This is a genomic window from Mycobacterium sp. 1081908.1 (assembly GCF_001673535.1).
Taxonomy (GTDB): Bacteria; Actinomycetota; Actinomycetes; order Mycobacteriales; family Mycobacteriaceae; genus Mycobacterium.
Window position 1 is genome coordinate 1 of the sequence record NZ_LZLY01000148.1, and the last position, 56,871, is coordinate 56,871.

52 protein-coding genes and 3 pseudogenes (1 of these 55 only partly in view) are annotated in these 56,871 nt (G+C 69.2%); 35 read left to right on the forward strand and 20 right to left on the reverse strand.

Annotated features, from left to right (window positions below; all coding sequences use genetic code 11):
• Nucleotides 1-121: 121 nt before the first annotated feature.
• On the reverse strand, nt 122-799 hold the full coding sequence (locus tag A5655_RS24115; protein WP_067014644.1) for a beta-xylosidase: 678 nt from the start codon (nt 797-799) through the stop codon (nt 122-124).
• 286 nt (nt 800-1,085) lie between these two features.
• On the opposite strand from A5655_RS24115, the gene gap reads away from it, so the two are divergent.
• The 6 genes and pseudogenes from gap to A5655_RS24145 all read left to right on the forward strand — a co-directional run bounded on the left by gap (nt 1,086) and on the right by A5655_RS24145 (nt 8,050).
• Complete coding sequence (gap, locus tag A5655_RS24120) at nt 1,086-2,105, forward strand: type I glyceraldehyde-3-phosphate dehydrogenase (protein WP_067014647.1); 1,020 nt, start codon at nt 1,086-1,088, stop codon at nt 2,103-2,105.
• A gap of 3 nt (nt 2,106-2,108) precedes the next feature.
• Nucleotides 2,109-3,344, forward strand: coding sequence for a phosphoglycerate kinase (gene pgk / locus A5655_RS24125; protein ID WP_067014650.1), 1,236 nt, complete (start codon nt 2,109-2,111; stop codon nt 3,342-3,344).
• Nucleotides 3,341-4,126 carry a triose-phosphate isomerase gene (gene tpiA, locus A5655_RS24130; protein ID WP_067014654.1) on the forward strand — a complete coding sequence of 262 codons (786 nt, stop codon included), beginning with the start codon at nt 3,341-3,343 and terminating at the stop codon, nt 4,124-4,126. Before pgk ends, tpiA begins: the two co-directional genes overlap by 4 nt.
• Nucleotides 4,127-4,156: 30 nt before the next feature.
• Nucleotides 4,157-4,390 carry a preprotein translocase subunit SecG gene (gene secG / locus A5655_RS24135; protein WP_067014657.1) on the forward strand — a complete coding sequence of 78 codons (234 nt, stop codon included), beginning with the start codon at nt 4,157-4,159 and terminating at the stop codon, nt 4,388-4,390.
• Between the two features lie 45 nt (nt 4,391-4,435).
• The gene (gene ppc / locus A5655_RS24140) at nt 4,436-7,243 is read left to right on the forward strand and encodes a phosphoenolpyruvate carboxylase (protein WP_067014660.1); all 2,808 of its coding nucleotides are present in this window, start codon (nt 4,436-4,438) and stop codon (nt 7,241-7,243) included.
• Between the two features lie 16 nt (nt 7,244-7,259).
• Nucleotides 7,260-8,050: pseudogene (locus A5655_RS24145) on the forward strand (DUF1206 domain-containing protein).
• Between the two features lie 2 nt (nt 8,051-8,052).
• Here the strand turns inward: A5655_RS24145 and A5655_RS24150 are convergent.
• Genes A5655_RS24150 through tkt form a run of 6 tightly spaced genes read right to left on the reverse strand, consistent with a single transcriptional unit; the run spans nt 8,053 to nt 14,891 of the window.
• Nucleotides 8,053-8,442, reverse strand: coding sequence for an ATPase (locus A5655_RS24150; RefSeq protein ID WP_067014791.1), 390 nt, complete (start codon nt 8,440-8,442; stop codon nt 8,053-8,055).
• A complete protein-coding gene (gene pgl / locus A5655_RS24155; protein ID WP_067014663.1) occupies nt 8,442-9,200 on the reverse strand; it encodes a 6-phosphogluconolactonase in 759 nt (252 codons plus the stop codon). The genes A5655_RS24150 and pgl overlap by 1 nt, the downstream gene beginning before the upstream one ends.
• Nucleotides 9,197-10,108: a glucose-6-phosphate dehydrogenase assembly protein OpcA gene (gene opcA, locus A5655_RS24160; RefSeq protein ID WP_067014795.1), complete on the reverse strand. Its 912-nt coding sequence runs from the start codon at nt 10,106-10,108 to the stop codon at nt 9,197-9,199. The genes pgl and opcA overlap by 4 nt, the downstream gene beginning before the upstream one ends.
• Nucleotides 10,105-11,667 carry a glucose-6-phosphate dehydrogenase gene (gene zwf, locus A5655_RS24165; RefSeq protein ID WP_067014666.1) on the reverse strand — a complete coding sequence of 521 codons (1,563 nt, stop codon included), beginning with the start codon at nt 11,665-11,667 and terminating at the stop codon, nt 10,105-10,107. Before zwf ends, opcA begins: the two co-directional genes overlap by 4 nt.
• The gene (gene tal / locus A5655_RS24170; RefSeq protein WP_067014669.1) at nt 11,664-12,785 is read right to left on the reverse strand and encodes a transaldolase; all 1,122 of its coding nucleotides are present in this window, start codon (nt 12,783-12,785) and stop codon (nt 11,664-11,666) included. Before tal ends, zwf begins: the two co-directional genes overlap by 4 nt.
• Before the next feature lie 15 nt (nt 12,786-12,800).
• Nucleotides 12,801-14,891: a transketolase gene (tkt, locus tag A5655_RS24175; RefSeq protein WP_067014674.1), complete on the reverse strand. Its 2,091-nt coding sequence runs from the start codon at nt 14,889-14,891 to the stop codon at nt 12,801-12,803.
• Between the two features lie 252 nt (nt 14,892-15,143).
• On the opposite strand from tkt, the gene A5655_RS24180 reads away from it, so the two are divergent.
• A complete protein-coding gene (locus tag A5655_RS24180) occupies nt 15,144-16,070 on the forward strand; it encodes a heme o synthase (protein WP_067014677.1) in 927 nt (308 codons plus the stop codon).
• A 176-nt stretch (nt 16,071-16,246) separates the two neighbouring features.
• Here A5655_RS24180 and A5655_RS24185 read toward each other — a convergent pair whose 3' ends face one another.
• Nucleotides 16,247-17,221, reverse strand: coding sequence for a quinone oxidoreductase (locus tag A5655_RS24185; protein ID WP_067014679.1), 975 nt, complete (start codon nt 17,219-17,221; stop codon nt 16,247-16,249).
• 19 nt (nt 17,222-17,240) lie between these two features.
• Between A5655_RS24185 and A5655_RS24190 the strand changes: the two genes are divergently transcribed.
• Complete coding sequence (locus A5655_RS24190; RefSeq protein ID WP_067014682.1) at nt 17,241-17,873, forward strand: hypothetical protein; 633 nt, start codon at nt 17,241-17,243, stop codon at nt 17,871-17,873.
• Here the strand turns inward: A5655_RS24190 and A5655_RS24195 are convergent.
• The 4 genes from A5655_RS24195 to mptB form a co-directional block, all read right to left on the reverse strand.
• Nucleotides 17,823-18,776, reverse strand: coding sequence for a heme A synthase (locus tag A5655_RS24195; protein WP_082978859.1), 954 nt, complete (start codon nt 18,774-18,776; stop codon nt 17,823-17,825). The two genes, A5655_RS24190 and A5655_RS24195, sit on opposite strands and share 51 nt — an antisense overlap.
• A gap of 125 nt (nt 18,777-18,901) precedes the next feature.
• Complete coding sequence (locus A5655_RS24200) at nt 18,902-19,612, reverse strand: ABC transporter permease (RefSeq protein WP_231999265.1); 711 nt, start codon at nt 19,610-19,612, stop codon at nt 18,902-18,904.
• Nucleotides 19,613-19,689: 77 nt separating this feature from the next.
• Nucleotides 19,690-20,631 (reverse strand): ABC transporter ATP-binding protein, encoded by a 942-nt coding sequence (locus A5655_RS24205; protein WP_156765018.1) that lies wholly within the window; start codon nt 20,629-20,631, stop codon nt 19,690-19,692.
• The gene (gene mptB / locus A5655_RS24210) at nt 20,628-22,316 is read right to left on the reverse strand and encodes a polyprenol phosphomannose-dependent alpha 1,6 mannosyltransferase MptB (RefSeq protein WP_067014688.1); all 1,689 of its coding nucleotides are present in this window, start codon (nt 22,314-22,316) and stop codon (nt 20,628-20,630) included. Before mptB ends, A5655_RS24205 begins: the two co-directional genes overlap by 4 nt.
• A 287-nt stretch (nt 22,317-22,603) precedes the next feature.
• Between mptB and A5655_RS27510 the strand changes: the two genes are divergently transcribed.
• The 9 genes and pseudogenes from A5655_RS27510 to A5655_RS24255 all read left to right on the forward strand — a co-directional run bounded on the left by A5655_RS27510 (nt 22,604) and on the right by A5655_RS24255 (nt 30,726).
• Nucleotides 22,604-23,626 carry an MEDS domain-containing protein gene (locus A5655_RS27510; protein ID WP_082978860.1) on the forward strand — a complete coding sequence of 341 codons (1,023 nt, stop codon included), beginning with the start codon at nt 22,604-22,606 and terminating at the stop codon, nt 23,624-23,626.
• Nucleotides 23,623-24,471, forward strand: coding sequence for an MEDS domain-containing protein (locus tag A5655_RS24220; protein ID WP_067014691.1), 849 nt, complete (start codon nt 23,623-23,625; stop codon nt 24,469-24,471). Before A5655_RS27510 ends, A5655_RS24220 begins: the two co-directional genes overlap by 4 nt.
• A gap of 42 nt (nt 24,472-24,513) precedes the next feature.
• Nucleotides 24,514-25,311, forward strand: a complete 798-nt coding sequence (locus A5655_RS24225) for a metalloregulator ArsR/SmtB family transcription factor (RefSeq protein WP_082978861.1) — start codon at nt 24,514-24,516, stop codon at nt 25,309-25,311.
• Nucleotides 25,308-26,750: a Fe-S cluster assembly protein SufB gene (gene sufB, locus A5655_RS24230; protein WP_067014697.1), complete on the forward strand. Its 1,443-nt coding sequence runs from the start codon at nt 25,308-25,310 to the stop codon at nt 26,748-26,750. Before A5655_RS24225 ends, sufB begins: the two co-directional genes overlap by 4 nt.
• Nucleotides 26,747-27,901 (forward strand): Fe-S cluster assembly protein SufD, encoded by a 1,155-nt coding sequence (sufD, locus tag A5655_RS24235; RefSeq protein WP_067014700.1) that lies wholly within the window; start codon nt 26,747-26,749, stop codon nt 27,899-27,901. Before sufB ends, sufD begins: the two co-directional genes overlap by 4 nt.
• Nucleotides 27,898-28,680: a Fe-S cluster assembly ATPase SufC gene (gene sufC, locus A5655_RS24240; RefSeq protein WP_067014703.1), complete on the forward strand. Its 783-nt coding sequence runs from the start codon at nt 27,898-27,900 to the stop codon at nt 28,678-28,680. Before sufD ends, sufC begins: the two co-directional genes overlap by 4 nt.
• A 2-nt stretch (nt 28,681-28,682) precedes the next feature.
• Nucleotides 28,683-29,918 (forward strand): cysteine desulfurase, encoded by a 1,236-nt coding sequence (locus A5655_RS24245; protein WP_067014706.1) that lies wholly within the window; start codon nt 28,683-28,685, stop codon nt 29,916-29,918.
• Nucleotides 29,915-30,398: pseudogene (gene sufU / locus A5655_RS24250) on the forward strand (Fe-S cluster assembly sulfur transfer protein SufU); the annotation flags it as partial. The gene A5655_RS24245 and the pseudogene sufU, both read left to right, overlap by 4 nt.
• Nucleotides 30,379-30,726 (forward strand): metal-sulfur cluster assembly factor, encoded by a 348-nt coding sequence (locus A5655_RS24255; protein ID WP_067014712.1) that lies wholly within the window; start codon nt 30,379-30,381, stop codon nt 30,724-30,726. The pseudogene sufU and the gene A5655_RS24255, both read left to right, overlap by 20 nt.
• A 15-nt stretch (nt 30,727-30,741) precedes the next feature.
• Here A5655_RS24255 and A5655_RS24260 read toward each other — a convergent pair whose 3' ends face one another.
• The 3 genes from A5655_RS24260 to A5655_RS24270 all read right to left on the reverse strand — a co-directional run bounded on the left by A5655_RS24260 (nt 30,742) and on the right by A5655_RS24270 (nt 34,208).
• Entirely contained in the window at nt 30,742-31,488 is a 747-nt protein-coding gene (locus tag A5655_RS24260; RefSeq protein ID WP_067014714.1) for a DUF5666 domain-containing protein, read from the reverse strand.
• Between the two features lie 78 nt (nt 31,489-31,566).
• A complete protein-coding gene (locus A5655_RS24265) occupies nt 31,567-32,313 on the reverse strand; it encodes a DUF5666 domain-containing protein (protein WP_231999263.1) in 747 nt (248 codons plus the stop codon).
• A gap of 68 nt (nt 32,314-32,381) precedes the next feature.
• On the reverse strand, nt 32,382-34,208 hold the full coding sequence (locus tag A5655_RS24270) for an acyl-CoA dehydrogenase (protein ID WP_067014717.1): 1,827 nt from the start codon (nt 34,206-34,208) through the stop codon (nt 32,382-32,384).
• Nucleotides 34,209-34,331: 123 nt separating this feature from the next.
• Between A5655_RS24270 and trxA the strand changes: the two genes are divergently transcribed.
• Nucleotides 34,332-34,691: a thioredoxin gene (gene trxA / locus A5655_RS24275; RefSeq protein ID WP_067014720.1), complete on the forward strand. Its 360-nt coding sequence runs from the start codon at nt 34,332-34,334 to the stop codon at nt 34,689-34,691.
• Here the strand turns inward: trxA and A5655_RS24280 are convergent.
• The gene (locus tag A5655_RS24280; protein WP_082978862.1) at nt 34,688-36,130 is read right to left on the reverse strand and encodes a condensation domain-containing protein; all 1,443 of its coding nucleotides are present in this window, start codon (nt 36,128-36,130) and stop codon (nt 34,688-34,690) included. The two genes, trxA and A5655_RS24280, sit on opposite strands and share 4 nt — an antisense overlap.
• 339 nt (nt 36,131-36,469) lie before the next feature.
• Between A5655_RS24280 and A5655_RS24285 the strand changes: the two genes are divergently transcribed.
• The 4 genes from A5655_RS24285 (at nt 36,470) to A5655_RS24300 (ending at nt 39,971) form a co-directional block, all read left to right on the forward strand.
• Nucleotides 36,470-37,183: a GAP family protein gene (locus A5655_RS24285; RefSeq protein ID WP_067014723.1), complete on the forward strand. Its 714-nt coding sequence runs from the start codon at nt 36,470-36,472 to the stop codon at nt 37,181-37,183.
• Nucleotides 37,184-37,216: 33 nt separating this feature from the next.
• Nucleotides 37,217-38,026, forward strand: coding sequence for an enoyl-CoA hydratase (locus A5655_RS24290; RefSeq protein WP_067014726.1), 810 nt, complete (start codon nt 37,217-37,219; stop codon nt 38,024-38,026).
• Between the two features lie 17 nt (nt 38,027-38,043).
• Nucleotides 38,044-39,672: an ABC-F family ATP-binding cassette domain-containing protein gene (locus tag A5655_RS24295; RefSeq protein WP_067014729.1), complete on the forward strand. Its 1,629-nt coding sequence runs from the start codon at nt 38,044-38,046 to the stop codon at nt 39,670-39,672.
• A 92-nt stretch (nt 39,673-39,764) separates the two neighbouring features.
• A complete protein-coding gene (locus A5655_RS24300; RefSeq protein WP_067014732.1) occupies nt 39,765-39,971 on the forward strand; it encodes a helix-turn-helix domain-containing protein in 207 nt (68 codons plus the stop codon).
• Between the two features lie 13 nt (nt 39,972-39,984).
• Here A5655_RS24300 and A5655_RS24305 read toward each other — a convergent pair whose 3' ends face one another.
• The gene (locus tag A5655_RS24305; RefSeq protein ID WP_067014736.1) at nt 39,985-40,584 is read right to left on the reverse strand and encodes a TetR/AcrR family transcriptional regulator; all 600 of its coding nucleotides are present in this window, start codon (nt 40,582-40,584) and stop codon (nt 39,985-39,987) included.
• 12 nt (nt 40,585-40,596) lie between these two features.
• Nucleotides 40,597-43,410, reverse strand: coding sequence for an aconitate hydratase AcnA (gene acnA / locus A5655_RS24310; protein WP_067014739.1), 2,814 nt, complete (start codon nt 43,408-43,410; stop codon nt 40,597-40,599).
• A 183-nt stretch (nt 43,411-43,593) separates the two neighbouring features.
• Here acnA and A5655_RS24315 point away from each other — a divergent pair, with 183 nt between their 5' ends.
• The 6 genes from A5655_RS24315 to A5655_RS24340 all read left to right on the forward strand — a co-directional run bounded on the left by A5655_RS24315 (nt 43,594) and on the right by A5655_RS24340 (nt 49,784).
• Nucleotides 43,594-44,136, forward strand: coding sequence for a DUF6676 family protein (locus A5655_RS24315; protein ID WP_067014742.1), 543 nt, complete (start codon nt 43,594-43,596; stop codon nt 44,134-44,136).
• Nucleotides 44,137-44,384: 248 nt separating this feature from the next.
• Entirely contained in the window at nt 44,385-45,818 is a 1,434-nt protein-coding gene (gene ripA / locus A5655_RS24320) for an NlpC/P60 family peptidoglycan endopeptidase RipA (RefSeq protein WP_067014745.1), read from the forward strand.
• 24 nt (nt 45,819-45,842) lie between these two features.
• Nucleotides 45,843-46,577: an NlpC/P60 family peptidoglycan endopeptidase RipB gene (gene ripB / locus A5655_RS24325; RefSeq protein ID WP_067014747.1), complete on the forward strand. Its 735-nt coding sequence runs from the start codon at nt 45,843-45,845 to the stop codon at nt 46,575-46,577.
• A gap of 122 nt (nt 46,578-46,699) precedes the next feature.
• Nucleotides 46,700-47,830: a MoxR family ATPase gene (locus A5655_RS24330; protein WP_067014750.1), complete on the forward strand. Its 1,131-nt coding sequence runs from the start codon at nt 46,700-46,702 to the stop codon at nt 47,828-47,830.
• Entirely contained in the window at nt 47,827-48,780 is a 954-nt protein-coding gene (locus tag A5655_RS24335) for a DUF58 domain-containing protein (RefSeq protein ID WP_067014753.1), read from the forward strand. The genes A5655_RS24330 and A5655_RS24335 overlap by 4 nt, the downstream gene beginning before the upstream one ends.
• A complete protein-coding gene (locus A5655_RS24340) occupies nt 48,777-49,784 on the forward strand; it encodes a VWA domain-containing protein (protein WP_067014756.1) in 1,008 nt (335 codons plus the stop codon). The genes A5655_RS24335 and A5655_RS24340 overlap by 4 nt, the downstream gene beginning before the upstream one ends.
• A 60-nt stretch (nt 49,785-49,844) precedes the next feature.
• Here A5655_RS24340 and A5655_RS24345 read toward each other — a convergent pair whose 3' ends face one another.
• Nucleotides 49,845-50,687 (reverse strand): hypothetical protein, encoded by an 843-nt coding sequence (locus A5655_RS24345; RefSeq protein WP_067014760.1) that lies wholly within the window; start codon nt 50,685-50,687, stop codon nt 49,845-49,847.
• Between the two features lie 149 nt (nt 50,688-50,836).
• Here A5655_RS24345 and fabG1 point away from each other — a divergent pair, with 149 nt between their 5' ends.
• From fabG1 to A5655_RS24360, 3 genes and pseudogenes are all read left to right on the forward strand, one after another.
• Entirely contained in the window at nt 50,837-51,592 is a 756-nt protein-coding gene (gene fabG1, locus A5655_RS24350) for a 3-oxoacyl-ACP reductase FabG1 (protein ID WP_067014762.1), read from the forward strand.
• Nucleotides 51,593-51,614: 22 nt separating this feature from the next.
• Nucleotides 51,615-52,424 (forward strand): NADH-dependent enoyl-ACP reductase InhA, encoded by an 810-nt coding sequence (gene inhA, locus A5655_RS24355; RefSeq protein ID WP_067014765.1) that lies wholly within the window; start codon nt 51,615-51,617, stop codon nt 52,422-52,424.
• Between the two features lie 6 nt (nt 52,425-52,430).
• Nucleotides 52,431-53,460 (forward strand): annotated as a pseudogene (locus A5655_RS24360) (ferrochelatase); the annotation flags it as partial.
• On the opposite strand, the gene A5655_RS24365 reads toward A5655_RS24360, so the two are convergent.
• Nucleotides 53,429-54,349, reverse strand: a complete 921-nt coding sequence (locus A5655_RS24365; RefSeq protein ID WP_067014770.1) for a hypothetical protein — start codon at nt 54,347-54,349, stop codon at nt 53,429-53,431. The pseudogene A5655_RS24360 and the gene A5655_RS24365 sit on opposite strands and share 32 nt — an antisense overlap.
• A 57-nt stretch (nt 54,350-54,406) precedes the next feature.
• On the opposite strand from A5655_RS24365, the gene A5655_RS24370 reads away from it, so the two are divergent.
• The 4 genes in view from A5655_RS24370 to A5655_RS24385 are tightly spaced (at most 32 nt apart) and all read left to right on the forward strand, a layout consistent with a single transcriptional unit that may run on beyond the window.
• Nucleotides 54,407-54,841 carry an NfeD family protein gene (locus tag A5655_RS24370; protein WP_067014772.1) on the forward strand — a complete coding sequence of 145 codons (435 nt, stop codon included), beginning with the start codon at nt 54,407-54,409 and terminating at the stop codon, nt 54,839-54,841.
• 25 nt (nt 54,842-54,866) lie between these two features.
• Nucleotides 54,867-56,006 carry an SPFH domain-containing protein gene (locus A5655_RS24375; RefSeq protein WP_067014775.1) on the forward strand — a complete coding sequence of 380 codons (1,140 nt, stop codon included), beginning with the start codon at nt 54,867-54,869 and terminating at the stop codon, nt 56,004-56,006.
• A 10-nt stretch (nt 56,007-56,016) separates the two neighbouring features.
• Complete coding sequence (locus A5655_RS24380; protein WP_067014777.1) at nt 56,017-56,376, forward strand: DoxX family protein; 360 nt, start codon at nt 56,017-56,019, stop codon at nt 56,374-56,376.
• A gap of 32 nt (nt 56,377-56,408) precedes the next feature.
• Nucleotides 56,409-56,871, forward strand: partial view of an MFS transporter gene (locus A5655_RS24385; RefSeq protein WP_067014780.1) — the start only. It continues 908 nt past the right edge of the window; only the first 463 of its 1,371 coding nucleotides appear in the window; its start codon is at nt 56,409-56,411; its stop codon lies beyond the right edge, outside the window.

The following is a 56,871-nucleotide window of genomic DNA, read 5'->3' on the forward strand; positions in this document are numbered from 1 at the left end:
CCGCCGCCACAGCCGAAGCCGCAGCCGCCGCTGCTGTGGGAAGCCCCGCCTAGCTAAGCGACGAAAAACCCGCCGGGCTTGCCCCGGCGGGTTTTTCGCGTAAGTGGGAGCAGAATCCGCGTCAGCGCGCGGGCCCGGGCGCGGTCGGCTGACCGGGCGCCGGGCCGCCGGCCGGCGCCGGACCGGTCGGCGCGCCCTTACCGGTCCCGGACATGTCGATGATCGGGGCGGCCGGGGCCGCGACGTCCAGGGGGCCACCGGCGAGGGCGATCAGCGGGGCGCCGACCGGCACCACCGGCACCGGGGCGCCCACCGGGATCGGGGCGCCCACCGGGATGGGCGCGCCCACGGGGACCGGTGCACCCACCGGCACCGGGGCGCCGACCGGAACGGGCGCACCCACCGGCACGGGCGGCCCGAGGGCGATCAGCGGGGCACCGGCCGGCACCACCGGGACCGGCCCGGGCGCCACGATCGGGACGCCGGACATGTCGGTAAGCGGGGCGCTGGACGTGCACACGGTGGCGGCCGGGGCCGGTCCGCCGGGTCCCGGCGCGCCGCCTCCCGGCCCGCTGACCGGTGTGCCGCCCGCCGCCGGCGCGCCCCCGGCCAGTGGTCCGGCGGCGCCCGCCGGCCCGCCCGCTGCCGGCGCGCCGGCCTCGCCGGACTGCCCCTGGATGCACGCGTAGCCGCCCGTCTTGAGCGGGGTGGCTGCCGCATCGGGGCTCAACGCTATGGCGGCCCCGCACAGCCCGGCGATGGCACCAACTGTGATGTTGAACCGATCAAAGCCCGTCATCAACGTCGACTCCTTTAGCATTCGCAATCAAATGCGGCAGCAGAACCGCATAGCTGTCCCGCAGCCGAGTCGAATGTATGACTCGCCGTTGCTATTGCACACGCGACGATTCCGGGGCTTATCGAACCGATACAAACCAGACACGCTCCGGTTATGCGCCCCGCCTTTCGCGGCGCCGGGGCCCGGACTGTTACCGGCACGCGGTGGCGCCCGTCACTGCTCTAGGCTGGCGGCGAGCGCGTAATCAGCGGACTCAGGAAGACCTCGGAAGACAGGGAGAGATCAAGTGACGGTCCGAGTGGGTATCAACGGCTTCGGTCGAATCGGACGCAATTTCTATCGGGCGTTGCTGGCTCAGCTGGAGCAGGGCACGGCCGATATCGAGGTGGTGGCGGTCAATGACATCACCGACAACGCCACGTTGGCGCATCTGCTCAAATTCGACTCGATCCTGGGCCGGTTGCCCTACGACGTGAGCCTGGACGGCGAGGACACCATCGTGGTGGGCAGCCACAAGATCAAGGCGCTCGAGGTGCGCGAGGGCCCGGCGGCGCTGCCGTGGGGCGACCTGGGCGTCGACGTCGTGGTCGAATCCACGGGCCTGTTCACCAACGCGGCCAAGGCCAAGGGCCACCTGCAGGCCGGGGCCAAGAAGGTGATCATCTCCGCGCCGGCCACCGACGAGGACATCACCATCGTGCTGGGGGTCAACGACGACAAATACGACGGCAGCCAGGACATCATCTCCAACGCCTCGTGCACGACGAACTGTCTGGCGCCGGTGACCAAGGTGCTCGATGACGAGTTCGGCATCGTCAAGGGGTTGATGACCACCATCCACGCCTACACCCAGGATCAGAACCTGCAGGACGGTCCGCACAAGGACCTGCGCCGGGCGCGGGCGGCCGCGCTGAACATCGTGCCGACCTCCACGGGTGCGGCCAAGGCGATCGGGCTGGTGATGCCCAATCTGAAGGGCAAGCTGGACGGCTATGCGCTGCGGGTGCCGATCCCGACCGGCTCGGTCACCGACCTGACCGTCGAGTTGTCCAAGGCCGCCAGTGCCGCGGACATCAACGCCGCGTTCAAGGCCGCCGCCGAGGGCCGGCTGAAGGGCATCCTGAAGTACTACGACGCGCCGATCGTGTCGGCCGACATCGTCACCGACCCGCACAGCTCGATCTTCGACTCCGGGCTGACCAAGGTCATCGACGACCAGGCCAAGGTGGTGTCCTGGTACGACAACGAATGGGGCTACTCCAACCGCCTCATCGACCTCGTCGCGCTGGTCGGCAAGTCCCTGTAGACCGTGAGCATCCCGACTCTCGAAGACCTTCTGGCCGAGGGTGTCTCGGGCCGCGGCGTGCTGGTGCGCTCCGACCTGAACGTCCCCCTGGATGACGGCGCCATCACCGACGCCGGCCGCATCACCGCGTCGGTGCCGACGCTGAGGGCGCTGCTCGAGGCCGGCGCCAAGGTCGTGGTCGCCGCGCACCTGGGCCGTCCCAAGGACGGCGCCGACCCGAAGCTGTCGCTGGCGCCGGTCGCCGCCGCGCTCGGCGACCAGCTCGGCCGGCACGTGCAGCTGGCCGGCGACGTCGTCGGCACCGATGCCCTGGCCCGCGCCGAGGGCCTGACCGACGGCGACATCCTGCTGCTGGAGAACATCCGCTTCGATCCGCGCGAGACCAGCAAGGACGACGGCGAGCGGCTGGCGCTGGCCCGGCAGCTGGCCGAATTGGTCGGGCCCACGGGCGCTTTCGTCTCCGACGGCTTCGGCGTGGTGCACCGCAAGCAGGCCTCCGTCTACGACGTCGCCACCCTGCTGCCGCACTACGCGGGCACGCTGGTGGCCGCCGAGATACGGGTCCTGGAGCAGCTCACCAGCTCGACCACCCGGCCCTACGCGGTGGTGCTCGGCGGCTCGAAGGTGTCCGACAAGCTCGGCGTGATCGAGTCGCTGGCCACGAAGGCCGACAGTATCGTGATCGGCGGCGGCATGTGCTTCACCTTCCTTGCCGCGCAAGGCCTTTCGGTGGGCACGTCGCTGCTCGAAAACGACATGATCGACACCTGCCGCCGGCTGTGTGACACCTACGCCGACGTGCTTCACCTTCCGGTGGACATCGTGGTGGCGGAGAAGTTCGCCGCCGACTCGCCGCCGGACACCGTGGCCGCCGACCGCATTCCGCAGGACAAGATGGGCCTGGACATCGGGCCCGAGTCGGTCAGGCGGTTCACCACCCTGCTGTCCAACGCCGAGACCATCTTCTGGAACGGCCCGATGGGGGTGTTCGAGTTCCCGGCGTTCGCCGCCGGAACCAAGGGCGTGGCCGAGGCCGTCGCCGCGGCGACCGGCAAGGGCGCCTTCAGCGTGATCGGCGGCGGCGACCCGGTGGACGCGGTGCGCGCGCTCGGCATCCCCGAGGGTGACTTCTCGCACATCTCGACCGGCGGCGGCGCCTCGCTGGAATACCTGGAGGGCAAGACGCTGCCGGGCATCGAAGTGCTGGGCCGCCCCCAGCCCGCAGGAGGGGACTCGTGAGCCGCAAGCCACTGATCGCCGGCAACTGGAAGATGAACCTCAATCACTTCGAGGCGATCGCGCTGGTGCAAAAGATCGCGTTCGCGTTGCCGGACAAGTACTACGACAAGGTCGACGTCACGGTGATCCCGCCGTTCACCGACCTGCGCAGTGTGCAGACCCTGGTCGACGGCGACAAGCTGCGGCTCACCTACGGCGCCCAGGACCTGTCCCCGCACGACTCGGGCGCCTACACCGGCGACATCAGTGGTGCCTTCCTGGCCAAGCTGGGCTGCCAGTTCGTCGTCGTCGGCCACTCCGAGCGGCGCACCTACCACCACGAGGACGACGCGCTGGTGGCCGCGAAGGCCGCCGCCGCGCTCAAGCACGAGCTCACCCCGATCGTGTGCATCGGCGAGCATCTGGAGACCCGCGAGGCGGGCGAGCACGTCGGCTACTGCGAAAACCAGCTGCGCGGCTCGTTGGCCGGGCTGTCGGCCGAGCAGATCGCCAAGGTGGTGATCGCCTACGAGCCGGTCTGGGCGATCGGCACCGGCCGGGTGGCCAGCTCCGCCGACGCCCAGGAGGTGTGCGCGGCGATCCGGAAAGAGCTGGCGTCCCTCGCATCGTCGAAGGTCGCCGAAAGCGTCCGGGTGCTCTACGGCGGTTCGATGAACGCGAAGAACGTGAGCGACCTCGTCGCCCAGGAGGACGTCGACGGCGGCCTGGTCGGGGGCGCGTCGCTGGACGGGGAGCAGTTCGCCACGCTGGCGGCCATCGCCGCCGGCGGGCCGCTGCCGTGACGCCGCCGCACCGCCGGTAAACTGCACACCATGCAACTGGCCCTGCAGATCACCCTGGTCGTGACCAGCATCCTGGTGGTGCTGCTGGTGCTGCTGCACCGCGCCAAGGGTGGCGGCCTGTCGACGCTGTTCGGCGGCGGCGTGCAGTCGAGCCTGTCCGGGTCGACGGTCGTGGAGAAGAACCTCGACCGGCTGACGGTGTTCATCGTCGGCATCTGGCTGGTGTGCATCATCGGCGTGGCCCTGCTCATCAAGTACCGCTGACCGCTCGACGGGCGGGCCGCGCGATCCGCCTCGATACTGGGACGCATGGCTGAGGCTTCCGACACCGCGCTCGAACCGATCGGTGCCGTCCAACGCACCCGGGTTGGCCGCGAGGCGACGGAGCCGATGCGCGCCGATATCCGGCTGCTGGGCACCATCCTCGGTGACACCGTGCGCGAGCAGAACGGCGACGAGGTCTTCGAGCTCGTGGAACGCGCGCGGGTGGAGGCCTTCCGGGTGCGGCGCTCCGAAATCGACCGTGCCGACATGGCGCGGATGTTCGACGGCATCGACATCCACCAGGCCATCCCGATCATCCGGGCGTTCAGCCACTTCGCGCTGCTGGCCAACGTCGCCGAAGACATCCACCGCGAACGCCGCCGCGACATCCACGTCGCCGCCGGCGAGCCACCCCAGGACAGCAGCCTCGCCGCGACATACGCGAAACTCGATCTGGCGGAGCTCGATTCGGCCACCGTGGCCGACGCGCTGCAGGGCGCGCTGGTGTCCCCGGTGATCACCGCCCATCCCACCGAGACCCGCCGGCGCACCGTGTTCGTCACCCAGCACCGCATCACCGAGCTGATGCGGCTGCGCGCGGCCGGGCACACCGAGACCGACCACGGCCGCAATATCGAGCTCGAGTTGCGCCGCCAGGTCCTGACCCTGTGGCAGACCGCGCTGATCCGGCTGTCCCGGCTGCAGATCACCGACGAGATCGACGTGGGCCTGCGGTACTACCCGGCCGCGCTGTTCGAGGTGATCCCGCAGGTCAACGCCGAGGTGCGGGAGGCGCTGCGCGCCCGCTGGCCCGGCGCCGACCTGCTTTCGGCGCCCATCCTGCAACCCGGGTCCTGGATCGGGGGCGACCGCGACGGCAACCCGAACGTGACCGCCGACGTCGTGCGGCGGGCCACCGGCAGCGCCGCGTTCACCGCCCTGGCGCACTACCTGGCCGAACTGACCGAGCTCGAACAGGAGCTGTCGATGTCGGCGCGGCTGATCACCGTCACCCCCGAACTGACCGCGCTGGCCGAGGGCGGCGACGAGAGCGCCCGCGCCGACGAGCCCTACCGGCGCGCGGTGCGTACGGTCCGGGCCCGGCTCACCGCGACCGGCGCCGCGATCCTGGACCGGCGCCCGCAGCACGAGCTCGACCTGGGCCTGCGGCCGTACTCCGGCCCGGCGGAATTGCGGGCCGACCTGGACGTCGTCGATGCCTCGCTGCGCACGCACGGCGCCGAGCTGCTGGCCGACGACCGGTTGGCCCGGCTGCGGGAAAGCGTGCACACCTTCGGGTTTCACCTGTCCGGCCTGGACATGCGGCAGAACTCCGACGTGCACGAGGAGGTGGTCGCCGAGCTGTTGGCTTGGGCCGGGGTGCATCCGGACTACGGCTCGCTGGCCGAGGACGAGCGGGTCGCGCTGCTGGCGGGGGAGCTGGGCACCCGCCGCCCGCTGGTCGGCGACCGCGCCCAACTGTCCGACCTGGCCCGCGGCGAGCTCGCCGTCGTCGCGGCCGGCGCGCGCGCCGTCGAACTCTACGGCCCGGCGGCGGTGCCCAACTACATCATCTCGATGTGCCAGTCGGTGTCGGACGTCCTGGAGGCCGCGATCCTGTTGAAGGAGGCCGGGCTGCTGGACGCGTCCGGCCCGGAACCCTATTGCCCCCTGGGCATTTCGCCGCTGTTCGAGACCATCGACGACCTGCACAACGGGGCGTCGATCCTGCAGGCGATGCTGGACCTGCCCATCTACCGGGCGCTGGTGGACGCCCGCGGCGGGTGCCAGGAGGTGATGCTGGGCTACTCCGACTCCAACAAGGACGGCGGGTACCTGGCCGCCAACTGGGCCGTCTACCGGGCCGAGCTCACCCTCGTCGAGGTGGCCCGCAAGACCGGAATCCGGTTGCGGCTCTTCCACGGTCGCGGCGGCACCGTGGGACGCGGCGGCGGCCCCAGCTACCAGGCGATCCTGGCGCAGCCGCCGGGAGCGGTGAACGGCTCGCTGCGCCTCACCGAGCAGGGCGAGGTGATCGCCGCCAAATACGCCGAACCGCAACTGGCCCGGCGCAACCTGGAGAGCCTGGTGGCGGCGACCGTCGAGTCGACGCTGCTGGACGTGGAAGGCCTGGGCGACGCCGCGGAACCGGCCTATGCGGTGCTCGACGAGGTGGCCGCGCTGGCGCACCGCGCCTACGCCGAATTGGTGCACGAGACACCGGGTTTCGTCGAGTACTTCAAGGCGTCCACGCCGGTCAGCGAGATCGGGTCGCTGAACATCGGCAGCCGGCCGACCTCGCGCAAGCCCACCGAATCCATCTCTGACCTGCGCGCCATCCCGTGGGTGCTGGCCTGGAGCCAGTCGCGGGTGATGCTGCCGGGCTGGTACGGCACCGGCGCGGCCTTCGAGCAGTGGATCGCGGCGGGCCCCCAGGGCGAGGCCGAGCGGGTGGCGATCCTGCACGAGCTGTACGAGCGGTGGCCCTTCTTTCGCAGCGTGCTCTCGAACCTGGCGCAGGTGCTCTCCAAGAGCGACCTGGGCCTGGCCGCGCACTACGCCGAGCTGGTCGCCGACGAATCGTTGCGGCACAGGGTGTTCGACAAGATCGCCGACGAGCACCGGCGCACCATCGCCATGCACAAGCTCATCACCGGTCAGGACGACCTGCTCGCCGACAACCCGGCGCTGGCCCGCTCGGTGTTCAACCGCTTCCCGTATCTCGAGCCGCTGAACCACCTGCAGGTGGAGTTGCTGCGCCGCTACCGCTCCGGGGACGACGACGAGTTGGTGCAGCGCGGCATCCTGCTGACGATGAACGGTCTGGCGAGCGCGTTACGCAACAGCGGCTGACGGGCATTCAGATGCCATGGACTCGGCGCAAGTGGCCCAAAACGGCGTCTTCGAGCGGCTCGCCCGGGCGGGCTACGTGGTCAACGGGCTGCTGCACCTGATCGTCGGCTACCTCGCGTTCCGCGTCGCGTTCGGCGACGGCGGCACCGCCGACCAGACCGGCGCGCTGGCGACGCTGGCGGGCAAACCCGGCGGCCCGGTCGCGCTGTGGATCGCCGCGGCCGCCCTGCTGACGATGGGGCTGTGGCGGCTCGTCGAAACCGTCCTCGGCCGCTCGAGCGATCGGCGGCCGGACGGCTCGTCGTCCGGCGCGTGGGACCGGGCGAAGGCTTTCGGGCTGGCGGCGGTCTATCTGGCGTTCGCCTACTCGGCGTTCGGATACGCCCGGGGTGCGGGAAGGCCGGCCGATCAACAGAATTCGACCATCAGCGCCCGCCTGATGCAGACCACCGCCGGCACGGTCGCGCTCATCGCCTGCGGCCTGGTCATCGTCGCCGTGGGCGGCTACCACGTGTACAAGGGCGCCAGCCGCAACTTCGTCGGCGACCTCAAGGGCAAGTCCGGTGACCTGGTGCGCCGCCTCGGCGCGGCCGGCTACGTCGCGAAGGGCGTGGTGATCGCCGGCACCGGGGGACTGATCGTCGTCGCCGCCTGCCGCTCGGAACCGAAGAAGGCCACCGGGCTCGACGGGGCGCTGAAAACGCTCGGCGCGCAACCTACGGGGCGGCGATGTTGATCGCCGCCGGCACGGGGATCATCACCTACGGCCTGTACAGCTTCGTCATGGCCCGATCGACCAAGATGTAGGGCTAGCGGTTGCGCAGCCGGTCCAGCACCCCGCGCACGGCGTGCTCGGTGGCCGCCAGCGGCGTCATCATCGTCTCGCCCACCTTCACCATGTCGTCGATCCGCTGCACGATGGCCTCCACCGGCTCGACCAGCACGATCAGCCGCTTGGCGAGGTCGTCGAGGCTGGCGAGGGTGCCGTCGAGGTGATCCAGCCCGGCCTCCATCCGTTCGACCGTGGCGTTGAGGTTGGTGAGCGAGCTGTTCAGCTCCTTCATCGTGGTGCTCAGGCCGTCGAGGACGTCCTCGACCTGCTCGACGGTCTTGTCGGCGTTCAGCGCGGCCTGGGTGAGGGTCTTGATCCGGCTTCGCTCGGGGCCCCCGCGCGCGGTTCTGTCTGCCATGACGGCAATTATGACTCGGGCCGGTCGGCCGGAAGCTTGGCCGCCGCCTCCCGGTCGAGCAGCCAGAGCGTGGTCTCGATCCCGACGGCCCCGGCGGCCGGCACCGACGCCGGCGAGGCGCCGTCGATCGCGGCGGCGGCCGCGTCGGCCTTGCCCGCCCCGGACACCATCAGCCACACCTCGCGGGAACGCCGGATTGCGGGCAGCGTCAACGTGATTCGCTGCGGAGGCGGTTTGGGGGAGTCTTCGACCCCGACCACCAGGCGGCTGGTCTCGCGCACCGCGGGGGTGTCCGGGAACAGGGAGTTGATGTGGCCCTCAGGGCCCATTCCCAGCAGGTGGACGTCGAAATCCGGCGCCGGCTGGCCGGGTTCGGCGTTGGCGGCCAGCAGCTGCTCGTAGGCCAGCGCCGCGGCGGCGAGGTCCGCGCCGAATTCGCCGTCGCTGGCCGGCATCGTGTGTACCTGGCTGGACGGGATGTCGACGTGATCGAGCAGGGCCTCCCGCGCCTGCTTGTCGTTGCGCTCGTCGTCGTCCTCGGGCACGTAGCGCTCGTCGCCCCAGAACAGGTGCACCTTGGACCACTCGATGTCCCGCGAGCGCGTGCGGAGGTATTTCAGCAGCCCGATGCCGTTGCCGCCACCGGTCAGCACGATCAGGGCCCGCCCCCGGGCCGCCGTGGCGTCCTGGATGGCCTTGATCAGCCGTGCGCCCGCGGCCTCGACGAGGGCGTCGCCGTCTTCGAAAACTTCGACGATGGGGCTCATACGTATTGCACCTTCTTAATGCCCTCCAGCGCTGTTCGGTAGATCTCGTCGGCGTCCAGCCGGCGCAGGTCCTCGGCCAGGCACTCGCCGGTTTCCCTGCGCGCCAACGGAACCAGGGCGTCCGGCTTGGCGGTGCGGCTCAGCGTGGCGGTCCTGCCGTCCTGGGGCCGGCTGAGCACGATGGTCTCGCTCTGGCGTGCCAGCTCGACTTTGAGCTCGCCGACGGCCCGGCGCACCGGACCGTCGATCCGGCTGGCCAGCCAGCCCGCCAGGATGTCGAGGGCCGGCTCGGTCTTGAGGCCGGAAACCACCGCCGCCTCGATCGGTTCGTGCGGCGGCTGGTCCACCGCGGAGGTCAGCAGCGCGCGCCAGTAGGTGATGCGCGACCAGCACAGGTCGGTGTCGCCGGCGGTGTACCCCGGCAGGCGGCTCCTGATCGCTTCCAACGGGTCGATGCCGTTGGTGGCGTCGGTGATGCGCCGGATCGCCAACTTGCCCAACGGGTCCTGCGCCGGCTTCTCCGGGGCGACGTCGGGCCACCACGCCACGACGGGAATGTCGGGCAGCAGGAACGGAACGACCACGCTGGCCGCGTGGCCGGCCAGCGGCCCGGACAGCTTCAGGATCACCACCTCGCTGGCGCCGGTGTCGCCGCCCGAGTGCAGCTGCGCGTCCAGGCGCGGCTCGTCGGCGTAGGGGTCGCCCCGCATCGTGACGATGATCCGGCTGGGGTGCTCGTGGCTGGCGTCGTTGGCGGCCTTGAGCGATTCCTCCAGCACGTCCTCGCTGTCCGGCGCGATGAGCAGCGTCAGCACCCGCCCCATCGTGACGGCACCGATCTTTTCGCGGAGCTCGTCGAGTTTCTTGTTGACCGCCGTGGTGGTGGTGTCGGGCAGGTCGACAATCACGGCCGCCGCCATTCCCGCCCGGTGCGGCGCAGCATCTCGAACGCCGACTCCGGACCCCAGGTGCCGGCCTCGTACGGGTCGGGCTTGCCGTGCGCCGCCCAGTTGTCGAGGACGGGATCGAGGATCTCCCAGGCCAATTCGACCTCGTCGTTGACCGGGAAAAGGGACGGCTCGCCGAGCAGCACGTCGAGGATGAGCGCTTCGTAGGCCTCCGGCGATTCCTCGGCGAAGGCCGACCCGTAGGAAAAGTCCATGTTGACGTCGCGGACCTCCATCGCGGTGCCGGGCACCTTGGAGCCGAACCGCAGCGTGATCCCCTCGTCGGGCTGCACCCGGATGACCATGGCGTTGGCGCCCAGCTCGTCGGTCATGGTCGCGTCGAACGGCAGAAACGGCGCGCGCTTGAACACCAGGGCGATCTCGGTCACCCTGCGGCCCAGGCGTTTACCGGTCCGCAGGTAGAACGGCACGCCGGCCCAGCGGCGGGTGTCGACCTCGAGTGTGATGGCGGCGAACGTCTCGGTGGTGGAGTCCTTGGCGAACCCCTCCTCGTCGAGCAGCCCGACGACCTTCTCGCCGCCCTGCCAGCCGCCGGTGTACTGGCCCCGGCTGGTGGTCTCGTCGAGCGGTTCGGCGAGCTGTGTCGCCGAGAGCACCTTGATCTTCTCGGTTTGCAGCGCGGCGGGATTGAAGCTGATCGGTTCCTCCATCGCGGTCAGCGCCAGCAGCTGCATGAGATGGTTCTGGATGACGTCGCGGGCCGCGCCGATGCCGTCGTAGTAGCCGGCCCGCCCGCCCAGCCCGATGTCCTCGGCCATCGTGATCTGCACGTGGTCGACGTAGTGCGCGTTCCAGATCGGATCGAACAACTGGTTGGCGAACCGCAGCGCCAGGATGTTGCGGACCGTCTCCTTGCCCAGGTAGTGGTCGATCCGGAACACCGCCTCCTCGGGGAAGACGGCGTTTACGGTTTTGTTCAGCTCGCGGGCGCTTTCCAGGTCGTGCCCGAAGGGCTTCTCGATGACCACTCGGCTCCACCGGTCGCCCTGCGGGCGGGCCAACCCGGACCTGTGCAGCTGCTCACACACCACCGGGAAGGCGTTCGGCGGGATCGCCAGGTAGAAGGCGTGGTTGCCGCCGGTGCCGCGCTCGGCGTCGAGCTTCTCCAGCGTCTCGGCGAGCCGGGCGAACGCCTCGTCGTCGTCGAAAGCGCCCGGCACGAAACGGAATCCCTCGGCCAGCCGCTCCCAGTTCTCCTCCCGGAACGGCGTGCGGCAATGCTCCTTGACGGCCTGGTAGACCACCTTGCGGAAGTCCTGCGTCTGCCAGTCCCGGCGGGCGAAACCGACCAGCGAGAAGGTGGGCGGCAGCAGCCCGCGATTGGCCAGGTCGTAGATGGCCGGCATCACCTTCTTGCGGGCCAGGTCGCCGGTGACGCCGAAGATCACCATGCCGCACGGGCCGGCGATCCGGGGCAGTCGCTTATCTTGCTTGTCCCGCAACGGGTTTCGCCACTGTGTGGCGTCGCGGGAGCCCACCTTCGAGCCCGCTGGGCTCATTTGCCGAGGGAATCGAGTTGCTTCTGCGTCTCTTCCAACAGCTCGGTCCAGGACTCCACGAACTTGTCCACGCCTTCTTTTTCCAGCACCACGAATACGTCGGTCAGGTCGACGCCGACCGCGGCCAGCTTGTCGAACACCTCCTGTGCGGCCGATGCGGTGCCGGTGACGGTGTCGCCCTTGACATCTCCGTGATCGGCGACGGCGTCGATCGTCTTCTCGGGCATGGTGTTCACCGTGTTCGGCGCCACCAGCTCGGTGACGTAGAGGGTGTCGGAGTAGTCGGGGTTCTTGACGCCCGTCGAAGCCCACAGCGGGCGCTGCACCCGCGCGCCGTCGGACTGCAGCGCCCCGTAGCGATCGCCGCCCTTGAAGACCTCCTCATAGGCGGCGTACGCCAGCCGGGCGTTGGCGACGCCGGCCTTGCCGCGCAGCGCGAGCGCGTCTTCGGAGCCGATCTTTTCCAGCCGCTTGTCGACCTCGGTGTCCACCCGGGAGACGAAGAACGATGCCACCGAATGGATCTTGGACAGGTCGTGTCCGGCTTCGCGCGCCTTCTCCAGCCCCTCCAGGTAGGCGTCCATCACCTGGCGGTGCCGCTCGACGGAGAAGATCAGCGTGACGTTGACCGAAATCCCTTCCGCCAGAACGGAAGCGATCGCCGGAATGCCGGCCTTGGTCGCGGGGATCTTGATGAACAGGTTCGGCCGGTCGACGATCTTCCACAGCTCGACGGCCTGCGCGGTGGTCTTGTCGGTGTCGTCGGCCAGTCGCGGGTCGACCTCGATGGACACCCGGCCGTCGACGCCGTCGGAGGCCTCCCACTGCGGCCGCAGCACGTCGCACGCGTTGCGCACGTCGTCGGTAGTGACGGTGCGAATGGTGGCGTCCACGTCGGCACCGCGCTCGGCCAGCTCGGCGATCTGGCCGTTGTACGTGTCGCTGTCGGCGAACGCCTTCTGGAAGATCGACGGGTTGGTGGTCACGCCGACAACGCTTTTGGTGTCGATCAGCTCCTGCAGGTTGCCCGACTGCAGCCGCTCCCGCGACAAGTCGTCCAGCCAAACGGACACCCCGGCTGCGCTCAGCGCCGCGAGGTTGGGGTTCTGACTGGCCATGTGAATCACCCTTTCTCAGTTATCGACTACCTGCTCCGCGGCCGCCGCGACGGCTTCGGCGGTAAAGCCGAACTCACGGAACAAAGTCTTGTAATCGGCGGATTCGCCGTAGTGCTCGATCGACACGATCCGGCCGGTGTCGCCGACGAGCTTGTGCCAGGACTGCGCGACGCCCGCCTCGACGGCCACCCGCGCCGACACCGACGGGGGCAGGACGCTGTCGCGGTACTCCTCGGGCTGCGACTCGAACCACTCCACGCACGGCATCGACACCACCCGCGCGACGATGTCCCTGTCCGCCAACAGGTTTCGCGCCTCGACCGCGAGCTGGACCTCGGAGCCGGTGGCGATCAACACCACGTCCGGCTCGTCGCCGCCGTCATCGCCGAGTACGTAGCCGCCGCGGCCCACGCCCTCGAAGTCGGTGCCCGCCAGCACCGGCACGCCCTGGCGGGTCAGGATCAGGCCGACCGGGCCGCTGCCGTTGCCGCGGGCCAGGATCGTGCGCCAGGCGTAGGCCGTTTCGTTGGCATCGGCGGGGCGCACCACCGACAGGTTGGGGATGGCGCGCAGCGCCGCCAGGTGCTCGATGGGCTGGTGCGTCGGGCCGTCCTCGCCCAGCCCGATCGAGTCGTGCGTCCACACGTAGATGGTGTCGATGTCCATCAGCGACGCCAGGCGCACCGCCGGGCGCATGTAGTCAGAGAACTGCAGGAACGTGCCGCCGTAGGCCCGGGTGGGGCCGTGCAGCACGATGCCGGACAGGATGGCGCCCATCGAGTGCTCACGAACGCCGAAGTGCAGCGTGCGCCCGTACCAGTCGGCGGAGTAATCCTTCGTCGAAATTGACGGCGGCCCAAACGATTTGACGTTGTCCATGGTGGTGTTGTTGCTGCCCGCCAGGTCGGCCGAGCCGCCCCACAGCTCCGGCAGTTTCGGGCCCACCGCGTTGAGCACCTTGCCCGACGCCGCGCGGGTGGCCAGCGGCTTGTCGTCCGGTGTCCAGGTGGGGATGTCCGCGTCCCAGCCGTCGGGCAGCTTCTCGGCGGTCAGCCGGTCCAGCAGCGCCTTGCGCTCGGGCTCGCGCTGCGCCCACGCGTCGAACTCCGCCTGCCACTTCTCGTGCGCTTCTTTGCCGCGGTCCACCAGCTTGCGGGTGTGGGCGATGACCTCGTCGCGCACCTCGAAGTTCTTGTCCGGATCGAAACCCAGGATCTTCTTGACGGCCGCGACCTCGTCGTCCCCGAGGGCCGCGCCGTGCGCCTTGCCGGTGTTCATCAGGTTGGGCGCGGGGTAGCCGATGATGGTGCGCAGCTCGATGAACGACGGCCGGTCGGTGACGGCCTTGGCGTTGGCGATGGCCTCCTCGATGCCGACGACGTTCTCGCCGCCTTCCACCCGCTGCACGTGCCAGCCGTAGGCCTCGTAGCGCGCGGCGGTGTCCTCGCACAGCGCGATGTTGGTGTCGTCCTCGATTGAGATCTGGTTGTGGTCGTAGAACACGATGAGGTTGCCGAGCTGCTGCACGGCCGCCAGCGACGACGCCTCGGACGTCACGCCCTCCTCGATGTCCCCGTCGGAGGCGATCACGAAGATGTGATGGTCGAACGGGCTGGTGCCCGGCTCGGCGTCCGGATCGAACAGCCCCCGCTCATAGCGCGACGCCATCGCCATCCCGACCGACGAGGCCAGGCCCTGGCCCAGGGGGCCGGTGGTGATCTCAACGCCCTTGGTGTGCCGGAACTCCGGGTGCCCGGGCGTCTTGGATCCCCATGTGCGCAACGACTCGATGTCGGAGAGCTCCAGGCCGAACCCGCCGAGGTACAGCTGCAGGTACAGCGTCAGGCTGCTGTGCCCGGCCGACAGCACGAACCGGTCGCGACCCAGCCAGAAGGTGTCGCTGGGGTCGTGGCGCATCGCTCGCTGAAACAGGGTGTAGGCCAGCGGGGCCAGGCTCATGGCCGTCCCGGGATGGCCGTTGCCGACTTTCTGGACCGCGTCGGCGGCCAGCACCCGGATCGTGTCGACCGCGGCCGAATCGATCTCGGCCCAGTCGTCGGGCAGGTGCGGTTGGGTCAGCGTGGAGATCTCTTCGAGTGTCGTCACAGCCTCAGTCCTTGGGTCATCAAGCTGATATTGCCTACCCTAATGCGGGAGTGCCGGCTCCTGCAGCGCAGAGTTTCGGGTACCCAACGCCGGCCGCTGTGAAAATTACGCCCTCGTTGCCTGGGCTTTGCAATCAGTTCGGAATTGTCGGGAGAATCCTTTTCGGACCCTCCGGGCAGGCGGCCGCCGGCACGCGGTCTACCATCGTGCGTAGTAGATGCTGCGCGCTGCTGCGACCCGAGGAGTTATTGCGTGAGCGTTCGCGGGCGCGCCGCGCCGAGCGGAGTACCGACCCGAGTTCAGGGGACGGTGCTGGCGTACCTGGCGCTCACCAAGCCGCGGGTGATCGAACTGCTGCTGGTCACCGCGATACCGGCGATGCTGCTGGCCCACCGCGGCGCCGTGAACCCGCTGCTGATCCTGAACACGCTGATCGGCGGGATGCTGGCCGCCGGCGGCGCCAACACGCTCAACTGCGTGGCAGACGCCGACATCGACAAGGTGATGAAGCGCACCGCGCGCAGGCCGCTGGCGCGGGCCGCGGTGCCGACGCGAAACGCGCTGGTGCTGGGACTGGTGCTCAGCGTGGGCTCGTTCTTCTGGCTGTGGTGGACCACGAACCTGCTGTCGGGACTGCTGGCCATCGCCACCATCGCGTTCTACGTTTTCGTCTACACCCTGTTGCTCAAGCGCCGCACCTCGCAGAACGTCGTGTGGGGCGGGGCGGCCGGCTGCATGCCCGTGATGATCGGCTGGTCCGCGGTCACCGGCACCATCGGCTGGCCCGCGCTGGTGATGTTCGCGATCATCTTCTTCTGGACGCCCCCGCACACGTGGGCCCTGGCGATGCGTTACAAGGACGACTACAAGGCGGCCGGCGTCCCGATGCTGCCCGCGGTGGCGACCGAGCGTCAGGTCACCAAGCAGATCCTGATCTACACCTGGCTGACGGTGCTCGCGACGCTGGCGCTGGCGCCCGCCACCGGCTGGGTGTACGCGGCGGTCGCCCTGCTTGCCGGGGTGTGGTTCCTGGCGATGGCCCATCAGCTGTACGCCGGCGTGCGCGCCGGCGAGCCGGTCAAGCCGCTGCGCCTGTTCCTGCAGTCGAACAACTACCTCGCGGTGGTGTTCTGCGCGCTGGCGGTCGACTCGGTGATCGCGCTGCCGACGCTGCTGTAGCCGGGGTTAGTCCCATCGGCCACATTGGTCTCTCGCGGCGCGCGGGACCCGGTGTGCCCGCCTCGCAGCGACTTTCGTTGCGGCAGAGGTGGGGGGTGAAAATCCACCGACTGCGCAGGTGCACATCGCCGACCCCTTCCTTTTCTGGGGCCGTGGTGAAAGTTGTGCTCTAGCCGCTAGGGCAGCAGCACGATCGAGCCCGTCGTCTTGCGGCCCTGCAGGTCCTGGTGTGCCCGCGCGGCCTCCGCGAGCGGGTAGCGCCCGCCGACCTCGATGGTGATGCCGCCGCCGGCGATCGCGTCGAACAATTCGCCCGCGCGCCAATGGAACTCGTCGCCGGTGCGGATGAAGTGCGCCAGCGACGGCCGGGTCAGGAACACCGAGCCGGCGGCGTTGAGGCGCTGTGGGTCGAACGGCGGAACCGGGCCACTCGCGGCGCCGAACAGCGCCAGGGTGCCGCGCACGGCCAGGCTGGCCAGGCTGGCGTCGAACGTCGTCGCGCCCACGCCGTCGTACACCGCGGCCACCCCTTCGCCCGCCGTCAATTCGCGGATCTGCCGGCCGAATTCGTCCGGGTCGTCGGGGTAGGAGAGCACCTCGGCCGCGCCGGCCTCCTCGGACATCCGCGCCTTCTCCGGCGTGGAGACCGTGGTGATCACCCGCGCGCCGAGCAGCGTCGCCCACTGCGTCAGGATCAGCCCGACGCCGCCGGCGCCCGCATGCACCAGCACCGTGTCCCCGGTTTTGACCGGATACACCGACTTCAGCAGGTAGTGCGCGGTCAGGCCCTTCAGCATCACCGAGGCCGCCACCTCGGACGTCACGCCGTCGGGCACCTTGGCCGTCAAAGCCGCTGGGGCGGTGGCGAATTCGGCGTACGCACCGGTCGCCGCGGCGGTGCCCACCCGGTCACCCGCGCCGAGGCCGTCGACCCCGTCTCCGGTGGCGACGACGGTGCCGGACGTCTCCTGGCCGAGGAGGAACGGCACCTGCCGCGGGTACTGCCCGGAGCGGAAATACGTGTCGATGTAGTTGACGCCGATGGCCTCGGCCTTGATCATGACCTCGCCGGGACCGGGCGTGGGCTCGGGGGCTTCGACGTAGCGCAGGACTTCGGGACCACCGGTTTCGCTGACTTCGATTGCGTGCATGTGGATATCATGCCCGGGCATGAGGCTGGCCCGGCCGGACGTCTTCCATCCGCGCATCGTGCTGGCGGGCGGTAAGCGACACGACGACGACGCCGGGCTGGTGCCGGCGCTGCGAACCCGTGGGCTGCACGCTCGCTGGTTGTCCTGGGACGATCCCGAGACACTCGGCGCCGACCTGGTGATCCTGCGGGCAGCCCCCGACCGCCGCGACGAATTCCTCGCCTGGATCCGCCGTGCGCGCCACCTGCTCAACCCGCCCGACGCGGTCGCGTGGAACCTCGGCGAGCGGTACCTGCGCGACCTGGCGGACGAAGTCCCCGTCGGCGGAGTCGGCGAGAAGTCGCTGATCCTTCTCGGCGGGCAGCGGTCGCACGCCTGGCCCGCCGAGCCGGAATTCGAGACCTGGGATTTGGGCTACGCGGCGCTCGCCTGTGCCGCCCGGCACGCCGGCATCGAGCCCGGCGAATTGCTCTACGCGCGCGTCGATATCAGCGACGACCGAGTGAGCGGGCTCGACCTCGTCGCGCCGTCGCTGGGCTGGTCGCATCTCGACGCCGACGCCCGCGGGCGCGCCCAGCGCGGGTTCGCCCTCGCCGTGGAGTCAGCCTGCGAGCGGCTGGGGCTCGGCCCGTTCTCGCATCGACGCCCATAGCGCCGCCGTCGCCGCCGTGCAGGCCGCCGCGCCGGCCACGTGCACCGCGACCAGGGCGGCGGGCACGCCGGTGTAGTACTGCGTGATGCCCACGACGGCCTGGGCGCACACCAGGGCGACCAGCACGCCCAGCCGCAGCCGGATCGCCCGGCCGGCGCCCACCGCCAGCAGCCCGAAGCCGAGCCCGACCAGCAACGCCAGGTAGGCGACCAGCAGCGACGAATGCGCGTGCACCAGGGTGGTGATCTCGACCTTCAGCCGGGGCACCGTCCGGCTGGGGCTGCGGTCGCCCGCGTGCGGGCCGGCGGCGGTCACCAGCGTGCCGGTGACCAGCACCGCCGCCAGGTTCACCGCGCTGAGCGCGGTCAGCGCGCGCAGCGGCCGGGCCACCCGGTCGTGGACCACGCCACCGTCGGGCTCTCCCACCTTGACGTAGAGCAACACCGACAGCCACACCATCGTCATCGACGTCAGCAGGTGCACGGCTACCGTCCACCACAGCAACCCGGTGCGCACGGTGACGCCGCCGATCACCGCCTGCACCACCGTCGACACCGGCATCAGCCACGCATAGACCAGGACCTCGGTGCGCCGGCGCGCGCGCGTCACGGCCAGGACCGCCAGCGCCGCGGCGATCACCACGGCGAAGGTGATCATCCGGTTGCCGAACTCGACGGCCTGGTGAATGCGGGGTACCTCGGCCACGGCGACCGGGGTGAAGCTGCCGGGAAAGCACTGCGGCCAGGTGGGACAGCCCAGGCCCGAGGCGGTGACGCGCACGATGGCGCCGGTGACCGCGATGCCGCCCTGGGTGAGGATGACGAGCGCGGCGACCACCCGCTGGGCGCGCAGGCTGGGGTCGGGGAGCAGGTCCACCAACCGCCGCAGCGTTCGTCGTAGCACCGCCCGATCGTAAGGGCTCCTACGCCGCGTAGTAGAAGCGGCCTCGTCGCCGAGACATAAACCACGCACACCCGTTGCGGCGAGTCGTGTGCGTGGTTGCAGTGTCGCGGGCGGGCCCCGGCCGTCTAGGTGAAGCGGAACCAGCGCAGCGCGGCCAGCGCGGCCAGCGCGCCCCACACCGCCAGGACGACGACCCCGAACCAGTCCACCGACAGCGTCATCGCCTGCGAGAGCGCCTCGGTGAGCGCGCCCGACGGGGTGAGCCGCGCCGCCCACTTGACCGCCGTCGGGATCACCTTCATCTCCACGGTCAGCGCGCCGAGCCCGGCGAACACGAACCACATCAGGTTGGCGACCGCGAGCACGATCTCGGCCCGCAGCGTCCCGCCGAGCAGCAGCCCCAGCGCCGCGAAGCCCGCGGTGCCCAGCGCGATGACCGCCGCGCCCAACAGCAGTGCCGTGGGCGCGGGGCGCCAGCCGAGCGCAAAACCGATGGCGCCCAACAGGATTGCCTGCAGGAACACCACCGTGACCACCGCCAGCGACTTGCCGGCGATGATGCCCCAGACCGGCAGCGGGGTGGCCCCGAGCCGTTTCAGGGCGCCGTAGCGGCGATCGAACGCGACGGCGATCGCCTGCCCGGTGAACGCCGTCGAGATGACCGCGAGGGCCATGATGACCGGGACGAACGTGGCGGCCCGGTTGCGGCCGAAATCGCCGAAGGGCAGCAGCGACAGCCCGACCAGCAGCGTGATCGGGATGAACATGGTCAGCAGCAATTGCTCGCCGTTGCGCAGCAGCAGCTTGAGCTCCAGCCCGAACTGCGCCGCGAGCATCCGCGGCACGGCGCTGGGGCGCGGGTCGGGTTTGAAGGTCCCCGCGGGGAAGGTGTTCGACTGGGTCCCTGAATGAGTCAAGGCCGTAGCTTCCTGCCGGTGAGGTCGAGGAAGACGTCCTCGAGGCTGCGTTGCTCGACGCGCATGTCGGTGGCCAGCACGTCGATCTGCGCGCACCACGCCGTGACGGTCGCCAGCACCTGCGGGTCCACCGGGCCCTCGACCAGGTACTCGCCCGGCGTCACCTCGGTGGCCTTGTAGTCCTCCGGCAGCGCGGCAGCCAGCAGGGACAGGTCGAGGCGCGGCGGCGCGGTGAACCGCAGCTGGTCCTTGGCGCCCGCGCGCATCAGTTCCGTCGGGGTGCCCGAGGCCACCGTCACCCCGTGGTCGATGATCACCAGCCGATCGGCGAGTTCCTCGGCCTCCTTGAGCTGGTGGGTGGTCAGCACCACGGTCACGCCGTCGCGGCGCAACGCGTCGATGAGCTCCCAGACCAGCAGCCGGGCGTGGGCGTCCATCCCGGCGGTGGGCTCGTCGAGGAACACCAGCTCGGGCCGGCCGACCAGCGCGCAGGCCAGCGCGAGCCGCTGCTGCTGCCCGCCGGAGAGCCGCCGGTAGGTGGTGCGGGCCGCGTCGGTGAGGCCGAGGGTGTCCAGCAGCCACGCCGGGTCCAACGGGTCGGCGGAGTAGGCGGCCACCAGGTTGAGCATTTCGCCCGCCCGCGCCGCGGGATAGCCGCCACCGCCCTGCAGCATCACCCCGATGCGGGCGCGCAGCCGCGCGTTGTCGGCGATCGGGTCGAGGCCCAGCACCTGGATGGTGCCGGCATCGGGGCGCACGAAGCCCTCGCACATCTCGACCGTCGTGGTCTTACCCGCGCCGTTGGGTCCGAGCAGGGCCAGCACCTCGGCGGCGTGCACCTCCAGATCGAGGTTGGAGACCGCCGTCGTGGACCCGTATTGCTTGGTGACCCCGCGCAGCCGCACCACCGTGTCGGGCGTTTCGGGGAGCGGGCTCACGTGGAATCAGCGTAGGCGTCGGGCTTCGGGGTCTCGGCGGCAGCCGGGGCGGGCAGCTTCATCACCGCCTCGCCGTTGGTTTCCGGGCCTCTCGGCGGCAGCTGTCGCCACGGCAGGCGGGTGTAGGTGAACGCGATCAGCACCGCGACGATGAGGCTGCTGGCCAGCGTGGCATCAATGATCTGAAACAGGGCGAAGCGATCGCCGTTGGCCGTCGGGCCGAAGATGCCGACGACGAGGGTGATGACGATGACCGCCACCCGGAAGCCCGGGCGCGTCGCCCAGGCCGCCAGCGGGATGATGGCCCACAGCAGATACCAGGGCTGCACCACCGGGAACAGCAGCACGCAGATGCCCAGCGCGACGCCCAGGCCGCCGATCGGATGCAGCCTCCCACGGAAGACCGCCACCAGCAACCAGGCCACCAGCACCGTGATGATCAGCACGCCGATGCCACGCGTCAGCCCCAGCACCGCGGTGGTGTGATCGCCCAGCCCTAGCAGGATGCCCACCTGGCCGGTCCCGAGGGCCAGCAGCGTCGGCGGCGACATCCAGCTGCGCACCACGTTGGCGGTGCCCAGCGTGTAGATCCAGCCGAAGCCCAGCCCGCTGGCCCAGCCGACCAGGGCCATCACCGCCACCGCCAGCGCCGCCATCCCGCCGCCCGCCAGCAGCAGGGCGCGCAGGTTGCCCCCGCAGCGGTAGGCCAGCGCCATCGTCACGAATCCCAGCGCCAGCAGCGACGGCAGCTTCACCTGCGAGGACAGCGTGATCAGGATCGCACCCGCCAGCAGCATCCCCAACGGTTCCCAATCCGGGCCCGGCCGCCACGAGGTGGGCAGCAGTCGCGGAGAGTCGATGCCGCGCAGCGCGAACTCGGCGCCGGCCAGCATCAGCCCGAGCATCAGCGCCTCGTTGTGGACCCCGGCGACCAGGTGCATGATCAGCAGCGGATTGGCGGCCCCCAGCCACAGCGCGCTCACCTCGGCGACGCCGCAGCGCCGGGCCAGCCGCGGGGTGGCCCACACGATCAGGCCCACGCCGACCAGCACCACCAGCCGGTGGCACAGCACGGCGGCGACGATGTTCTCCCCGGTCAGCGCCGAGATGCCGCGCCCGATCCACAGGAACAACGGGCCGTAGGGCGCCGGCGTCTCGCGCCACAGGGTGGGCACCGACAGCGTGAACACGTGGCCGAGACCCAGCCCGGACGCCGGGCCCACTTTGTAGGGGTCGAGCCCCTCCAGCGAGATCTGGCTCTGGGCCAGGTAGGAGTAGACGTCCTTGCTGTACATCGGCGGCGCGATCAACAGCGGCAGCGTCCACAGCAGCAGGGTGCGGTCCAGGTCGCCGCGCGACATCCGCCGGTTGCCCAGCGCGAACCGCCCCAGCATCAGCCAGGCCAGCGCCATCATCACCGCGCCGGTCGTCGTCATCGTCAGCGAGACGGTCTGGATGCGCGACGGCAGGTTGAGCAGCCGGACCCCGAAGGTGGGGTCCTGCACGACGGGCCGCGCGCCGGCGCCCAGCGCGCCGATCGCCATCAGGACGGTGCCGGTGGCGCCGAACAGCCGGGTGCGCTGCAGCGCGTTGAGCTCGGTATCGTTCAGCGGCGAACCCACCGCTTGCTCGTCGCCGTGCAGGCTGGCGATCGACGAGCTCAGCGTGTGGTGGCGGGCTGCCATCAGAGCAGCGTAGCGGTAGCGACAGGGCGGGATGGGGAAGCGGGCCGGGCCATAGCGCTCCGCACGAGCGCGTGGTCAAGGCTCGAGGACCGCCATCAATGGAAGCCGCGACCAGCGCTCCCACACACCAGCTCCCGGCCGCAAACGTTCGAACGGGCATTTGCTCGGCGCTTTTCCGTGGCGATGGTCCGCTACGCGAACGGGTGGCGATTCACGCTTTTGCCCAAGCGCGACGAGTTAGCCAGTGGCCTAACGCATAATCGTCGTCGTCAACTAAAATCTCCGCTATGAGTGCCGCGCTGGTCCCCGTCGACCCTCATGACCACGTCGTGCAGGTCTATGGCGAGGACGGCGAGCTCGTCGACGAGGTCAGCCGGTTCCTGGCCGAAGGGCTGGCCGCCGACGCCGCGGTTGTTGTCATTGCCACCCGGGCGCACCGAGATGCCTTCGTCCGCCGCATCGGCGAGCATGGCGTCGACATAGCGGCGGCCCGTGACGCTGGGCGGTACCACTCGCTGGATGCCGCTGAGGTGTTATCGAGCTTCACAGTAGATGGCGCCTTGTGCCGGGAACGGTTCGTCGAGGTCGTCAGCGGGCTCATTGCCGCCGCGAGTGGCGGTCGGAGGAGGGTGCGAGCCTACGGCGAAATGGTCGCTCTGTTGTGGGCAGACGATGACGTCGCCGGGGCAGTCCAGCTTGAGACATTGTGGAATGACCTCATGCGTACCCAACAGTTCTCGCTGTACTGCGCCTACCCCGCGGCGGTCCTGTCGAGCGGCGCTGACTTGGCGGCCATCCAGGGGGTGTGCGCGCAGCATTCCAGCCTCTTGGGGCCCACGACGTATCAGTCGCCGGACGCCGCCACTGTGGACCCGGGTCGCGACCAAGACGCCACGACGTCTGAGTTCTCCGAGATCTACGTCCCGGTGCCGAGCGCCGTTCGAGCCGCCCGACGCTTTGTGGAAGCCCGTCTGCGGGCGTGGGGAGAGGATGCGGTCCTCGATGACGCGGCGATAGTGGTGTCGGAATTGGCGGCAAACGCGGTTACGCATGCCCGCTCCGCGTTCCGCGTGTCAATCGCGCGGGCCGATGCCAATGTGAAGGTGGCGGTCGAGGATTTGAGCGGCGACCTGCCTATACGGGACGAATCCGATCGGGCCTTGTCCGGCAGGGGGCTCGTTTTGGTGGGCGCGATCTGCAGTCGGTGGGGAGTCGAAACCGGCCCATACGGCAAGCGGGTCTGGGCAGACATTCCCGCTCGGCTCTGGGACGCAACGCCGGCACGTACCGGACAGCCGGCGGCGCTATGAGCAATGGGCGAAGCCGCGGCCGCAGCGATCATGTCTGCTGGGCCTACACGACCCGCTCCGAGCGGGACGCCGCCGCGATCGAGTGGTTGCTCGAAGGGGTCAAGCTCGGACAACGACCGGTTGCCGTGGCTCACGATGACGATGCCGGCGCCGGCTTGCTGGGAGCATTCGCCAACGCGTCCGGCGCCGAACCCGTCCAGGCATTGGACTACATCAGCATTGACCAGTTTTACGACCTGACGGCGCCCATCGATATCGATGCCCAGCTCTCGCGGTACTCGAATGAAGTGGCACGTGCCGTGGCCGACGGTTTCAACGGCCTGCGGGTGTTCTGCGACATCACCACCCTGATCGCCGACGCCGCCCGTCGCCCCCGCCATGCCCGTTGGGAACACGCGGCTGATGCATGGATAGCCGCCGGCAACCCCTTGGCACCGTTGTGCGCCTACGACGTCGGCATGCTGGGCGATGAGGGTTCGGCGGTGATGGCCCTGCACCCGCGTCGTCATGGCCATGACTCAGCTGTGACTCCGTTTGGCCTGTACTGCGGGTCTTCGCGTCGGGTGCTCGAGGGCGAGATCGACGCCTTCGGCGTACCGGTTTTTGCCGAGGCACTCGCGGCCCTGCCGGATGGTCCCATCGACATCGATGTCCGCGGACTGTCTTTCCTCTGCGCTCGCGGTGCGGTCACCGTTGCACAGCTGGCTGACCGGGGCGAGGCGGACCGGGCAGGGTTGCGGCTGCTCGGTGCTCGGCCCGTCATCCGGCGCGTGTGGGACATTCTCGACCTGGATCCCGACATGCTCCCGCAAGCCTGCGAGACAGACGCACCCGTTTGCGTGTAGGCCCTTCGCCGCCGTTGCCGAAGATGGCATTCCTCACCCTCGCTGGACCGATCCCCGGAATTGCGCCACACTGGTGTTGTGAAAATCCGAACCAGCCTCGACGAGGCGCCCGCGGCTCCCGTCGGCGCCGCGGTGCCGGATGGTCACACCCGGCGCGCCATCGTGCGCCTGCTGCTGGAATCCGGATCGATCACCGCCGTCGAGATCGGTGACCGGCTCGGCCTGACTGCCGCCGGCGTGCGGCGACACCTCGACGCGCTGATCGAGGCGGGCGACGCCGAGTCGGTAGCCGCCGAGCCGTGGCAGCAGGTGGGCCGCGGGCGCCCCGCCAAGCGCTTCCGGCTGACCGGGGCCGGCCGGGCCAAGCTGGACCACGCCTACGACGACCTGGCGGCGGCGGCCATGCGCCAGCTGCGCGAGATCGGCGGCGAGGACGCCGTCCGCACGTTCGCCCGGCGGCGCATCGACGCGATCCTGGCCGGCGTCCAGGCGGCCGACAGCCCCGACGACGCCGCGGTCGAGGCCGCCGCCGAGCGGGTGGCCGGCGCGCTGACCAAGGCCGGTTACGTCGCCACCACGACCCGGGTGGGCGGGCCGATCCACGGCGTGCAGATCTGCCAGCACCACTGCCCGGTGTCGCACGTCGCCGAGGAGTTCCCCGAGTTGTGTGAAGCCGAGCAGCAGGCCATGGCCGAGGTGCTCGGAACCCACGTGCAGCGGTTGGCGACCATCGTCAACGGAAACTGCGCCTGCACCACCCACGTGCCACTCACTGTTCCCGTCTCGACGGCGCCCAGCCCGCGCCGGAAGACCACCAGCATCGAAGGAGCGTCGTTATGACCCTAGAGGCCGACAAGATCGCGGCCGCGCCGCTGACGCAGGAGGAGGCCATCGCCTCCCTGGGCCGCTACGGCTACGGCTGGGCGGACTCCGACGTCGCGGGCGCCAGCGCGCAGCGCGGGCTGTCGGAGGCGGTGGTGCGCGACATCTCGGCGAAGAAGAACGAGCCCGAGTGGATGCTGCAGACCCGGCTCAAGGCGTTGCGCATCTTCGAGCGCAAGCCGATGCCGAACTGGGGCTCCAACCTGGGAGGCATCGACTTCGACAACATCAAGTACTTCGTGCGCTCCACCGAGAAGCAGGCCGCGACGTGGGACGACCTGCCGGCGGACATCAAGAACACCTACGACCGGCTGGGCATCCCCGAGGCCGAGAAGCAGCGCCTGGTGGCCGGCGTCGCGGCGCAGTACGAGTCCGAGGTGGTGTACCACCAGATCCGGGAAGACCTTGAGGCCCAAGGGGTTATCTTCCTGGACACCGACACCGGCCTGCGGGAACACCCCGAGATCTTCAAGGAGTACTTCGGGACCGTGATCCCGGCGGGGGACAACAAGTTCTCCGCGCTGAACACCGCGGTGTGGAGCGGCGGCTCGTTCATCTACGTGCCGCCGGGCGTGCACGTCGACATCCCGCTGCAGGCCTACTTCCGGATCAACACCGAAAACATGGGCCAGTTCGAGCGGACCCTGATCATCGCCGACGAGGGCTCCTATGTGCACTACGTCGAGGGCTGCACGGCGCCGATCTACAAGTCGGACTCGCTGCACTCGGCGGTGGTCGAGATCATCGTGAAACCGCATGCGCGCGTTCGCTACACGACCATCCAGAACTGGTCGGGCAACGTCTACAACCTGGTCACCAAGCGGGCCCGCGCCGAGGCCGGCGCCACCATGGAGTGGGTCGACGGCAACATCGGCTCGAAGGTGACCATGAAGTATCCGGCGGTCTGGATGACCGGCGAGCACGCCAAGGGCGAGGTGCTGTCGGTGGCGTTCGCCGGCGAGGACCAGCACCAGGACACCGGCGCCAAGATGCTGCACCTGGCGCCCAACACGTCGAGCAACATCGTGTCCAAGTCGGTGGCCCGGGGCGGCGGCCGCACCTCCTACCGCGGCCTGGTGCAGGTGAACAAGGGAGCGCACGGGTCACGCTCGAGCGTGAAATGCGATGCGCTGCTGGTCGATACGATCAGCCGCAGCGACACCTACCCCTATGTCGACATCCGCGAGGACGACGTCACGATGGGCCACGAGGCCACCGTGTCGAAGGTCAGCGAGAACCAGCTGTTCTACCTGATGAGCCGGGGGCTGACCGAGGACGAGGCGATGGCGATGGTGGTGCGCGGCTTCGTCGAGCCGATCGCCAAAGAGCTGCCGATGGAGTACGCGCTGGAGCTCAACCGGCTGATCGAGCTGCAGATGGAGGGCGCGGTCGGATGACGGCTGCGCTCAACAAGGGAGAGCTGTTCGCCTCCTTTGACGTCGACGCGTTCGAGGTTCCGCACGGCCGCGACGAGCTGTGGCGGTTCACCCCGTTGCGGCGGCTGCGCGGGCTGCACGACGGCTCCGCCAACGCCACCGGCCGGGCGGGAATTGACGTGGCCGAGCGGCCCGGCGTCCGGGTCGAGACCGTCCGCCGCGGCGACGAGCGGCTCGGCCAGGGCGGCCCCCCCGCCGATCGGGTTGCCGCCCAGGCGTTTTCGTCGTTCAACGCCGCGACCGTGGTCACCGTCGGCCGCGACACCCGGATCGCCGAGCCGATCAACGTCACCATCACCGGGCCCGGCGAGGGCGCGGTGGCCTACGGGCACCTGCAGATCCGCGTCGAGGAGCTCGGCGAGGCGGTGCTGGTCATCGACCAGCGCGGCGGCGGAACCTACGCCGACAACGTCGAATTCGTCGTAGACGACGCCGCCCGGCTTACCGTCGTGTGGATCGCCGACTGGGCCGACGACATGGTGCACGTGAGCGCGCACCACGCCCGGCTGGGCAAGGACTCGGTGCTGCGCCACGTCACCGTCACGCTGGGCGGTGAGGTCGTGCGGATGTCGGCCAACGTGCGGTTTTCCGGACCCGGCGGCGACGCCGAGTTGCTGGGCCTGTACTTCGCCGACGACGGCCAGCACCTGGAGTCGCGGCTGCTGGTGGACCACGCGCGGCCCGACTGCCGCTCCAACGTGCTGTACAAGGGTGCGCTGCAAGGGGATCCGGATTCCGCGCTGCCCGACGCCCACACCGTCTGGGTGGGCGACGTGCTGATCCGCGCCGAAGCCACCGGCACCGACACCTTCGAGGTGAACCGCAACCTGGTGCTCACCGACGGGGCGCGCGCCGACTCGGTGCCCAACCTCGAGATCGAGACCGGCGAGATCGCCGGCGCCGGACACGCCAGCGCCACCGGGCGTTTCGACGACGAACAGCTGTTTTACCTGCGCTCGCGCGGCATCCCGGAGGACCAGGCCCGCCGCCTGGTGATCCGCGGGTTCTTCGGGGAGATCATCTCCAAGATCGCCGTGCCCGAGGTGCGCGAACGCCTGACCGCAGCCATTGAAACCGAACTGGCCATCACGGAGAAGACCACAACCCCATGACGACACTAGAAATCAAAGACCTGCACGTCAGCGTCGACGACCCGAACGCCGCCGAGGGGGAGCGCGAGATCCCCATCCTCAAGGGCGTGGACCTCACGGTGAAATCCGGTGAGACGCATGCCCTGATGGGTCCGAACGGGTCCGGGAAGTCGACGCTGTCCTACGCGATCGCCGGCCACCCCAAGTACCGGGTCACCTCCGGGTCGATCACGCTGGACGGCGAGGACGTGCTGGCGATGAGCGTCGACGAGCGCGCGCGTGCCGGGATATTCCTGGCGATGCAGTATCCCGTCGAGGTCCCCGGGGTCTCGGTCTCGAACTTCCTGCGCTCGGCCGCGACGGCCGTCCGCGGCGAGGCCCCGAAGCTGCGCCACTGGGTCAAAGAGGTCAAGGGCGCGATGACGTCCCTCGAGATCGACCCCGTCTTCGCCGAGCGCAGCGTCAACGAGGGCTTCTCCGGCGGCGAGAAGAAGCGCCACGAGATCCTGCAGCTGGAACTGCTCAAGCCCAAGATCGCGATCCTCGACGAGACCGACTCCGGGCTGGACGTCGATGCCCTGCGAGTGGTCAGCGAGGGCGTGAACCGCTACGCCCAAACCGAGCACGGCGGGATCCTGCTGATCACGCACTACACCCGCATCCTGCGCTACATCCATCCGGAGTACGTGCACGTGTTCGTGGGCGGCCGCATCGCCGAGTCCGGCGGTTCGGAGCTGGCCGACGAGCTCGAGCAGAACGGCTACGTGCGCTTCTCCCAAGCGGCGGCCACCGGGGCCTGACCATGCTGGACGTCGCGGCCGTCCGTGCCGATTTCCCGATCCTCAAGCGCATCATGCGCGGGGGAAATCAGTTGGCATACCTCGATTCCGGCGCGACCTCGCAGCGTCCGCTGCAGGTGCTCGACGCCGAGCGGGAGTTCCTGCTGAACTCCAACGGCGCGGTGCATCGCGGCGCGCACCAGCTGATGGAGGAGGCCACCGACGCCTACGAGCAGGGCCGGTCCGACATCGCCGCCTTCGTGGGCGCCGACGCCGACGAATTGGTGTTCACCAAGAACGCGACCGAGGCGCTCAACCTGGTGTCGTACGTGCTGGGCGACAATCGTTTCCAGCACGCCGTCGGGCCCGGCGACGTCATCGTCACCACCGAGCTCGAGCATCACGCGAACCTGGTCCCGTGGCAGGAGCTGGCCCGGCGCACCGGAGCGACGTTGCGCTGGTACGGCGTGACCGACGACGGGCGCATCGATCTCGACTCGTTGCAACTCGACGAGCGGGTCAAAGTCGTTGCGTTCAGCCATCATTCCAACGTCACCGGCGCGCTCGCACCGGTCGGCGAGCTGGTCGGCCGCGCCAAGGCCGTGGGCGCGCTGACCGTGCTGGACGCCTGCCAGTCGGTGCCGCACCGGCCGGTCGATTTCCACGCGCTCGACGTCGACTTCGCGGCGTTCTCCGGCCACAAGATGCTGGGCCCCAACGGGATCGGCGTGTTGTACGGGCGCGGCGAGCTGTTGTCGGCCGCGCCCCCGTTCCTCACCGGCGGGTCGATGATCGAGACGGTGGCCATGGAGGTCAGCACCTACGCGGCGCCGCCGCAGCGTTTCGAGGCCGGCACCCCGATGACCTCCCAGGTCGTCGGATTGGCCGCCGCCGCACGCTATCTCGGCGCCATCGGCATGGACGCCGTCCAGGCCCACGAACGCGAGCTGGTGGCCGCGACCATCGACGGCCTGTCCGGCATCGACGGTCTGCGTATCGTCGGCCCGACGTCGACGGAGGACCGGGGCTCGCCGGTGGCGTTCGTCGTCGACGGCGTGCACGCCCACGACGTCGGCCAGGTGCTCGACGACGACGGCGTCGCGGTGCGGGTGGGGCACCACTGCGCGTTGCCGCTGCACCGCAGGTTCGGCGTGGCGGCGACCGCGCGGGCGTCGTTCGCGGTCTACAACACCCGCGACGAGGTCGAGCGACTGGTGGCCGGCGTGCGACGCGCGCTGGATTTCTTTGGGAGAGACTGACGTTGCGTCTCGAGCAGATCTATCAGGACGTGATCCTCGATCACTACAAGCATCCGCAGCACCGGGGGCTGCGGGAGCCGTACGGCGCACAGGTGTACCACGTCAACCCGGTGTGCGGTGACGAAATCACCCTGCGGATCGCCCTGTCCGACGACGGCGAGACCGTCACCGACGTCTCGTACGACGGGCAGGGCTGTTCGATCAGCCAGGCGTCCACGTCGGTGCTGACCCAGCAGGTGATCGGCCGCAGCGTCGGCGAGGCGCTGAAGACCCTCACCGCGTTCAGCGAGATGGTGTCCTCGCGCGGCACCATCGAGGGCGACGAGGACGTGTTGGGCGACGGGGTCGCGTTCGCGGGAGTCGCCAAGTATCCGGCGCGGGTGAAATGCGCGCTGCTCGGATGGATGGCTTTCAAGGACGCACTCGCTCAGGCGAGTGCGGGTGTTGAGGAGGACCAAAAATGAGCGAAACCACCGCACCGAGCGACGAGTTCCTCGCCGACGTGGAGGAGGCGATGCGCGACGTCGTCGACCCCGAACTCGGCATCAACGTCGTCGACCTCGGGCTGGTCTACGGCCTCAACGTCGAAGAGGGCGACGAGGGAACCGTCGCCCTGATCGATATGACGTTGACGTCGGCGGCGTGCCCGCTGACCGACGTCATCGAGGACCAGTCGCGCAGCGCGCTGGTGGGCAGCGGCCTGGTCGACGACCTGCGGATCAACTGGGTGTGGAACCCGCCCTGGGGCCCCGACAAGATCACCGAGGACGGGCGCGAGCAGCTGCGCGCGCTCGGCTTCACCGTCTAGTCCCCGCCCTTCCGGTCACAGATGGAAGGGGAGGTGGGGCAGATGCAGGTGATGATGCGGGTGACCCATCGGCGGGCAGGCCTCCAGGCTGATCGTCATCGCGTGCAGCACCCCGGCGTCCTGAGTTCCCTGCGCCCCCAAGCACTTCCCGTTCGTGATCGCCCCGGCTTCTGAAGCCGTCTGCTTCCGATACGTCGTCGTGTTCGCGACCGTCACGTTCGTGGGCGTCGGTTGCGCGCCGATCCCGCTGACGGCGATGGTGTTACCGGAGACCGAGCTGACCGTGCCGTAGAAGCCGGCGGGCGGCGGGCACTTGCCGTCGACGGCGGGGGTGACGGTCACCGATTGCGCGGTGACGGCGCCCGGGGTGGGCGCGCTCTGCGGGGTGGCGCGCACGTTGACGCAGCTGCCGGGGGTGACGTCGGCCAGCTGGGCCGGCGTGGTCTCGACGACCCTGGTCTGCGGCGTGAAGTCCACGGTGGCCGATCCGGTCCGCGTCCTGAGCCCGATGGTGCCGCCCGACACCGACTGGACCAGTCCCTCGACGTAGTCCTTGGCGGCGGGGGGCGGCGCGGGGAGCGGCGGGGGTGGCTGGCCGGCCGCGGGGCTGCGCGGGATCGCCGTCACGGTCGGTTTTCCGGTGCTGCCGGTGTTGCTCGCCGTGCCGCCCGAGTGGCACATGGCGACGCTCAACGCGATGAATGCGACGACCGCGACAAGCGCGATCTGAGCCAGTCGCGGCTTGACTGTCCTGGCAGGCATCGACGCGGCTCCGATCGTGAGGCGGGTCCGAGCGGGGTACCCGCTCGCACCCAGGCATTCACCGTCCCGTAACCAGGATCACCCGCGCGGCTTGCCCGGGCACTTCCCGTCGACCGCCGCCCGCACGTTGATGCTCGTCGCCTGCAGCGTGCCGCCGTTGTCCAGGCTGCCGCGCGCGGTGACGCACTTGCCCTGCGCGATCGCGTCGGGAGTGGCGGTCGCCAGCTTCGAGTACTTGGTCTGGTCGTCGACCGTCACCGGCGTCTGCGTGCTGTTACCGCTGGCGTCGGTGCCCGCGACGGTGATGGTGTTACCGGTCACCGAGGCGACCGAGCCCGCCAGCGGCTTCGGCTTGGCGGGCGCCGGCGACGGCGAACCGGAGGGCGGCGGGGTGGTGGAACCCTGCCCGGATCCCTTGGCCGGGGGGCAGGTGCCGTTGACGGAGGGGCTGACCCGGACCGACGCGGCGGTGGTGGGCTGCCCGGTCTGGACCTCCTTGGTGGGCCGCACGGTGACGCAGCTGCCCTGGGTGACGTCGCTCAGCGTGGCCGGAGCGACCTCGGTGACCTTGGTGGTGGACGTGAAGTTCACGGCGGCGCTGCTGTTGTCGTCCTTGGTGACGCGGATCGAGTTGCCCGCCACCGACGCGATCAGGCCGCTGACCTTGGCCTCGCCCTGGGGCGGTGCCTGCGAGGTGGCGGTCGAGGTCACCGTGGACGTGGACGTCGACGTCGGGCTGGATTGATTCGACGAACCGCAGGCGGCGACGGACAGCGCGGCGGCTCCGGTGACGGCGAGGATGGCGAGGCGGGTTGCTGGTATCAACGTTTTCCCCATTCGTGAGCTGGACCACGAAAGGTGTACCCGCTCGAGCTGTGCCGGAACTGTGAGTCTCAGAACGCGTCTTCGGACACCCGCATGATGTCGTCGTCGATGGACTCGAGGACCCTGCGCTGCGCGCTCAGCCTGGGCAGCATGTTCTTGGCGAAGAACGACGCCGTCGCGATCTTGCCCCGATAGAAGCCGGCGTCGCTCGCGGAAGCGTCGGCCAGCGCGGCATGGGCGACACCGGCCTGCACCAGCAACCGCCAGCCGATCAGCAGGTCGCCGACCGCCAGCAGGTAGCGCACCGATCCCAGCCCCACCTTGTAGATCTCGGTCGGGTGCTGCGTGGCCGACATCAGATAGCCGGTCAGCGCGCCCGTCATCGCGGTGACGTCGTCGAGCGCCGCCTGCACCAGCTCCGCCTGCGGTTTCAGCGCCTCGTCGCAGGCGTCGACGGTGCTGCTGATCTGCGCCACCAAAAACTGCAGGGCCTGGCCGTGGTCGCGAACGATCTTGCGGAAGAAGAAATCGAGCGCCTGGATGGCGGTGGTGCCCTCGTAGAGCGAATCGATCTTGGAGTCGCGGATGTACTGCTCGAGCGGATAGTCGCTCAGGAAGCCCGAGCCCCCCAGCGTCTGCAGCGACTCGGTCAGGATCTCGTAGGCCCGCTCCGAGCTCACCCCCTTGACGATCGGTAGCAGCAGGTCGTCTATGCGGTGCGCCATGTCGGCGTCGGCGCCCGAAACCCGTTGCGCCACATGGGGATCCTGATGCGCGGCGGCGTACATGTAAAGCGCCCGCAGGCCCTCGGCGTACGCCTTCTGGGTCATCAGGCTGCGACGCACGTCGGGGTGGTGCATGATCGTGACCCGCGGCGCGGTCTTGTCGGTCATCTGGGTGAGGTCGGCTCCTTGCACGCGCTCCTTGGCGAAGGCCAGCGCGTTCAGGTAGCCCGTGGACAGGGTGCCCGCGGCCTTTACCCCGATCGTCATGCGGGCCTGCTCGATCACGGTGAACATCTGCGCGATCCCGTTGTGCACGTCGCCGACGAGGTAGCCGACGGCGGGCACGTCGCCGTCGCCGAAGGTCAGTTCGCACGTCGGCGACGACTTGATGCCCATCTTGTGTTCCAGCCCGGTGGCGAAAACGCCGTTGCGGGAACCGAGTTCGAACGTCTCGGGGTCGAACAGATACTTGGGCACGTAGAACAGGCTCAACCCCTTGGTGCCCGGTCCGGCGCCCTCCGGCCGGGCCAGCACGAGGTGGAAGATGTTCTCGGCGGTGTCGCCCACGTCGCCGCCGGAAATGAACCGCTTGACGCCCTCGATGTGCCAGGTGCCGTCGGGTTGCTCGATGGCCTTGGCGCGGCCCGCCCCGACGTCGGATCCGGCGTCGGGCTCGGTGAGCACCATGGTGGCCTGCCAACCGCGCTCCACACCGACCGCGGCCCACTGCCGTTGCTGCTCGTTGCCCTCCTCGTAGAGCGCCTGGGCCATGAACGGGCCGAAGTTGAAGAAGTTCGCGGAGGGGTTGGCGCACAGGATCATTTCGTTGACCGCCCAGGCCAGCGCGCGCGGTGCCGGCATGCCGCCGATCTCCTCGGCCAGGCCCAGCCGCCACCACCCGGCCTCCTTGATCGCGCGCACCGTCTTGGCCAGCTCGTCGGGCACGCTGATCTTGTGTTCGACGGGGTCGAACACCGGCGGGTTGCGGTCGGCGGCGGCGAAGGACTCCGCGACAGGCCCCTCCGCGAGGCGCGCGGCCTCGGCCAGGATCGTCCGAACGGTGTCCTCGTCGAGGTCGGTGTAGTTTCCGGCGCCGAGCACGGCGCCCAGTCCGAGGACCTCGAACAGGTTGAACTCGAGATCGCGGACGTTGGCGATGTAGTGCCCCAACGGATTCCCCTCCCGCCCGATTGAATCAGCGCCAAGTCTGTCGGACGTGGGAAAACGTACGCAACCGTAAGTACGGCCAGAGCCCCCGGGAACATCGCGTCGGTTACCGGCGTTAAGTGCTCTGTGACAACACGCGATCTCACTGCCGAGCAGTTCAACGAGACCATCGAGGCCAACGACATCGTGCTGGTGGACTTCTGGGCCTCCTGGTGCGGCCCGTGCCGCCAGTTCGCCCCGACGTTCCAGGCGTCCTCGGAGGAGCACCCGGACATCGTCTACGCCAAGGTCGACACCGAGGCCGAGCAACAGCTCGCGGCGGCCGCCCAGATCAGGTCCATCCCCACGCTGATGGCCTTCAAGAAGGGCAAGCTGCTCTTCAACCAGGCCGGTGCGCTACCGCCGGCCGCCCTGGAGGACCTGGTTCAGCAAATCAAGGCCTTCGACATCGAAGCGGCCGAGGCCACCCAGTCCGACCGGGCCTAAACCAGTTGCCGCTGCAGCGCGGCGACATCCCACAGCGGTGCCCCGCCGCGGCCCTCGGCCACGCGGAGGTAGATGGATTTCAGCGTCTCGAGGTAACGCGCAACCGACTCCCGGGCGACCGGATTGTCGGGGAAGAACACCATGGCGTGCGTTTCCTTCTCGTACCGGTTGACGCGCAAATCGAATCGAGCCGGAACCCCGCCGTCGTGATGGATCTTGATGTTGGAACCGCCCCATTCCGACTTGACAATGGTGGACAGGGGAGGGCTGCTGGCGTCGAGGTGGAACAGCAAGGGAACGCGCCCCTGTGGCATCCTCAGCCACGGCGCCAGTTCCAGCACGCGCGAAAACGGCACGTTCGCCAGGGCCTTGCCCGCATCGAACGACTGCTGCGCGGCCCGCACGGCGGCACCGAACGACGATGACCCGACGGGGATGGTGATCGGGACAAAGCCGGTGAACCACCCGATCGTCAGAAACTCGGCCCGGGAGCTGCGGGTGTCGCACGCCACCAGCCCGGAATACGTTTCGGCGCCGGTCAATTCGTATTGCGCGAGGGCCGCGGCGGCGAACACGCCGCCGCTGAAACGGCCGCCCGCCGCTATGCACGCGGATTCGAAATCGGCCGTCTGTTGTTCGTCCATCAGGCGGACGAACATCAGGTCGCAGGCCCCCGACCCGTCGCCGAGCGACACCGGGCATTCCGGCAGGGTGCCATTGTTCTGTTCGAAGAAGTCGACCCAGGCCTGCACCTGCGGGGAGTCCAGGGTCAACTCCGACGTGTACTCGTGTTGCTGGACGCAGTACTTCTCGTAGCTGCCCGGGGTGGGAAGGGACGGCGGCGCCCCGCCGGCCAGCAGGGAGGTGTACATCAGGTACAGCTCCATGCGTATCGCACCGAGGAACTGCGCGTCGATATAGAGATGGTCGATGCTGAAGCAGAAGGTGAAATGATCCGCGCGCTGAATTACCGCAAAGCGGAAGCAATCCCACTCCAACGGGCTCGGCGTGGACACGATGTGCTCGCGAAAATCCTCCGGCGTCATGTCGCCATGTTTGATCGGAACGCATTGAATATCGGCGGGATTGCGAACGGTGTGTCGCAGAATCCGGTCGCCGTCGGCAAATTCGAACCAGCTGTGATACGTGTCGTGCCGGCGAAGGTGCGCGTTGATGACGTAGGTCAGCACCCGGATGTCGCACCGGCCGGGCATGTCCCAGCTGCCGATGCACAGCCGCGACATGTCCACCCCACGCCCCGCGTGGTCAACGAAATTGCGCAGGTGACGGGCCTGCTGGTGGCTGGCCGGAACAGCGCTTACCGGGGCTTGCCGGACCTTGGTGAGCGTGGCGGGCGATGGATGCCAGCACACGACCGCCCCCGGGTCCGGCAACCAATCGTGGATGGCCCCGAACGCCTCTTCCCCTGGGATGAACACATTCCCTCCCTAGTCTGCTTCATCGCCTGGACACAGCGGATTCATAGCTCTACCATTGCTTTGCCGAACGGCGTTCCTGCCTCCATTGGTCGGATCCGGTTGCGGGACAGCACATTTGCGCGCCGATGCCCCTGCTACTGTCGCCCGCGCAAGACGTCCCAACGGGCGTAGCTGACACGCGCCCAATGGTGGCTAAAGATAGCAGACCAAACCAAGCGCCGTGGGGCGTTTGAACGACATTTAACGTACGGTCGCGTGCCGAACGCGAGCCGCGCGGCCGCGGTTCAATCGCCCGGAAGTGCGAACGAGACCCCTCCCGCTCGCGGTAGAGTCGCGCGCATGTGGGGCACGGTGCTGGCGTTAGCGCTGGTCGCGGGGGTGGACCCGGGACGGATCGGCATCGCCCTGCTGCTGTTTTCGCGCCGTCGGCCGGTGCTCCATCTCTTTGCCCTGTGGCTGGGCGGGGTGGCGGTCGGCGTGGCGCTGGCCCTGGGCGCGCTCGTTGGGCTGCACGACGTCGTCCTCGGGGCCATGGGCCGCCTGGAGGTCGCCGCCTCGAGCTCCACGGCGGGCCGGATTCAGATCGCGATGGGCGTGCTCGCCCTGGTGGTCGCCGCGGCGATCACGATCGGTTTCTCGGTGCGCCGACCCGTGGCGGTGCCCCCCGGGCCTGCGTTGCACCAGGCCGAACCCACGGCGTTCTCGCGATTGTCGACGCGCGCCCTGCAAGCGCTGCAGGCCGGCCCGCCGTGGATCACCTTCCTGGTCGGGGTGGGCATAACGACCGACTTCCGCTACCTGGCGGCGCTCACCGTGATCCTGGCCTCCGGGGCCGCCCTGGGCACCCAGGTCAGCGCGGCGGCGGCCTACACGCTGGTCGGCCTGGCGTTTGCCGAGGTCCCACTGGTGTGCCACCTGGCGGCCCCGACGAGGACCGGCGCGATGATGGCGCGCGTGCACGACTGGGTGCGGGCCCGCAGGCGGGCGGTCCTCGGCGTCGTGGTGGCGGTGCTGGGGATTTGCCTGATGACCACCGGCATGGGCCACGTCTGAGCCCCGGGCGGTCCGGCACGCTACCTTTCACGGGTGAGTCTGGTACTGGTAGAGCAACCGCGGCCCGGCGTCGCGCTGATAACCCTCAATCGGCCCGAACGGATGAACTCCATGGCGTTCGACGTCATGGTGCCGCTCAAAGAGGCCCTCGAGCAGGTCACCTACGACAATTCCGTGCGCGTCGTGGTGCTGACCGGGGCGGGCCGCGGGTTCTCCTCGGGCGCCGATCACAAGTCCGCGGGCACGGTGCCCCACGTCGCCGGGTTGACCCGGCCGACCTACGCGCTGCGCTCGATGGAGCTGCTCGACGACGTGATCCTGGGCCTGCGCCGGCTGCACCAACCGGTGATCGCCGCGGTCAACGGCCCCGCCATCGGCGGCGGGTTGTGCCTGGCGCTGGCCGCCGACATCCGGGTGGCCTCCACCAGCGCCTACTTCCGGGCCGCGGGCATCAACAACGGCCTGACCGCCAGCGAACTGGGCCTCTCCTACCTGCTGCCCAGGGCGATCGGGTCGTCGCGCGCGTTCGAGATCATGCTCACCGGCCGCGACGTCAGCGCCGAGGAGGCCGAGCGCATCGGGCTGGTGTCCTGTCAGGTGCCCGACGCCCAGCTGCTGGACACCTGCTACGCGATCGCCGCGCGGATAGCGGCGTTCTCGCGGCCGGGAACCGAGTTGACCAAGCGCACGCTGTGGAGTGGACTCGACGCCGGTAGCCTGGAAGGGCACATGCAAGCCGAAGGCCTAGGACAGCTCTTCGTCCGCCTGCTCACCGCCAACTTCGAGGAAGCGGTTGCCGCGCGCGCGGAGAAGCGGCCGCCGGTTTTCACCGACGAAAAATAGCCCCAGCAGGAGTAGATGTGATCACGGCCACGGACCTCGAGGTCCGCGCTGGTGCGCGCATTCTGCTCTCACCCGACGGCCCGGACCTGCGCGTGCAGCCCGGTGACCGCATCGGGCTGGTAGGCCGCAACGGGGCGGGCAAGACGACGACCCTGCGCATCCTGGCGGGGGAGAGCCAGCCCTACGCGGGATCGGTGGCCCAGATCGGCGAAATCGGTTACCTGCCACAGGATCCCAAGGAGGGCGATCTCGACGTGCTGGCCCGCGACAGGGTGCTGTCGGCGCGCGGGTTGGACGTCCTGCTCACCGACCTGGAGAAGCAGCAGGCGTTGATGGCCGAGGTCGCCGACGACGACGCCCGGGATCGCGCGATCCGCCGCTACGGCCAGCTGGAGGAGCGGTTCGTGGCCCTGGGCGGCTACGGCGCCGAGAGCGAGGCCGGCCGCATCTGCGCGAGTCTCGGCCTGCCCGACCGGGTGCTGACGCAGCAGCTGCGCACGCTGTCCGGCGGGCAGCGACGGCGCGTGGAGCTGGCGCGCATTCTCTTCGCCGCCTCCGACAGCGGGGCGGGCTCGTCGACGACCCTGCTGCTCGACGAGCCGACCAACCACCTCGACGCGGATTCGCTTGGCTGGCTGCGTGATTTCCTGCGGGCGCACACCGGCGGGCTCGTGCTCATCAGCCACAACGTCGAGCTGCTGGCCGACGTCGTCAACCGGGTGTGGTTCCTGGACGCGGTGCGCGGCGAGGTCGACGTCTACAACATGGGCTGGCAGAAGTACCTGGACGCCCGGGCGACGGACGAGCAGCGTCGCCGCCGGGAACGCACCAACGCCGAGCGCAAGGCCGCCGCGCTGCGCACCCAGGCCGCCAAGCTGGGCGCCAAGGCCACCAAAGCCGTTGCGGCGCAAAACATGTTGCGCCGCGCCGATCGGATGATGGCGGCGCTCGACGAGGAACGGGTCGCCGACAAGGTGGCCCGGATCAAATTCCCCACCCCGGCCGCGTGCGGGCGCACGCCGCTGGTCGCCAAGGGGCTGTCCAAGTCGTACGGCTCACTCGAGGTGTTCAGCGGTGTCGATCTGGCCATCGACCGCGGCTCGCGCGTGGTCGTCTTGGGGCTCAACGGCGCGGGCAAGACCACCCTGCTGCGCCTGCTGGCCGGCGTCGAAACCCCCGACAGCGGGGGACTCGAGCCCGGACATGGTTTGCGCATCGGGTATTTCGCGCAGGAGCACGACACGCTCGACAACGACGCGACCGTCTGGGAAAACATCCGGCACGCCGCGCCCGAGTCGGGCGAGCAAGAGCTGCGCGGCCTGCTCGGCGCGTTCATGTTCAGCGGTCCGCAGCTCGACCAACCGGCGGGCACCCTGTCCGGCGGGGAGAAGACCCGGCTCGCGCTCGCCGGCCTGGTGGCCTCCACGGCCAACGTGCTGCTCCTCGACGAACCCACCAACAACCTCGATCCCGCGTCGCGCGAACAGGTGCTCGACGCGCTGCGCAGCTACCTGGGCGCGGTGGTGCTGGTGACCCACGACCCGGGCGCGGCCGAGGCCCTCGACCCGCAACGCGTCGTGCTGTTGCCCGACGGCACCGAGGACTACTGGTCCGACGACTACCGGGATCTCATCGAACTGGCGTGATTTCGCCAAATCGGCCCGCGGCCGACGGCGGCTTCCTACTCTATGTGCTTGGGGATCGAGCCCGGAGCATGGAGGGGACGTTGAAGAGCGCAGTGAAATGGCCGAAGAAGACGCGCGAGCAGGTGTTGCACGAACTGCGCAACGCGTACGAGGGCGGCGCCAGCATCCGCCACCTGGTGGCCACCACCGGCCGGTCGTACGGATCGGTTCACAGCATGCTCCTCGAGTCCGGCACCACGCTGCGCGGCCGCGGCGGCCCCAACCACACCTCGGCCCGGCGCCAGTCCGCACGGGCGTAGCGTCACTGCGAAATTACATCCCCTTGTTCGCAGTGGCGCTACGCCCAGAGTCGTTGCGCCGCACCGACTTTTCCACCAGGTCGAGGACCGCTGAGAGCCGGCGCGGATCCTCGCCGGACGCCAGCCGGGCCACCAGGCCGTCGAGGACCAGTTCCAGGTAGCACTGCAGCACGTCGCCGGGAACGTCGTCGCGGACCCGGTGCGCCTCCTTCTGCCGGCGCAGCCGATCCGTCGTCGCCGCCGCCAGCTCCGCGGAACGCTCCGCCCAGCCCTGGCTGAACACGGGGTCGTTGCGCAGCTTGCGCGCGATCTCCAGCCGGGTCGCGAGCCAGTCGAATTGGTCGGGCGCGGCGAGCATGTCGCGCATCACCTGAATCAGGCCCTCGCGGGACGCCACGTCCGCCATCCGCTCGGCGTCCTCGTGCGCCAGCGCGAAAAACAACGCGTCCTTGTCCCGGAAGTGATGGAAGATCGCGCCGCGCGACATCCCGATCGCCTTCTCCAGCCGACGCACCGTCGCCTTGTCGTAGCCGTATTCGGCGAAGCAATGGCGGGCACCGTCGAGGATCTGGCGGCGGCGAGCCGCCAGATGGTCCTCGCTGACTTTTGGCACCGGCGGCCCGCGTTAGCCGGACTTGAGCATGTTGCGCAGCACGTACTGCAGGATGCCGCCGTTGCGGTAGTAGTCGGCCTCGCCGGGTGTGTCGATGCGCACCACCGCGTCGAACTCGATCGGGTCGCCGGAGTCCTTGGCGGCCTTGACCTTTACCGTCTTCGGCGTCTTGCCGTCGTTGAGCGCCTCGATGCCGGTGATGTCGAACACCTCGGTCCCGTCCAGCCCCAGGTCTTCGGCGGTCTTGCCCTCCGGGAACTGCAGCGGGATGACGCCCATGCCGATCAGGTTGGAGCGGTGGATGCGCTCGAACGACTCCGCGATCACCGCCCGCACGCCCAGCAGCAGCGTGCCCTTGGCCGCCCAGTCGCGCGACGAACCCGATCCGTATTCCTTGCCGCCCAGCACCACCAGCGGAATGTCTTGTGCCGCATAGTTTTGCGCCGCGTCGTAGATGAACGCCTGCGGGCCGCCGTCCTGGGTGAAGTCGCGGGTGTAGCCGCCGGCGACGTCGTCGAGCAGCTGGTTGCGCAGCCGGATGTTGGCGAACGTGCCGCGGATCATCACCTCGTGGTTGCCGCGCCGCGAGCCGAAGGAGTTGTAGTCCTTGCGGTCCACGCCGTGCTCGTCGAGGTACTGGGCGGCGGGGGTGCCCGGCTTGATGCTGCCGGCCGGGGAGATGTGGTCGGTGGTCACCGAATCGCCCAGCAGCGCCAGCACCCGGGCCCCGGAGATGTCGGAGACCGGCGCCGGGTCGGCCGACATGCCCTCGAAGTACGGGGGCTTGCGCACATACGTCGAATCCGGGTCCCACTCGAAGGTGTTGCCGCTGGGGGTGGGCAGGTTGCGCCAGCGCTCGTCGCCCTTGAACACGTCGGCGTAGTTCTTGGTGAACATCTCCTGGCTGATCGCCGAGGCGATGGTGTCCGAGACGTCTTTCTGCGACGGCCAGATGTCTTTGAGGAAGACGTCGTTGCCGTCTTCGTCCTTGCCGAGGGGCTCCTTCTCGAAGTCGAAGTCCATGGTGCCGGCCAGGGCGTAGGCGACCACCAGCGGCGGCGACGCCAGGTAGTTCATCTTCACGTCGGGGTTGATGCGCCCCTCGAAGTTCCGGTTGCCCGACAGCACGGCCGCCACCGAAAGGTCGTTGTCGTTGATGGCCTTGGAGATCTCGTCGGGCAGCGGCCCGGAGTTGCCGATGCACGTGGTGCAGCCGTAGCCGACCAGGTAGAAGCCGAGCTTCTCCAGGTACGGCCACAGGCCGGCCTTGTCGTAGTAGTCGTGGACCACCTGGGAGCCGGGCGCCATCGTTGTCTTCACCCACGGCTTGGCCGCCAGCCCCTTCTCGACCGCGTTGCGCGCCAGCAGCGCCGCGCCCAGCATCACCTCGGGGTTGGAGGTGTTGGTGCACGACGTGACCGCGGCGCTCACCACCGCGCCGTGGTCGAGCACGAACTCGCCGAGTTCGTCGGACTTGACCGTCACCGGGCTGCTCACCCGGCCCTTCGCGTGCTTGGCGGCCGACTCCACCGGCTTGTGGTCGTCGGCGTGACCGTTCTCCAGCGCCCCCGGGTCGCTCGCCGGGAACGTCTCGTCGACGGCCTCGTCGAGCTTCGAGTAGTCCTTCTTGTCGGGGTCGTCGCCGACGTAGTTGGGAATCTGTTCGCGGAACGTGGATTTCGCGTCGGACAACGCGATCCGGTCCTGCGGGCGCTTAGGCCCGGCGATCGACGGCACCACGTCGGACAGGTCCAGTTCGAGGTATTCGGAGAAGGCAGGCTCGTGCTTGGGGTCGTGCCACATGCCCTGCTCCTTGGCGTACGCCTCGACCAGGGCCAGCTGCTCGTCGCTGCGGCCGGTGAAGCGCAGGTAGGAGATGGTCTCCTCGTCGATCGGGAAAATGGCTGCGGTGGAACCGAATTCGGGGCTCATGTTGCCCAGGGTGGCGCGGTTGGCCAACGGCACCTCGGCCACGCCCTCGCCGTAGAACTCGACGAACTTGCCGACGACGCCGTGCTTGCGCAGCATCTCGGTCACCGTCAGCACGACGTCGGTGGCCGTGACGCCGGCCTGGATCTCGCCGGTCAGCTTGAAGCCGACGACCCGGGGGATGAGCATCGACACCGGCTGGCCCAGCATCGCGGCCTCGGCCTCGATGCCGCCCACGCCCCAGCCGAGCACGCCGAGGCCGTTGACCATCGTGGTGTGCGAGTCGGTGCCCACGCAGGTGTCGGGGTACGCCACGCCGTCGCGCTCCATGACCACGCTCGCCAGGTACTCGATGTTGACCTGGTGCACGATTCCGGTGCCCGGCGGCACCACCTTGAAGTCGTCGAATGCGCCCTGCCCCCAACGCAAGAACTGGTAGCGCTCGCCGTTGCGCTGGTACTCGATCTCGACGTTGCGCTCGAAGGCGTTGGCGGTGCCGAACAGGTCGGCGATCACCGAGTGGTCGATCACCAGGTCGGCGGGGGCCAGCGGGTTGACCTTCTCCGGGTTGCCGCCGAGGTCGCCGATGGCCTCGCGCATGGTGGCCAGGTCAACGATGCAGGGCACGCCGGTGAAGTCCTGCATCACCACGCGGGCCGGCGTGTATTGGATCTCAATGCTGGGGTCCGCCTTGGGATCCCAGTTGGCGATGGCCTCGATGTGGTCCTTGGTGATGTTGCTGCCGTCCTCGTTGCGCAGCAGGTTCTCGGCCAGGACCTTGAGGCTGTAGGGGAGTTTCTCGGTGTTGGGGACGGCATCCAGGCGGTAGATCTGGTAACTCTTGTCGCCGACCTTGAGGGTGTCGCGGGCTCCGAACGAGTTCACAGAATCAGTCACTTCAACTCCCAATGATTAAGTTCTTCCGTCGACGGGCCGTGTCGGCGGTGCGGTACTACTTTAACAGTACGCTTGTCCTGTATTACGGCGGGTGCCCGCGGTTCCAGTCTTGTCGCGTGTGGCGCGGGATTAAACCCCCGGCGGTCCGCGAATCCGCGCCGAACGCCCCACTACAGTGTCGGCATGACCGGGCACTCGTTTCTGCCGCTCTACATTCCGGTGGACGTCGACATGACCACGATCAAGGCTCAGGTCGCCGCCGACGGCGTCAGCGCGTCCCCGGCGGCCCTGCCCGGGCTGCTCGAGGTCGTCAACCAGGCGCACGCCGACGGCATCAACCTCAAGATCGTCCTGCTCGACCACAACCCGCCGAACGACACCCCGCTGCGCGACATCTCCACCGTCGTCGGCGCCGACTATCACGACGCCACCGTCCTGACGCTGAGCCCGAGTTACGTCGGCACCTACAGCACGCAGTTCCCGCGCGTCACGCTCGAGGCCGGCGAGGACAACGCCAAGACCGGCAACCCGGTCGTCTCGGCGCAGCATTTCCTGCACGAGCTGAACACGCCCGAGTTCCCCTGGACGGGCCTGACTATCTTCCTGCTGATCGCGGTTCTGGCGGCGGCCGTGGGCACCCGGTTTCTGCAGTTGCGCGCCAAGCGCGCAGCAACGCCGGCGGGCGCGCCGGAGACGACGACGGAAGCGTCCGGCAGCGCCTCGTAAGGGCGTCTGACACGCGCATCCGGCGCGGGCCGCCCCATCGGGCCGTCGGCGCCGGCTCCGCGCGGCAAACACCGCAGGTCACCGTTCGGTCACATTAAACGCACGTCAAGAGTGCAGTTTGTGACGAGCGTTTCCACCGCGTCATATGTGACGTACGGTGCAAATGGTGCTCGTGTTGTTTGTGGCGTTTTCAGAAAGGCCGTTGCCTGGCGCCGCCCGTCCGCGTTGAGCCGTAGGAGACCTGCCGAATGAGACGTACGCGCTGGGCATCGTCTGCGCGACCGGCCGCCAGGCTGCTCCGGCCGGTCGTTCCGTCGGTGCTGAGCGTGGCAATGCTGGTGTGCACCCCGGGCCTGGCCGACGCCGACCCCGCCGCCGACAGCATGGCGGCGTTGATCGCCAACGTGGCCAAGGCCAACCAGCGCCTGGAGGACCTGACCGCCGAAATCCAGACCGAGCAGGAAAGCGTCAACAAGGCCCTGGTCGACGTGGAGACCGCGCGGGACAACGCGACCGCCGCCGAGCACGACGTCGAGGCCAGCCGGCAGGCGGTCAAGGACGCCAACGCGGCGATCGCCGCCGCCCAGCACCGGTTCAACACCTTCGCGGCGGCCACCTACATGAACGGACCGTCGGGCAGCTACCTGACCGCGACCAGCCCCGAAGACATCATCGCGACCGAGAGCGCCGCCGAGACCCTGACCGCGAGCTCCCAGGCGGTGATGGACAAGCTGCAGCGGGCCCGGACCGAGCAGGTGAACAAGGAGTCGGCCGCTCGGCTGGCCAAGCAGAAGGCCGACAAGGCCGCGGCCGACGCCAAGGCCAGCCAGGACGCCGCGGTGGCCGCGCTCACCGATTCCAAGCGCAAGTTCAACGACCAGCGTGAGCAGGCCACCCGCCTGGCCGCAGAGCGCGATCAGGCCCAGGCGAAACTCGAAGCGGCCCAGCGCGAATGGTCGGCGGGCCACGGTGCGCCCGCCGTCCCGCTGTCGGGCGACCGCTGGGATCCGGGGTCACCGGCCGGCGCCCCGCCCGCCGGGGGCCGCCGGTGGGATGGCCTGTGGGACCCGACGCTGCCCATGGTGCCCAGCGCCAACGTGCCGGGTGACCCGATCGCGGTGATCAACCAGGTGCTGGGCATCTCGGCCACGTCGACGCAGGTCACCGCGGGCATGGGCCGCAGCTTCCTGCAGCAGCTGGGCATCCTCAAGCCCGACGACACCGGCATCACGAACGCGGCGCCCGGCGGCACCGCCGGCCGCATCCCCCGGGTGTACGGGCGCCAGGCCACCGAGTACGTGATCCGGCGCGGCATGTCGCAGATCGGGGTGCCGTATTCGTGGGGTGGCGGCAACGCGGCGGGGCCCAGCAAGGGCATCGACTCAGGCGCGGGCATCACCGGCTTCGACTGTTCGGGTCTGGTCCTGTATTCGTTCGCCGGCGTGGGCATCAAGCTGCCGCACTACTCGGGTTCGCAGTACAACCTGGGCCGCAAGATCCCGACGTCGCAGATGCGCCGCGGTGACGTCATCTTCTACGGACCGGGCGGCAGCCAGCACGTGACGATCTACCTCGGCGAGGGGCAGATGCTCGAGGCCCCCGACATCGGTTTGAAGGTTCGCGTCGCGCCCGTGCGCACCAGCGGGATGACGCCGTACGTGGTCCGCTACATCGAATGGTGACCATCGATTACTGAACGAGGAGCTATGCGCCGCAACCGGTTTCGCCTGATCAACCTGGCCTGCATCACCGCGATGACGGTCGGGCTGATGCTGTCCGTGGCCGCGCCGGCTCCCGTGGTCAGTGCCGACCCCGGCCAATGGGATCCCACCCTGCCGGCAACCATCAGCGCCGGCGCGCCGGGCGATCCGCTCGCCGTCGCCAACGCCTCGCTGCAGGCCACCGCCCAGGCCACCCAGACCACGCTGGACCTGGGCAAGCAGTTCCTCGGCGGGCTCGGGATCAACCTCGGCGGCGACCCGGCTCCCGCCGCGGCGCCCCCCACCAACCCCGGCGGCAAGATCCCGCGCGTCTATGGCCGGCAGGCGATCGAGTACGTGATCAAGCGGATGGGTTCGCAGATGGGCGTGCCGTATTCGTGGGGTGGCGGATCGCTGGACGGGCCCAGCAAGGGCGTCGGCGACGGCGCCAACATCAACGGCTTCGACTGCTCGGGGCTGATGCGGTACGGCTTCGCCGGCGTCGGGGTGCTGATCCCGCGGTTTTCCGGCGACCAGTACAACGCCGGCCGCCACATTCCCCCGGACCAGGCCCGGCGCGGCGACCTCATCTTCTACGGGCCGAACGGCGGGCAGCACGTCACCATGTACCTCGGCAACGGTCAGATGCTGGAGGCGTCCAGCCTCGCCGGCAAGGTCACCGTCAGCCCGGTGCGCAAGCCCGGCATGACGCCATTCCTGACTAGGATCATCGAGTACTGATCGCAGGGGCCAGCCTGCCATCAGCTGGGCGAGCGTCGACGGAAACCGGCAGGCCTGGAATAGTTGGTCCAGGGCACGTCGCTGCCCGGCAGTCGTGTCCGTTTGAGCGTGGAGGGTTCTTGATGACATCAGCAGGTGGGCCGCCCCCGGGCGCCAGCAGCTACCCGGGCCAGGGTGCTCCCTCCGGCCCTCCGGCCCACGAGGCGCCCCCCGGCGGCGGCAATGGGCTGGCCGCCGAGGTCCACACGCTGGAGCGGGCCATCTTCGAGGTCAAACGGATCATCGTCGGGCAGGACCAGCTCGTGGAGCGAATGCTGGTCGGCCTGCTGTCCAAGGGGCACGTCCTGCTCGAGGGTGTTCCCGGCGTGGCCAAGACGCTGGCCGTGGAGACCTTCGCGCGCGTCGTCGGCGGGACGTTCGCGCGCATCCAGTTCACGCCCGACCTGGTGCCCACCGACATCATCGGTACCCGCATCTACCGGCAGGGCAAGGAGGAGTTCGACACCGAACTCGGCCCGGTGGTGGTCAACTTCCTGCTCGCCGACGAGATCAACCGCGCGCCGGCGAAGGTGCAGTCGGCGCTGCTGGAGGTCATGCAGGAACGGCACGTGTCGATCGGCGGCAAGACGTTCCCGCTGCCCAACCCGTTCCTGGTGATGGCCACCCAGAACCCGATCGAGCACGAGGGTGTCTACCCGCTGCCCGAGGCCCAGCGGGACCGCTTCCTGTTCAAGATCAACGTCGGCTACCCGACGCCGGAGGAGGAGCGGGAGATCATCTACCGGATGGGCGTCAAGCCGCCGGTGCCCAAGCAGATCCTGAACACCGGCGACCTGCTGCGGCTGCAGGACATCGCCTCCAACGTGTTCGTCCACCACGCGCTGGTCGACTACGTGGTGCGCGTCGTGACCGCCACCCGCAACCCCGAGCAGCTGGGCATGAACGACGTCAAGACCTGGGTCTCGTTCGGAGCCTCACCGCGCGCCTCGCTGGGCATCATCGCCGGCGCCCGCTCGCTGGCGCTGGTGCGGGGCCGCGACTACGTGATCCCGCAGGACGTCGTGGAGGTCATCCCCGACGTGCTGCGGCACCGGCTGATCCTCACCTACGACGCGCTCGCCGACGAGATCTCGCCGGAGATCGTCATCAACCGGATCCTGCAGACCGTGGCCCTGCCACAGGTGAACGCCGTTCCGCAGCAAGGTCATTCGGTTCCCCCGGTGATGCAGACCGTGGCGGCCAGCGGTCGGTGACTGATCCGCAGAAGCCGGCGGTGCGTCATCCGCCATCGTTCGAGCGCGGGCAGATCGACGACCCGAAGCTGTCGGCGGCGCTGCGCCAGCTCGAGCTCACGGTCAAACGCAAGCTCGACGGCGTCCTGCACGGCGATCACCTCGGCCTGATCCCGGGGCCGGGCAGCGAGCCGGGGGAGTCGCGCGAGTACCAGCCCGGCGACGACGTCCGGCGGATGGACTGGGCCGTCACCGCGCGCACCATGCACCCGCACGTCCGGCAGATGATCGCCGACCGCGAACTGGAGACCTGGATGGTGGTCGACATGTCGGCCAGCCTGGACTTCGGCACCACGGTGTGCGAGAAGCGCGACCTGGCGGTGGCCGCGGCGGCGGCGATCACCTTCCTCAACAGCGGCGGCGGCAACCGGCTCGGCGCGATCATCGCCACCGGCGCCACCATCACCCGGGTCCCGGCCCGCTCCGGGCGCCAGCACGAGCAGACGCTGTTGCGCACCATCGCCACGACGCCCAAGGCGCCGGTCGGGGTGCGCGGCGATCTGGCGACCGCGATCGACGCGCTGCGCCGGCCCGAACGCCGCCGCGGTATGGCCGTCATCATCAGCGACTTCCTCGGCCCCATCAACTGGATGCGCCCGCTGCGGGCGATCGCGGCCCGGCACGAGGTGCTCGCGATCGAGGTGCTCGACCCGCGCGACGTCGAGCTGCCCGACATCGGCGACGTCGTGTTGCAGGACGCCGAGACCGGCGTCACCCGGGAATTCACCATCGACGCCCAGCTGCGTGACGACTTCTCCAAGGCCGCGGCGGCGCACCGCGCGGAGGTGTCCCGCACCATCCGCAGCTGCGGGGCCCCGGTGCTGACGCTGCGCACCGACCGGGACTGGATCGCCGACATCGTCCGCTTCGTCGAGTCCCGCCGGCGCGGGGCACTGGCGGGCCGGCAGTGACACTGCCCCTATTGGGCCCGATGACGCTGTCGGGCTTCGCGCACGCGTGGTTTTTCTTTTTCCTGTTCGCAGCGGTCGGGTTGGCCGCGCTGTACATCGTGCTGCAACTGGCGCGGCAGCGGCGGATGCTGCGGTTCGCCAACATGGAGCTGCTGGAAAGCGTTGCGCCGCAACGACCCTCGCGGTGGCGTCACGTGCCGGCGATCCTGCTGGTGCTGGCGCTGGTGCTGTTCACGATCGCGATGGCGGGGCCGACGAACGACGTCCGGATTCCGCGCAACCGCGCGGTGGTGATGCTGGTGATCGACGTGTCGCAGTCGATGCGCGCCACCGATGTGCCGCCCAACCGCATGGCGGCCGCCCAGGAGGCCGCCAAGGCGTTCGCCGACGAGCTGACCCCGGGAATCAACCTCGGCCTGATCGAGTATGCGGGCACCGCGACCGTGCTGGTATCGCCGACGACCAACCGGGACGCGACCAAGAACGCGCTGGACAAGCTCCAGTTCGCCGACCGCACCGCCACCGGCGAGGGCATCTTCACCGCGTTGCAGGCCATCGCCACCGTCGGCGCCGTGATCGGCGGCGGCGACACGCCGCCGCCGGCGCGCATCGTGTTGTTCTCCGACGGCAAGGAGACGATGCCGACCAACCCGGACAACCCCAAGGGCGCCTTCACCGCCGCGCGCACCGCCAAGGACCAGGGCGTGCCGATCTCGACGATCTCGTTCGGCACGCCGTACGGCTTCGTCGAGATCAACGACCAGCGCCAGCCCGTTCCTGTCGACGACTCGACCATGAAGAAGGTCGCCGAGCTCTCCGGCGGGAATTGGTACAACGCCGCGAGCCTGGCCGAGCTGAAGGCCGTCTACGCGTCGCTGCAACAGCAGATCGGCTACGAGACGATCAAGGGCGACGCGAGCGCGGGCTGGCTGCGGCTGGGTGCGCTGGTCCTGGCGCTCGCGGGGTTGGCGGCCCTGCTGATCAACCGCCGGCTGCCGACCTGAGCCTTCTTGCGCGCGAGCGTAACCTGGCTGCGATTTTCGGCCCAGATTTTCGCAGTGCGGTTACGTTCGCGAAGCGCGGGCCGCAGCTACTCGGCGAATGACGTCGTCGCGGTGATATTCGGCCACGACCCGCACCACGATCCACCCGTAGCGGCGCTCTGCCTTTTCAAGACGCTGGATGTCTTTGACGTACTGGTAGCGACTCGACTGGTGGTGCTGGCCGTCATACTCCGCGGCGACTTTGATGTCCTCCCAACCCATGTCCAAATACGCCTCAACCCAACCCCATTCGTTGAGAACCGGGATCTGCGTCCGGGGAGGCGGGAACCCGGCCTCAATCAGCAGGAGGCGCAGCCAGGTCTCCTTGGGCGATTGCGCCCCACCGTCGACGAGTTCAAGAGCGGCGCGAGCGGCCTTCATGCCCCGGTGCCCTCGATAGCGCTGGGCCAACAGCTCCACGTCGGCCATTTTCAAATCGGTCGCCTGCGCGAGGGCGTCGATCGCCGCGACGGCGACACCCAGTCGCCATCGCCGGGCCAGGTCGAGCGCCGTTCGAGCCGGCGTGGTGACGCGCATGCCGTCGACGACGGTGATTTCGTCGGCGTCGATGTGCTCATCCCACACCTGTACCCCCGGCGTTCGGCGGTGGTTGGTGTCGATGATCGCGGCGGGCAACGTCGCATCGATCCACTTCGATCCGTGCAGGGCGGAGGCGGAAAAGCCCGCGAGGATGCCGCGCCGCCGCGAGCGTAACCAGCAGGCCTTCGCGCGCAAGACCGGGGTCAGCTCGGCATCCTTCGGCAGGTACACGTCTTTGTGCAGCGCCACATAGCGAGTGCGCAGCTCGTAAGGCGTCAATGCGCCGACAGCCAGGGCTTGGCTGCCCAGAAAAGGGTCTGTCATGGCCGAAAGTGTGCTGAGCCACACCGACAAAGCCTCGCGAGCGTAACCCCACTGCGAAAATCGGCTCCGAAAATCGCAGCCTGGTTACGCACGCGGCGCGACAGGGGGGAGATTTCGGGCGCGCCGCGGTGAGGCGATAGGTTGGCGGGGTGACTGAGACAGCCACCGAAAGCGCCGCGGACTTCGGCAGACCCGCATTTGTATCCCGTTCGGTCCTGGTGACGGGCGGAAACCGGGGCATCGGTCTGGCGATCGCCCAGCGGCTTGCGGCCGACGGGCACAAGGTGGCCGTCACGCACCGCGGATCCGGGGCGCCCGAGGGCCTGTTCGGCGTCGAGTGCGACGTCACCGACAACGACGCCGTCGACCGCGCGTTCAAGGAGGTCGAGGAGCACCAGGGCCCGGTCGAGGTGCTGGTGTCCAACGCCGGCATCTCCAAAGACGCCTTCCTGATCCGGATGACCGAGGAGCGGTTCGAAGAGGTCATCAACGCCAACCTCACCGGGGCGTTCCGGGTGACCCAGCGCGCGGCGCGCAGCATGCAGAAGAAGCGGTTCGGCCGGATCATCTACATCGGCTCGGTCTCCGGCAGTTGGGGGATCGGCAACCAGTCCAACTACGCGGCCGCCAAGGCCGGCCTGATCGGCATGGCCCGCTCGATCTCCCGGGAGCTGTCCAAGGCCGGGGTGACGGCGAACGTGGTGGCCCCGGGGTACATCGACACCGAGATGACCCGCGCGCTGGACGAGCGGATTCAGGCGGGGGCACTGGAATTCATCCCGGCGAAGCGGGTCGGCACCGCCGCCGAGGTCGCCGGGGTGGTCAGCTTTCTCGCGTCCGAGGATGCGAGCTACATTGCCGGCGCGGTGATCCCGGTCGACGGCGGCATGGGCATGGGCCACTGAGGCCCCGACACAAGGACGGAAAATGGCAGGACTGCTCGAAGGCAAACGGATACTGGTCTCCGGGATCATCACCGACTCGTCGATCGCGTTTCACATCGCCAAGGTGGCCCAGGAAGCCGGGGCGCAGTTGGTGCTGACCGGATTTGACCGGTTGCGCCTGATCCAGCGCATCGCCGACCGGCTGCCGGAGAAGGCCCCGCTGATCGAACTCGACGTGCAGAACCAGGAGCACCTGGACAGCCTGGCCGAGCGGGTGACGGCCGAGATCGGTGAGGGCAACAAGCTGGACGGCGTGGTGCACTCGATCGGCTTCATGCCGCAGACCGGGATGGGCATCAACCCGTTCTTCGACGCGCCGTACGAGGACGTGTCGAAAGGCATTCACATTTCCGCATTTTCGTACGCCTCGCTGGCCAAGGCGCTGCTGCCGATCATGAATCCCGGCGGCTCCATCGTCGGCATGGACTTCGACCCGTCGCGCGCGATGCCGGCCTACAACTGGATGACGGTGGCCAAGAGCGCGCTGGAATCGGTGAACCGGTTCGTGGCGCGTGAGGCCGGGCCTTTCGGTGTGCGGTCGAATCTCGTTGCGGCCGGGCCGATCCGGACCCTGGCGATGAGCGCGATCGTCGGCGGCGCGCTCGGCGAGGAGGCCGGCGCCCAGATGCAGCTGCTCGAGGAGGGCTGGGATCAGCGCGCGCCGATCGGCTGGAACATGAAGGACCCCACGCCGGTCGCCAAGACGGTGTGCGCGCTGCTCTCGGAATGGCTGCCGGCGACGACCGGGACCATCATCTACGCCGACGGCGGCGCCAGCACCCAGTTACTCTAGGGCGCAATGGAGTTCGACGCGGTCCTGCTGCTGTCCTTCGGCGGGCCCGAAGGGCCGGAGCAGGTGCGGCCGTTCCTGGAGAACGTCACCCGGGGCCGCAACGTGCCACCCGAGCGCCTCGACGACGTCGCCGAGCACTACTTGCATTTCGGCGGGGTTTCGCCGATCAACGGCATCAACCGCGCCCTGATCGCCGAGCTGCGTGCGGAACTGGACCTGCCGGTGTATTTCGGCAACCGCAACTGGGAGCCCTATGTCGAGGACACCGTCGCGACCATGCGGGACGACGGCGTTCGCCGTGTGGCGGTGTTCACCACGTCGGCGTGGAGCGGATACTCCAGTTGCGCGCAGTACGTCGAAGACATCGCCCGGGCCCGCCGGGTGGCCGGGCCGGGCGCGCCCGAATTGGTGAAGCTGCGGCCCTATTTCGACCATCCGCTCTTCGTCGAGATGTTCGCCGGCGCCATCGCCGCCGCGGCCGAGACGGTGCCGGCGGGCGCGCGGCTGGTCTTCACCGCGCATTCGGTCCCGGTGGCCGCCGATGAGCGCTTCGGCCCCCGGCTGTACAGCCGCCAAGTCGCCTATGCCACAAGGCTCGTCGCGGCGGCCGCGGGCTACGCCGACTACGACCTGGCCTGGCAGTCGCGCTCGGGCCTGCCCCAGGTCCCGTGGCTGGAGCCGGACGTGGCCGACCATCTGAAAACGCTGGCCGCGGGGGCCGTCATCGTCTGCCCGATCGGGTTCGTTGCCGACCACATCGAGGTGGTGTGGGACCTCGACCACGAGTTGCGATCACAGGCCGAGGCCGCGGGGATGGCCTTCGCCCGCGCCGCAACGCCCAACGCCGACAGGCGATTCGCCCGGCTCGCCGCGGACCTCATCGACGAGCTCCGGCACGGCCGGGCGCCGAAGCGGGCGGTCGGAACGGATTCGGTGCCCGGCTGTCTCGCCAGCGTCGACGGCGCGGCGTGCGGCCCGCCGCACTGCGTGGCGCGCCAACGGGATTAGTCGGCCCAGGCCGAGTGCAGGATCGCGTTCACCGCGGCCATCCGCGCCGAACGCACCACCGTGGTCAGCGGGCGCAGCGCGTCGGTCGCGATCTGCGCTTGCGACGACGACTGGGTGATCCCGGCGACGATGCGGTCCGCGGGGGCGTCGGAGCGGCTCAGCCCGGCGCTGACGGCGATGATGGCGTCGACGTGTGCGGCGTTCTCCAGCACCCGCAGCGCACGCGAGGGCGCATGGTCGGGAATGCGGTGCTGCCGTGCGGATTCCAGCAGCTGCTCGACGAGCCCTCGGGGATCGTCGACGTCGGATGCGGCGGCCAACCCGATGGCGCCGAGCGCGTCCGCGGCCGAGCGCACGGCGGACCGCAGCGCGTACTCCGCGTCGCCGAGCTCGTAGTGGTGCAGCGGGGGCGAACCGGGCAGCGAGTACACCGTCCAGGCCAGCGCGCACAGTTCGGGCAGGCCCGCGTCGTCGTCGGTCCCCTCCGGATCGCCGTAGCTGAACTCGGGGACCAGCCCGACGGCGGTGGTCGGGTCGTCGGGGTTGGTGATGATGACCGCCTCGCCGGCGGCCAGCGCGTCGCTTTCGAACTGCGTTCCCGCGGCCAGCCCGCGCACGTCGCCGGGCACCGGCAGCACGACGTTGATCATCCCCCGCAAACGGCCGGGCAATCCGGGGGAGGCCGAAACCGCCGGCCGGCCAACCGCCGCGCGCAGGGTTTGCAGCAGCGTGACCGTCCCGGCGTCGTGGACATCGGGCCACGGCAGTCCCGTGTGCCCGGCGGCGACGGCATCATACGCGGTGACCGATTGCTTTGGCGCCCAAAGGGATAACGCGTCCAACACATCGTCGGGCGCGGCCTTGCCCGCGAGCCAGGCGTTGGCCCACAGGGACAGCGAGACACTGGGACACCACATGATCTCGGAGTGTAGTTGTTTGGTCCGGCAAAGGCGGATTACGCGTATTCTGACCGCATGCCCGCCGCGGTGATTTGGCTCATATTCGCGCTGGTGCTTGCCGGCGCGGAGGCGCTGACGGGCGACATGTCCCTGTTGATGCTTTCCGGCGGCGCGCTGGCCGCCGCGGGCAGCACCTGGTTGGTGGGCTGGCCGATCTGGGCCGACGCGGCGGTGTTCGTGGTCGTCTCGGTGCTGCTGCTGGTCTTGGTGCGGCCGGCGCTGCGGCGGCGGCTCACGCCCGCGAAGGGGCTGCCGACCGGCATCAAGGCGCTGGAGGGCAAGAGCGCGCTGGTCCTCGACCGCGTCGCGCGCGACGAGGGCCAGGTGAAGCTGGACGGCCAGGTATGGACGGCCCGGCCGCTCAACGACAACGATGTCTACGAGCCCGGCGAACGGGTGACGGTCATGCAGATCAACGGCGCCACCGCGGTGGTGTTCAAGGACATCTAATCCCTCTGGAGTAGGAGGAAGCACAATGGCTGGGGTCGCTCTTTTGATAGTGGCGCTGGTGATCATCGTCTTCGGGATCGTCGTGGTGGCGAAGTCCGTCGCGCTGATCCCGCAGGCCGAGGCCGCGGTGATCGAACGCCTGGGCAGATACAGCCGCACGGTCAGCGGGCAGCTGACCCTGCTGGTGCCGTTCATCGACCGCGTCCGCGCCCGCGTGGACCTGCGCGAGCGGGTGGTGTCCTTCCCGCCGCAGCCGGTGATCACCGAGGACAACCTGACCCTCAACATCGACACCGTGGTCTATTTCCAGGTCACCGTCCCGCAGGCGGCGGTCTACGAGATCAGCAACTACATCGTCGGCGTCGAGCAGCTCACCACGACCACGCTGCGCAACGTGGTCGGCGGGATGACCCTGGAGCAGACCCTGACCTCCCGCGACATGATCAACGGCCAGCTGCGCGGCGTGCTCGACGAGGCCACCGGCCGCTGGGGCCTGCGCGTCGCCCGGGTGGAGCTGCGCAGCATCGACCCGCCGCCGTCGATCCAGGCCTCGATGGAAAAGCAGATGAAGGCCGACCGCGAGAAGCGGGCGATGATCCTGACCGCCGAGGGCATGCGCGAGTCGGCGATCAAGGAGGCCGAGGGCCAAAAGCAGGCGCAGATCCTGGCAGCCGAGGGCGCCAAGCAGGCCGCGATCCTGGCCGCCGAGGCCGAGCGGCAGTCGCGGATGCTGCGCGCCCAGGGTGAGCGCGCCGCCGCCTACCTGCAGGCGCAGGGGCAGGCCAAGGCCATCGAGAAGACCTTCGCCGCGATCAAGGCCGGCAGGCCCACCCCGGAGATGCTGGCCTACCAGTACCTGCAGACGCTGCCGGAGATGGCCCGCGGTGACGCCAACAAGGTGTGGGTGGTGCCCAGCGATTTCAGCTCGGCGCTGCAGGGCTTCACCAAGCTCCTGGGCGCGCCGGGCGAGGACGGGGTGTTCCGGTTCCAGCCGTCGCCGGTCGACGACGCCCCCAAGCACAGCGCCGACGACGACGCCGACGTCGCCGACTGGTTCTCCACCGAGACCGACCCGGCGATCGCCCAGGCGGTGGCCAAGGCCGAGGCGATCGCCCGCGCGCCGGTGGACGGGGAGCCTGGAGCGCCGCCGCGGCTGACCCAATAGGCTCGGGTGCATGAGTGCGCTGACTTCACCGAAAACCTATGCGGCGCTTGCGGTGTTCCACGCCGTGGACGCGGTGGCCTGCGGGGTCCAGGTGGCCCCGATCAAGAAGGTTCTGGACGACGTGGGGGTGCCGGACGAGGTTCGGCCCGTGCTGCCGGTCGTGAAGGCGGCCGCGGCGGTCGGCCTGCTCTCGGTCACCCGGTTCCCCGGCCTGGCGAGGCTGACGACGGCGATGCTGACGCTGTACTTCACCCTGGCCGTCGGCGCGCACATCCGCGCACGGGACAAGATCGTCAACGCCCTTCCCGCCGCGACGTTTCTGGCCACGTTCGCGGCGATGACCGTGAAGGGCCCGGAGCGCGGCGACTAGTTGTCAAGCGTTGCGGGTAAGTCATTTACCCAATGAGTCGAAAACCTGAGGTTCACGTCGCCGATAGGCGAGCGACGCACCGGTCCATCCAGGGCACGGCCATCGGCAACTTCATGGAGGCGTACGACTTCACCCTGTTCAGCCTCGTCGCCACCCTGCTCGCGCAGACGTTCTATCCCGGAAGCAATTCCGGCGCGGGCAATCTGATCGCCACGTTCGGCACGATGACGGCGGGATTCGTCGTGCGGCCCCTCGGCGGGTTCATCTTCGGCCCGCTCGGCGACCGCATCGGGCGCAAGCCCGTGCTGGTGATGACGATCTCGCTGATGGCGGTCTGCGGCGCCGCGACCGGCGCGCTGCCGGGCTACCACACCATCGGGATCTGGGCGCCCGTCCTGCTCACGGTCATTCGCATCGGCCAGGGACTCTCCTCCGGCGGGGAGTACGCGGGCGCCATGACCTTCATCGCCGAACACGCCCCGGACCACAAGCGCG

What these genes read in the sequence shown, in the direction of transcription:
- A5655_RS24115 (WP_067014644.1), bottom strand. Translation starts at nt 799, where the DNA reads ATGACGGGCTTTGATCGGTTCAACATCACAGTTGGTGCCATCGCCGGG.
- A5655_RS24370 (WP_067014772.1), top strand. Translation starts at nt 54,407, where the DNA reads ATGCCCGCCGCGGTGATTTGGCTCATATTCGCGCTGGTGCTTGCCGGC.
- A5655_RS24220 (WP_067014691.1), top strand. Translation starts at nt 23,623, where the DNA reads ATGAGCAATGGGCGAAGCCGCGGCCGCAGCGATCATGTCTGCTGGGCC.
- A5655_RS24190 (WP_067014682.1), top strand. Translation starts at nt 17,241, where the DNA reads ATGAGGCTGGCCCGGCCGGACGTCTTCCATCCGCGCATCGTGCTGGCG.
- A5655_RS24345 (WP_067014760.1), bottom strand. Translation starts at nt 50,687, where the DNA reads ATGACAGACCCTTTTCTGGGCAGCCAAGCCCTGGCTGTCGGCGCATTG.
- zwf (WP_067014666.1), bottom strand. Translation starts at nt 11,667, where the DNA reads ATGAGCCCAGCGGGCTCGAAGGTGGGCTCCCGCGACGCCACACAGTGG.
- A5655_RS24375 (WP_067014775.1), top strand. Translation starts at nt 54,867, where the DNA reads ATGGCTGGGGTCGCTCTTTTGATAGTGGCGCTGGTGATCATCGTCTTC.
- A5655_RS24285 (WP_067014723.1), top strand. Translation starts at nt 36,470, where the DNA reads ATGTGGGGCACGGTGCTGGCGTTAGCGCTGGTCGCGGGGGTGGACCCG.
- A5655_RS24185 (WP_067014679.1), bottom strand. Translation starts at nt 17,221, where the DNA reads ATGCACGCAATCGAAGTCAGCGAAACCGGTGGTCCCGAAGTCCTGCGC.
- A5655_RS24245 (WP_067014706.1), top strand. Translation starts at nt 28,683, where the DNA reads ATGCTGGACGTCGCGGCCGTCCGTGCCGATTTCCCGATCCTCAAGCGC.
- inhA (WP_067014765.1), top strand. Translation starts at nt 51,615, where the DNA reads ATGGCAGGACTGCTCGAAGGCAAACGGATACTGGTCTCCGGGATCATC.
- A5655_RS27510 (WP_082978860.1), top strand. Translation starts at nt 22,604, where the DNA reads ATGAGTGCCGCGCTGGTCCCCGTCGACCCTCATGACCACGTCGTGCAG.
- ripA (WP_067014745.1), top strand. Translation starts at nt 44,385, where the DNA reads ATGAGACGTACGCGCTGGGCATCGTCTGCGCGACCGGCCGCCAGGCTG.
- ripB (WP_067014747.1), top strand. Translation starts at nt 45,843, where the DNA reads ATGCGCCGCAACCGGTTTCGCCTGATCAACCTGGCCTGCATCACCGCG.
- ppc (WP_067014660.1), top strand. Translation starts at nt 4,436, where the DNA reads ATGGCTGAGGCTTCCGACACCGCGCTCGAACCGATCGGTGCCGTCCAA.
- A5655_RS24380 (WP_067014777.1), top strand. Translation starts at nt 56,017, where the DNA reads ATGAGTGCGCTGACTTCACCGAAAACCTATGCGGCGCTTGCGGTGTTC.
- A5655_RS24255 (WP_067014712.1), top strand. Translation starts at nt 30,379, where the DNA reads ATGAGCGAAACCACCGCACCGAGCGACGAGTTCCTCGCCGACGTGGAG.
- tal (WP_067014669.1), bottom strand. Translation starts at nt 12,785, where the DNA reads ATGGCCAGTCAGAACCCCAACCTCGCGGCGCTGAGCGCAGCCGGGGTG.
- A5655_RS24330 (WP_067014750.1), top strand. Translation starts at nt 46,700, where the DNA reads ATGACATCAGCAGGTGGGCCGCCCCCGGGCGCCAGCAGCTACCCGGGC.
- sufC (WP_067014703.1), top strand. Translation starts at nt 27,898, where the DNA reads ATGACGACACTAGAAATCAAAGACCTGCACGTCAGCGTCGACGACCCG.
- A5655_RS24200 (WP_231999265.1), bottom strand. Translation starts at nt 19,612, where the DNA reads ATGCTCGCGGCGCAGTTCGGGCTGGAGCTCAAGCTGCTGCTGCGCAAC.
- A5655_RS24315 (WP_067014742.1), top strand. Translation starts at nt 43,594, where the DNA reads ATGACCGGGCACTCGTTTCTGCCGCTCTACATTCCGGTGGACGTCGAC.
- A5655_RS24365 (WP_067014770.1), bottom strand. Translation starts at nt 54,349, where the DNA reads ATGTGGTGTCCCAGTGTCTCGCTGTCCCTGTGGGCCAACGCCTGGCTC.
- secG (WP_067014657.1), top strand. Translation starts at nt 4,157, where the DNA reads ATGCAACTGGCCCTGCAGATCACCCTGGTCGTGACCAGCATCCTGGTG.
- mptB (WP_067014688.1), bottom strand. Translation starts at nt 22,316, where the DNA reads ATGGCAGCCCGCCACCACACGCTGAGCTCGTCGATCGCCAGCCTGCAC.
- A5655_RS24260 (WP_067014714.1), bottom strand. Translation starts at nt 31,488, where the DNA reads ATGCCTGCCAGGACAGTCAAGCCGCGACTGGCTCAGATCGCGCTTGTC.
- pgl (WP_067014663.1), bottom strand. Translation starts at nt 9,200, where the DNA reads ATGAGCCCCATCGTCGAAGTTTTCGAAGACGGCGACGCCCTCGTCGAG.
- sufB (WP_067014697.1), top strand. Translation starts at nt 25,308, where the DNA reads ATGACCCTAGAGGCCGACAAGATCGCGGCCGCGCCGCTGACGCAGGAG.
- sufD (WP_067014700.1), top strand. Translation starts at nt 26,747, where the DNA reads ATGACGGCTGCGCTCAACAAGGGAGAGCTGTTCGCCTCCTTTGACGTC.